The organism is Burkholderia sp. MSMB1498, from assembly GCF_001526245.1.
GTDB classification, from domain to species: domain Bacteria; phylum Pseudomonadota; class Gammaproteobacteria; order Burkholderiales; family Burkholderiaceae; genus Burkholderia; species Burkholderia savannae.
On sequence record NZ_LOYJ01000018.1, the window covers coordinates 1 to 57,671 of the forward strand.

The 57,671-nt window shown below is 60.9% G+C and carries 50 protein-coding genes and 2 pseudogenes (1 of these 52 running past the window's edge); 31 read left to right on the plus strand and 21 right to left on the minus strand.

The window, feature by feature from the left end:
* Both WS91_RS37155 and WS91_RS37160 read left to right on the plus strand, forming a co-directional pair.
* Positions 1–1,335 (plus strand): phage integrase family protein (locus WS91_RS37155; protein ID WP_331458318.1); only part of this gene is annotated, 1,335 nt, incomplete at its 5' end.
* Positions 1,280–1,972 (plus strand): tyrosine-type recombinase/integrase, encoded by a 693-nt coding sequence (locus WS91_RS37160; protein ID WP_231751973.1) that lies wholly within the window; start codon positions 1,280–1,282, stop codon positions 1,970–1,972. The genes WS91_RS37155 and WS91_RS37160, both read left to right, overlap by 56 nt.
* Before the next feature lie 509 nt (positions 1,973–2,481).
* On the opposite strand, the gene WS91_RS04450 is transcribed toward WS91_RS37160, so the two are convergent.
* On the minus strand, positions 2,482–3,456 hold the full coding sequence (locus WS91_RS04450) for a ParB/RepB/Spo0J family partition protein (RefSeq protein ID WP_059669857.1): 975 nt from the start codon (positions 3,454–3,456) through the stop codon (positions 2,482–2,484).
* A complete protein-coding gene (locus tag WS91_RS04455) occupies positions 3,453–4,661 on the minus strand; it encodes an AAA family ATPase (protein ID WP_059584082.1) in 1,209 nt (402 codons plus the stop codon). Before WS91_RS04455 ends, WS91_RS04450 begins: the two co-directional genes overlap by 4 nt.
* An 809-nt stretch (positions 4,662–5,470) precedes the next feature.
* On the opposite strand from WS91_RS04455, the gene WS91_RS04460 reads away from it, so the two are divergent.
* The 16 genes from WS91_RS04460 (at position 5,471) to WS91_RS37165 (ending at position 23,784) form a co-directional block, all read left to right on the plus strand.
* Complete coding sequence (locus WS91_RS04460; protein WP_059669822.1) at positions 5,471–6,868, plus strand: replication initiation protein; 1,398 nt, start codon at positions 5,471–5,473, stop codon at positions 6,866–6,868.
* Between the two features lie 1,423 nt (positions 6,869–8,291).
* The gene (locus WS91_RS04465; RefSeq protein ID WP_059584073.1) at positions 8,292–9,008 is read left to right on the plus strand and encodes a type IV secretion system protein; all 717 of its coding nucleotides are present in this window, start codon (positions 8,292–8,294) and stop codon (positions 9,006–9,008) included.
* Complete coding sequence (locus WS91_RS04470; RefSeq protein ID WP_059669823.1) at positions 9,005–9,880, plus strand: TrbG/VirB9 family P-type conjugative transfer protein; 876 nt, start codon at positions 9,005–9,007, stop codon at positions 9,878–9,880. The genes WS91_RS04465 and WS91_RS04470 overlap by 4 nt, the downstream gene beginning before the upstream one ends.
* Positions 9,881–9,887: 7 nt before the next feature.
* Complete coding sequence (locus WS91_RS04475; protein ID WP_059669824.1) at positions 9,888–11,162, plus strand: TrbI/VirB10 family protein; 1,275 nt, start codon at positions 9,888–9,890, stop codon at positions 11,160–11,162.
* A 26-nt stretch (positions 11,163–11,188) separates the two neighbouring features.
* The gene (locus WS91_RS04480; RefSeq protein ID WP_059584079.1) at positions 11,189–11,965 is read left to right on the plus strand and encodes a transglycosylase SLT domain-containing protein; all 777 of its coding nucleotides are present in this window, start codon (positions 11,189–11,191) and stop codon (positions 11,963–11,965) included.
* Complete coding sequence (locus WS91_RS04485; protein WP_059669825.1) at positions 11,962–13,227, plus strand: hypothetical protein; 1,266 nt, start codon at positions 11,962–11,964, stop codon at positions 13,225–13,227. The genes WS91_RS04480 and WS91_RS04485 overlap by 4 nt, the downstream gene beginning before the upstream one ends.
* Positions 13,224–13,649, plus strand: coding sequence for a lytic transglycosylase domain-containing protein (locus tag WS91_RS04490; protein WP_059584067.1), 426 nt, complete (start codon positions 13,224–13,226; stop codon positions 13,647–13,649). The genes WS91_RS04485 and WS91_RS04490 overlap by 4 nt, the downstream gene beginning before the upstream one ends.
* 2 nt (positions 13,650–13,651) lie before the next feature.
* Positions 13,652–14,203 carry a toxin co-regulated pilus biosynthesis Q family protein gene (locus tag WS91_RS04495; protein ID WP_059669826.1) on the plus strand — a complete coding sequence of 184 codons (552 nt, stop codon included), beginning with the start codon at positions 13,652–13,654 and terminating at the stop codon, positions 14,201–14,203.
* Positions 14,204–14,235: 32 nt separating this feature from the next.
* Positions 14,236–15,840, plus strand: a complete 1,605-nt coding sequence (locus WS91_RS04500) for a hypothetical protein (RefSeq protein WP_059584065.1) — start codon at positions 14,236–14,238, stop codon at positions 15,838–15,840.
* 3 nt (positions 15,841–15,843) lie between these two features.
* Entirely contained in the window at positions 15,844–17,166 is a 1,323-nt protein-coding gene (locus WS91_RS04505; protein ID WP_059584063.1) for a hypothetical protein, read from the plus strand.
* The gene (locus tag WS91_RS04510; RefSeq protein WP_059584061.1) at positions 17,153–17,731 is read left to right on the plus strand and encodes a hypothetical protein; all 579 of its coding nucleotides are present in this window, start codon (positions 17,153–17,155) and stop codon (positions 17,729–17,731) included. Before WS91_RS04505 ends, WS91_RS04510 begins: the two co-directional genes overlap by 14 nt.
* Positions 17,728–20,034: an ATPase, T2SS/T4P/T4SS family gene (locus WS91_RS04515; RefSeq protein ID WP_059669827.1), complete on the plus strand. Its 2,307-nt coding sequence runs from the start codon at positions 17,728–17,730 to the stop codon at positions 20,032–20,034. Before WS91_RS04510 ends, WS91_RS04515 begins: the two co-directional genes overlap by 4 nt.
* On the plus strand, positions 20,031–21,164 hold the full coding sequence (locus tag WS91_RS04520; protein WP_059669828.1) for a hypothetical protein: 1,134 nt from the start codon (positions 20,031–20,033) through the stop codon (positions 21,162–21,164). The genes WS91_RS04515 and WS91_RS04520 overlap by 4 nt, the downstream gene beginning before the upstream one ends.
* Before the next feature lie 11 nt (positions 21,165–21,175).
* Positions 21,176–21,769 (plus strand): type 4 pilus major pilin, encoded by a 594-nt coding sequence (locus WS91_RS04525; RefSeq protein ID WP_059584053.1) that lies wholly within the window; start codon positions 21,176–21,178, stop codon positions 21,767–21,769.
* Between the two features lie 9 nt (positions 21,770–21,778).
* Entirely contained in the window at positions 21,779–22,981 is a 1,203-nt protein-coding gene (locus WS91_RS04530) for a hypothetical protein (protein ID WP_059669829.1), read from the plus strand.
* Between the two features lie 35 nt (positions 22,982–23,016).
* Positions 23,017–23,784, plus strand: coding sequence for a hypothetical protein (locus WS91_RS37165; RefSeq protein ID WP_414734399.1), 768 nt, complete (start codon positions 23,017–23,019; stop codon positions 23,782–23,784).
* Positions 23,785–23,845: 61 nt separating this feature from the next.
* On the opposite strand, the gene WS91_RS04535 is transcribed toward WS91_RS37165, so the two are convergent.
* The gene (locus WS91_RS04535) at positions 23,846–24,859 is read right to left on the minus strand and encodes a CAP domain-containing protein (protein ID WP_059669830.1); all 1,014 of its coding nucleotides are present in this window, start codon (positions 24,857–24,859) and stop codon (positions 23,846–23,848) included.
* Here WS91_RS04535 and WS91_RS35480 point away from each other — a divergent pair.
* Positions 24,846–25,403 (plus strand): hypothetical protein, encoded by a 558-nt coding sequence (locus tag WS91_RS35480; RefSeq protein WP_156432285.1) that lies wholly within the window; start codon positions 24,846–24,848, stop codon positions 25,401–25,403. The two genes, WS91_RS04535 and WS91_RS35480, sit on opposite strands and share 14 nt — an antisense overlap.
* A 700-nt stretch (positions 25,404–26,103) precedes the next feature.
* On the opposite strand, the gene WS91_RS04545 is transcribed toward WS91_RS35480, so the two are convergent.
* From WS91_RS04545 to WS91_RS04565, 5 genes are all read right to left on the minus strand, one after another.
* On the minus strand, positions 26,104–26,469 hold the full coding sequence (locus WS91_RS04545) for a hypothetical protein (protein ID WP_059669832.1): 366 nt from the start codon (positions 26,467–26,469) through the stop codon (positions 26,104–26,106).
* 7 nt (positions 26,470–26,476) lie between these two features.
* Positions 26,477–26,674, minus strand: coding sequence for a hypothetical protein (locus WS91_RS04550; RefSeq protein WP_059584040.1), 198 nt, complete (start codon positions 26,672–26,674; stop codon positions 26,477–26,479).
* Positions 26,664–27,863, minus strand: coding sequence for a FlhC family transcriptional regulator (locus tag WS91_RS04555; protein ID WP_059584037.1), 1,200 nt, complete (start codon positions 27,861–27,863; stop codon positions 26,664–26,666). The genes WS91_RS04550 and WS91_RS04555 overlap by 11 nt, the downstream gene beginning before the upstream one ends.
* 49 nt (positions 27,864–27,912) lie before the next feature.
* Entirely contained in the window at positions 27,913–29,148 is a 1,236-nt protein-coding gene (locus WS91_RS04560) for a hypothetical protein (RefSeq protein ID WP_059579535.1), read from the minus strand.
* A 229-nt stretch (positions 29,149–29,377) separates the two neighbouring features.
* The gene (locus WS91_RS04565) at positions 29,378–30,079 is read right to left on the minus strand and encodes a nuclease-related domain-containing protein (protein ID WP_059669833.1); all 702 of its coding nucleotides are present in this window, start codon (positions 30,077–30,079) and stop codon (positions 29,378–29,380) included.
* A gap of 423 nt (positions 30,080–30,502) precedes the next feature.
* On the opposite strand from WS91_RS04565, the gene WS91_RS04570 reads away from it, so the two are divergent.
* From WS91_RS04570 to WS91_RS04595, 6 genes are all read left to right on the plus strand, one after another.
* Positions 30,503–30,865: a hypothetical protein gene (locus tag WS91_RS04570; protein WP_059669834.1), complete on the plus strand. Its 363-nt coding sequence runs from the start codon at positions 30,503–30,505 to the stop codon at positions 30,863–30,865.
* A gap of 111 nt (positions 30,866–30,976) precedes the next feature.
* Positions 30,977–31,426 carry a hypothetical protein gene (locus WS91_RS04575; RefSeq protein ID WP_059579548.1) on the plus strand — a complete coding sequence of 150 codons (450 nt, stop codon included), beginning with the start codon at positions 30,977–30,979 and terminating at the stop codon, positions 31,424–31,426.
* Positions 31,414–32,253 carry a hypothetical protein gene (locus WS91_RS32090; protein ID WP_082758092.1) on the plus strand — a complete coding sequence of 280 codons (840 nt, stop codon included), beginning with the start codon at positions 31,414–31,416 and terminating at the stop codon, positions 32,251–32,253. The genes WS91_RS04575 and WS91_RS32090 overlap by 13 nt, the downstream gene beginning before the upstream one ends.
* Positions 32,254–32,264: 11 nt before the next feature.
* Complete coding sequence (gene ssb, locus WS91_RS04585) at positions 32,265–32,855, plus strand: single-stranded DNA-binding protein (RefSeq protein WP_059579545.1); 591 nt, start codon at positions 32,265–32,267, stop codon at positions 32,853–32,855.
* A 396-nt stretch (positions 32,856–33,251) separates the two neighbouring features.
* Positions 33,252–34,394 carry a DUF7146 domain-containing protein gene (locus tag WS91_RS04590; RefSeq protein ID WP_059669835.1) on the plus strand — a complete coding sequence of 381 codons (1,143 nt, stop codon included), beginning with the start codon at positions 33,252–33,254 and terminating at the stop codon, positions 34,392–34,394.
* Positions 34,395–34,493: 99 nt separating this feature from the next.
* Entirely contained in the window at positions 34,494–34,718 is a 225-nt protein-coding gene (locus WS91_RS04595) for a hypothetical protein (RefSeq protein WP_059579514.1), read from the plus strand.
* Positions 34,719–34,761: 43 nt separating this feature from the next.
* Here the strand turns inward: WS91_RS04595 and WS91_RS04600 are convergent, their stop codons facing one another.
* The 4 genes from WS91_RS04600 to WS91_RS04610 all read right to left on the minus strand — a co-directional run bounded on the left by WS91_RS04600 (position 34,762) and on the right by WS91_RS04610 (position 36,630).
* The gene (locus WS91_RS04600; protein ID WP_059579491.1) at positions 34,762–35,016 is read right to left on the minus strand and encodes a hypothetical protein; all 255 of its coding nucleotides are present in this window, start codon (positions 35,014–35,016) and stop codon (positions 34,762–34,764) included.
* Positions 35,013–35,162, minus strand: a complete 150-nt coding sequence (locus WS91_RS35485; protein WP_156432286.1) for a hypothetical protein — start codon at positions 35,160–35,162, stop codon at positions 35,013–35,015. The genes WS91_RS04600 and WS91_RS35485 overlap by 4 nt, the downstream gene beginning before the upstream one ends.
* 118 nt (positions 35,163–35,280) lie before the next feature.
* Complete coding sequence (locus tag WS91_RS04605) at positions 35,281–35,616, minus strand: hypothetical protein (RefSeq protein WP_059669836.1); 336 nt, start codon at positions 35,614–35,616, stop codon at positions 35,281–35,283.
* A 9-nt stretch (positions 35,617–35,625) separates the two neighbouring features.
* A complete protein-coding gene (locus tag WS91_RS04610; RefSeq protein WP_059669837.1) occupies positions 35,626–36,630 on the minus strand; it encodes a PRTRC system protein D in 1,005 nt (334 codons plus the stop codon).
* Between the two features lie 1,520 nt (positions 36,631–38,150).
* On the opposite strand from WS91_RS04610, the gene WS91_RS04615 reads away from it, so the two are divergent.
* Entirely contained in the window at positions 38,151–39,299 is a 1,149-nt protein-coding gene (locus WS91_RS04615) for a helix-turn-helix domain-containing protein (RefSeq protein WP_059669838.1), read from the plus strand.
* Positions 39,300–39,633: 334 nt separating this feature from the next.
* Here the strand turns inward: WS91_RS04615 and WS91_RS04620 are convergent, their stop codons facing one another.
* Positions 39,634–41,652: an ATP-binding protein gene (locus WS91_RS04620; protein ID WP_197422208.1), complete on the minus strand. Its 2,019-nt coding sequence runs from the start codon at positions 41,650–41,652 to the stop codon at positions 39,634–39,636.
* A gap of 469 nt (positions 41,653–42,121) precedes the next feature.
* On the opposite strand from WS91_RS04620, the gene WS91_RS38105 reads away from it, so the two are divergent.
* From WS91_RS38105 to WS91_RS04635, 4 genes are all read left to right on the plus strand, one after another.
* Complete coding sequence (locus WS91_RS38105) at positions 42,122–42,346, plus strand: hypothetical protein (RefSeq protein ID WP_059669840.1); 225 nt, start codon at positions 42,122–42,124, stop codon at positions 42,344–42,346.
* Between the two features lie 318 nt (positions 42,347–42,664).
* Entirely contained in the window at positions 42,665–42,967 is a 303-nt protein-coding gene (locus WS91_RS32095) for a helix-turn-helix domain-containing protein (protein WP_082758089.1), read from the plus strand.
* Positions 42,968–43,005: 38 nt separating this feature from the next.
* The gene (locus WS91_RS04630; RefSeq protein WP_059579459.1) at positions 43,006–44,031 is read left to right on the plus strand and encodes an AAA family ATPase; all 1,026 of its coding nucleotides are present in this window, start codon (positions 43,006–43,008) and stop codon (positions 44,029–44,031) included.
* A gap of 187 nt (positions 44,032–44,218) precedes the next feature.
* On the plus strand, positions 44,219–46,495 hold the full coding sequence (locus tag WS91_RS04635) for a S8 family peptidase (protein WP_231751974.1): 2,277 nt from the start codon (positions 44,219–44,221) through the stop codon (positions 46,493–46,495).
* 603 nt (positions 46,496–47,098) lie between these two features.
* Here WS91_RS04635 and WS91_RS04640 read toward each other — a convergent pair.
* From WS91_RS04640 to WS91_RS04655, 4 genes and pseudogenes are all read right to left on the minus strand, one after another.
* On the minus strand, positions 47,099–47,845 hold the full coding sequence (locus tag WS91_RS04640; protein ID WP_331458319.1) for a Lar family restriction alleviation protein: 747 nt from the start codon (positions 47,843–47,845) through the stop codon (positions 47,099–47,101).
* 39 nt (positions 47,846–47,884) lie between these two features.
* Positions 47,885–48,301, minus strand: coding sequence for a hypothetical protein (locus tag WS91_RS04645; RefSeq protein ID WP_059669858.1), 417 nt, complete (start codon positions 48,299–48,301; stop codon positions 47,885–47,887).
* A 53-nt stretch (positions 48,302–48,354) separates the two neighbouring features.
* Positions 48,355–49,572 (minus strand): DUF1173 family protein, encoded by a 1,218-nt coding sequence (locus WS91_RS04650; protein ID WP_231751975.1) that lies wholly within the window; start codon positions 49,570–49,572, stop codon positions 48,355–48,357.
* Positions 49,573–49,607: 35 nt separating this feature from the next.
* Positions 49,608–51,056, minus strand: a pseudogene (locus tag WS91_RS04655) (DNA topoisomerase 3); the annotation flags it as partial.
* A gap of 184 nt (positions 51,057–51,240) precedes the next feature.
* Between WS91_RS04655 and WS91_RS04660 the strand changes: the two are divergent.
* Positions 51,241–54,555: a hypothetical protein gene (locus WS91_RS04660; protein WP_082758091.1), complete on the plus strand. Its 3,315-nt coding sequence runs from the start codon at positions 51,241–51,243 to the stop codon at positions 54,553–54,555.
* A gap of 137 nt (positions 54,556–54,692) precedes the next feature.
* Here WS91_RS04660 and WS91_RS04665 read toward each other — a convergent pair whose 3' ends face one another.
* From WS91_RS04665 to tnpC, 4 genes and pseudogenes are all read right to left on the minus strand, one after another.
* The gene (locus WS91_RS04665; protein ID WP_059669844.1) at positions 54,693–55,106 is read right to left on the minus strand and encodes a single-stranded DNA-binding protein; all 414 of its coding nucleotides are present in this window, start codon (positions 55,104–55,106) and stop codon (positions 54,693–54,695) included.
* Positions 55,103–55,632 (minus strand): annotated as a pseudogene (locus WS91_RS04670) (DUF3158 family protein). The gene WS91_RS04665 and the pseudogene WS91_RS04670 overlap by 4 nt, the downstream one beginning before the upstream one ends.
* A 5-nt stretch (positions 55,633–55,637) precedes the next feature.
* A complete protein-coding gene (locus WS91_RS04675) occupies positions 55,638–56,375 on the minus strand; it encodes a PFL_4669 family integrating conjugative element protein (RefSeq protein ID WP_059669845.1) in 738 nt (245 codons plus the stop codon).
* 151 nt (positions 56,376–56,526) lie between these two features.
* A protein-coding gene (gene tnpC / locus WS91_RS04680) for an IS66 family transposase (RefSeq protein WP_059669846.1) crosses the window boundary here: on the minus strand, positions 56,527–57,671 show its 3' portion. Its footprint extends 448 nt past the window's final position; the window shows 1,145 of its 1,593 coding nt (coding positions 449–1,593); its start codon lies off the right edge, out of view; its stop codon occupies positions 56,527–56,529.

Here is a 57,671-nt window from a genome sequence, read left to right on the forward strand (position 1 = left end):
TCGACTTCTTCATTGCGTAGAACTCCCTTTGCTGGAAATTCTACTTCTGATCCCACCTACTGGACGGGAGGATTACCCCTCGAATTCGGTCGCGACGCACGCAAAGCCGCCGCAACGTGCAGCTGGCTGGTGACCTCGTTTGTCGTCGCGGCCCGCAAGCGCCAGGACTTTGCGACCGTCCGGCTGCTCGCGATCCGGCCAGCCGCGCCGTCGCTGGAGGACTTTGCCGCCCAGCACGATCCAGACGGCTTCTATACAGCAAAGGAGCTGCGCGAGCTGTTCGCCGCACAGCAAACGGGCGCGGACGCCGGCTCCGGCGCGACCTTGCGTCGACAGCAGCGCAACGCCCGCCTGCGTGCCCGGCAAATGGCCGCCCTCGACGCGCTCTCGCGCCTCGTCGTCGAGGATCCGAAGCCCGACCATCACGTACTCGGCTGGTTCGACACCGCCGTCGCGCTGCGCCTGTCCGACGTCGGACTCACTACGATCGGTAAGTTAGTCGAGACCATCAACTCGGTCGGCTACCGCTGGTATCGGCGCGTCCCGCGCCCCTGTGAAGTCGGCGCCCGGCGCATTACCGCCTGGCTCGCCCACTACGAGGATGTCGCCGGCCTGCGGCTGACCGCCGGCGCGATAACACACCCGTCCGAGCGCACGCTATCGCGCCCGACGCTCACGGCGGGGCCCGTCACCGCGATCGTGCCACTCGAGCGCTTTTTGCTGCCGCCCGAGCTCGACGGGTCACGGGGCGCGCATCGCAATCTGCTGAAGAACAACAGCCGCGCCAACAACGACCGCGAGGCAATCGAGTTCTGGCTCGCGGACTACGAGAATCCCCACACCCGGGCACGCTACCGCACCGAAGCTGAACGGCTACTGTTATGGGCGATCTTCGTGAAGCGCAAGCCACAGTCGAGCCTCGACACGGACGATGCGCGCGACTACATCAACGGCTTCCTGGTCGATCCGCAGCCTGCAGCCCAATGGGTTATGGCCGGCACCGCACCCCGGGACGCCCTCGAATGGCGTCCTTTCCGCGGCCCGCTGTCGGTCAAGAGCCGTCAGGGCGCGTTGTCCGCGACCAAGAAATTCTTCGCCGAATTGGTCGATGCGCAGTATCTGGATGGACCACAACGCGTTCGCGAAAATCCGCGTGTTCAGCGGATACACGCACGATTCCGCCGGCAACGAACGGCGTGTTGCCGCGAAGTCCCGCCTGCAAATCGAGCGCGGCCTGACCACGGACGCCTGGCTCTTCGCCATGCATGTACTCGACACAATGCCCGACACAGTCGCCGCGGCCCGAACGCGCTTCGTCCTCGGTTTTGCGTATAGCACGGGCCTTCGCCGAGCCGAGTTGTGCGGCGCCTTCACAGACGATGTACAGGAGCGCTACGCCGGTCCTGAACTGGGGACTATTCGACTGTTACGGGTCGTGGGCAAGCGCGCGAAAGAGCGGTTCGTACCGTTGGTGCCGGCGATGCTGAAGTTGTTGGGCGACTACTTGGAATCCCGCGGGCTCCCGCGCGACCCCCTCGCCTGCCCGGCGGGGACCCCGCTGATACCGGCGCTTCTGTCCAACGCAGAGGTCGACCAAATCCGCCGGGCCGAGAACGCAAGCGAATCCGATACTGAAGCGGAGCTCGCGAATCGGGCGCGCCAGACTGGGCCGATCCATCCGCATCAGCTCTACAAGACGATCAAGCAGTTTTTCGCGACGGCGACCACCGCAGCGCTGGGCGAGGACTCGCCGCATGCGCGGGCCTTCAGTACGGCCAGTCCGCACTGGCTGCGACACACGTTCGTGTCACATGCGCTTGCCAATGGAATGAGCCTTGAGAGTGCGCGCAATTTCGCGGGCCACGACTCCCTCGACACCACGTCAATCTACGCCACGGCGGAACTTGGCCGGCAGTACCAGGAAGCAGAAACCTTCCTAAGATTGGCTACAAAGCAACGCAACAGACTGTGATCTAGATGTGCCGTGCCACTGGCGCCCAGATGGCCGCCTGAACAGACTGCTGCGTGAAACTGCGGCGGCCCAAGCCGTGCTCACTTGAAGCGCTAACCAGGGTTAAGCGGCTCAGTGGCCTGAAGGCCATGCTGACTGACAAATTCTCCCAGATTAAGTCCGGGATTCCTGAGCCTATACCTCCAAACTCCCAGATAATCTTCGACTTCTATCTTGCCGACTTGATATCTCCCAGAAAATCCTGGACTTCGAGATATCAGCCACGCGTCGCGCTCGGCGAAAAGTAGAAAAATCAGTATATAGGGCTTGCCAGCCTGAGGGGCTCGCGGGGGCGTGCCCGTGCAGCGTCAACATTTGGACCGGGCAATTGTGTCCCAAGTTGGGACACCTGGGACGGGATGTGGACCCACCCACCACTGTCCCAACTTGGGACAGTGGGACATCGACTGGTATCGCTTCACAAACCGCGACAAAAAAGCCCGCATCTAGCGGGCTCATGGCAGTGGGCTTTAGCCCGTAGTGCCGAATAGCTCGGCAAGCAGGTTTCGAATTCGCTCCTCCTGCTGAACGCCCAACATCCCCGGCTTGATCTTAACCGTGAAGCCACTGGAATCCTTGGTGATCGATCCAGCCTGATTCTTGCCCGCAAAAATCTTCTCGATGCTCCTGTCGCGAACCGATGCCGGTTTGCCCCCACTTTCTACAGTCAATTTGATATTCCGACCAAACCTCGTCTGGTCCAATTCGCCAGATACAACATCGGCCCAATGGGTCCTCGCGGCAGCAATGGCGACATCGCCATGCTTTTTCAAGACTGATACGACGGTCTCTGCGGCCGTCGCACCTAAAAGGTTGGGCTGCAGGTCGAGATCCTTGATGATGAAATCTGGAAGATCCGCAAACGACAAGAGCCGATACAAATCCGATCGAGCCATACCAAGCGCCGATGCCATCTGGCTCCGGTTCGGAAACTCCTTCTCAGTCTGCCGAATCGACAAGGAGATCTCGTAGTCACTCAAGCCATCACGAACGATGTTCTCGGCCAACGCAAGCATGGCCATGTCTTGGTCTGAGATCTCGACCTGGACGACCCGAATCGACCCCTTCCCAATGAGCCGGTGAGCACGCCATCGCCGTTCGCCCGCAACGATCTCGTATCCATCCGAAACAGGACGGACAACAATCGGCTGAATAAGCCCGCTAGCACGAATGCTCGATGCGAGCTCATTCAATTTTCCTTCATTGAAAACTCGACGCGGTTGCCATGGGTTCGGGCGAATATCTGCAACCCGCACTTCAGTTGGTGCGGACGCGGCCGCAGCCTTCTCCAACTCAGCAATTCGCTCCTGCGCGCTGGCGAGCGCGCTTGCCATTCCAGGCCCAGTCCGTGGAGCCGTTGGCTTCCGATCCGGATTCAGGTCAATGTCTTTTGCGGAACGCAACTCCGCGGTTTTGGCCATCATTTTTTCGCGGATGCTGCTCATTTCCTCTTCCTCCATTCCTCAACGTACGAGTCGTCAATCCAACGACAGTAGTCCATCAGCGGCTGTCGAACTCTCGCAACCGTCTTGGCTACACTGTCCGATCGACTAAGATCGAACACAGTAGAGAATGCCAGCGCCCCGTTACTCATCACCGAACTCGCCGGAATCTCCGTTGTGTGCAACCAGTCACCGTACGCGCGCTGCGCCCACGACCGTACAACCGGAGCAGACGAAGTTACACCGTAGTCGACCTTCGAGAGCACAACAGAGACGAAGTCATATGTCTTCTCGACCTCATGTGCGGCAAATCCTTGTGCAACGTCCGCGAACAGCGACCAGAAAGATACCGACGAAATAAAATCAAGGCTCTCTGGAACCAGAGGCATCACCATCGAGTCCGCCGCCATTAACCCGTTCAAGGTCATGTACGACAGCGACGGAGCCGTATCGAGAACAATGTAGTCGTAGTGCTTCCGTAGGGGCTCGAGGCCTTGACGAAGGACCGACCAGAATTGATAGTTCGGCTTCGACTTTTGCATTGCCGGAAGGAAGTACTCCGCGTGATGCAGAAAGTTATGCGCCGGAATAAGGTCAATGCCATCCCAGTAAGTCGACTGGATAACTGCCCCGAGCCCGCCCTCGACGTTCTGGTCGAAGATGTACGGAAGAACGGTATCGTCTTCCGTTACATCTTTTTCAGCGTAAAGGCCGCAGAGCTCCGAAAGGGAGGCCTGAGGATCTAGATCGATCACCAGCACCTTTCGGCCACGAAGACTCAAACCTTGTGCGATGCACATCGTCATCGTAGTCTTGGTAGACCCTCCCTTAAAGTTTGCGATGGTCAGAACTTTCCCTTCATGATCCCGAGTCCCGGTTACGAGGGGCGTCTGGTAAATGTCCGATACCTGTTGGACCCAGGTTCGAACCTCGGCGAGCGAGAAGAGCCTGGTACGTCCTGTCCCATTAGCAACGCCCGGCGGCAATGTTCCACCTTCCTTCGAAGCTTCATAGTGGACCTTTGCGCGATCGATACCGCATAGTTCCGCCAGTTCAGAAGTCGTGAAAACCGGCGCAGTTTTCCGCGGCCGGGGTGCAAGAATCTGATCCCGCAGCTCATTGGTCATAACAGCCAATCGATCGGCAAACTCACCGAGCTTTGGAAGATTCACACGTCGGTCAATCTCAGGCAGCTCACTCAATTTCATTGTGTCTAGAACCTCCGCGACAAACGCCAAGAGAATGTTTCTACGGTTTTGATGTGCATTCTCACAAAACCGTAGAATACGCGGCGCCTCCAGCAATAGCCAGCGAATTCGTACCCGAGTACGACAAAGAAGCTGAGGCGACCTCAGCCCGAATACACGCCGACTTCGCGCCTGCTCCCATCTAGCCGACCTCCCGACGTACCAATAGGACCAAGCGGTCCGATTTCAATTGAGCTTTTGACCTTCGGCGGTTGCACAAAACACCTCACCTTTGAGAAAAAGCTACGTGCCCAAATCACACGCTTCCGGCAGAGCTACACAAAAAACCTCACCTTTCGCAGCATAGATCCAACACAGTTTTGCCCTCAACGGAACGAGAATTGCATCCGCCACGAGTCTGGAACCCCAATTTTCGACCCGGCGTCAGCACCTCTTGGCAGGTTTGGCCCTAATTCCCTGCAGACGCTAGCAGCATCCTGTGGTCTGTTTTTATTTAAAACATAAACCAACCAACAACCAACAGGACGAAGCAAGTCGTTTAAAAACAATGGCTTAATAGCCGAAAGGTGAGGCGGAATGTGCTGGAGGTGCTGTGAATTGGTCCGAAAGGTGAGATCTTTTCTCCACAAAGGTGAGGTAAAACGGCGCCCAAGGTGAGGTGTTTGGGCGGAAAGGTGAGGTGATTTGTCGCCGAAGGTGAGGAAGCTTGTGCCGGTTGATCGCTAAGGTGAGGTGATCTGTGTTGACAGGTCACTATAGCGCGCATACTCTACCGCCCATCTGCACATACGACATGGGGCGGCAACCGAATGGCCGAAGCGGGTCAACTTGCAACGTCGAGGCAACTCGCGTTGGCGCTATTCGAAGATGCCACTGCCGAAGGGTTAGCGGTTGACGCAGCTCGTTCCGATGTTGGATTCGCGCGAAAGAATATTCTCATCCGGATCGTAGACCTTGGTGTTGCGGCGCGGCGGTTGATCGATGCTGCATACTTCATCGTCGCTCAGGAAGATCGTGTTCACGACTTGTATGACGTCGAACTCGATTACTTCAAATGGCTGATGCGGTATTCAAGTCGGAACAATGCGCATTTGGAGCAAGTCATCACCGAAGCGCAAAAGGCACTGGTTCAAGCCACCACGGGGCCGACGCCGGATGGCGAAAAACCGTTTGGGTCAGTGCAGCTGATCGGGCGAGTATCGTTCCAAAGTGGGCGTTTCCAGTTTCGTATCCCCACGGACCTTATCTCGATCATCCGGGGGCCCGGCAAGTCCCATTGGCTCAGTTTGCGGATCACATCGCTCTTCACTCTAAGCTACGCGCGGGTCATGTATGACCATCTGCTTCCGTTTGCTGATGACGGGAGCACGGACTGGCTCACTCTCGATGAACTTCGCGGCTGGCAGGGAGAAATGGGCGCTAACGCGCTAGTCTTCAAATATTTCAAGCGGGACTGGCTTGAACCTGCCGTCAAACAAATCAACGAGCTATCCGACATTACGTTGGAGTACGAAACAAGGAATGAACCGGGGTCGCGCAAGATTGGGAGACTACGATTCCGGATCGCTCGCAAGGACGTCGCTGAACGGGTTCTCCACACATATGAGGAGGCCCAAGAGATCTATCGCATCTTGAAGCAAGAGTTCGGCCTGTCGGGTGATCAACTGAACCAGATCGGCGCCAATCGCGGCACATATACTGACGATCGTATCCATCAAGCGATCGAGCGAACCCGGTTTAGCTTGAAACTCGGAAAGGTCTCCAAGAGCCCCGCGGGCTTCTTTATGAAGGCGTTGAAGGGGGGGTGGGTCGTCTCGGACGCAGAGCGGGAAATGATCACCGTTCAACAGACCCTAGCGTTAGCTGAGCAGCGTGACCAAGACGATAGGGTCAAGGCGCAATCGATTGCGGCGCTTCACACGGCTGCTCAGGAATCAAGCGCGCAAGACCGTATGCGAGAAGAGGCACGCTCCGGCCGCGCACAGTACGAAGCTGCCGAGCAGAGGCAGAAAGATGAATGGTTGCGCACGTACCTTTCGTCATCGGGCGGAAAGATCATGTTGCGCCGTTTGAAGTTGAATCCCGACGACGTCGATGAGGTAACGGTACTCGGAGATGTCGACCTTGTTGGCGACTTCGCGCGGTTTGTCTTCAACAAGACCAAGTCGAAGGCAAAAGGATCGGGTGCGCGAGCGCGAGCCAGGTAACGGGATGACGCAACTCGACGTCACCGCTCAAAGGTGACATTTTCCGACCTAGAAAGTGTGGTTTGCGTCGTGCGCCGTCCAGATGTCCCCCGGAATTGGACCTGTAGTAGATTGACGCCGTGTTTTAGACCAGCACCGGGTCTGAAAACTTCGCTTTTCAAATTAGTGCGGCATGGGAACCCCGGTGACCGTCGAGCTACAGCCTAGCCAAATCCAGGGGACGGAAAATGTCACATCACGCGCCCGCACGTGAGGTCGGAAACGTCACCGTTCCAGAGCGCCACATGCATAAAGGGTGACGATGCAGCGTCATGGATGATCTTCAGCGGGGCGGAAAACGCTACCGTCGCGCCCAATTGCTTGGGTCGGAATATGTCATTCATTGATCCGCGGACGTCGGGCTTTGCTCCGCGAGCTTGGCCACCATTGCGTGATCCAAAGCACCTAGCGAGACCGTCCAAGCACTAAAGGAAGGAGTGCGTTGACTAAGTCTTCTATGATGGCAAGGTGAGGGATAACGCGTTGAATATCCGGCGAGTCGATTCGGATGTGCCGACCGCTTGCTCCTGGCGACAACCGTAGTGCGAGACCATCCTCCACTCGGGCGACACCGGTGCATAGTATCGATTTCACCTTCGCTGGAGCGGTCGCGATTGGCACTGCTAACGCTCTCCGGATGACAACCTCACGTCCAAGTTCGCGGATCAACATCGTTACTGTTTCCGCTGTACGGAATGAGACACGATCTGGACCGCCGAACGATGCTACGACCTCGGTAGGAAGCAGGGATGCCTGTATCGATCGTGTGACGATGGCCTTCGATACATTGAGGTCCGCAGCGAGTTTTGCTTGACTGGGCCAAAGCTCGTGATCGAGCTGCTCACGATAAAATCCACCCAACACAACCGGAGGGGAATCGGTCCGGCGAAGTTCATTATGTCGCGCGATCGCGATCAAACGGTCGTGAGGTGCCTGAGTTCTCCCAGCGAACGGACTTTTGCAGGAATCGGAATGTGTCATAGAAGCGGCCGCGCGTTGGCGATAAATTGTTGCTATTTCTGAAAAATGCCGCACAACCGGTTGAAGGGGGCAGCCGGTAAGTCTCGAACGATGATAGGTCGCAAGTCCTTGTTTTTACGAAGCAGTTGGAGCGCTTACCTTCGCGTGCCGCCCTCCGTAGTGTGTGCAACGCGTGCAACGATCAGCGAGCCAATTCTATCGTCGTGGTCGGAAATGCAAGACTAGAAAGCTCATGATTATCGGGTAGCTTTCTCCTAATTCCCCCACAACCGGTTGAGCGCTCGCGGTCGGCGTTGTTGCTCTTTCTTCCGTCGCGAAAAGGTCCCTGAAATGATGGCTCTTTTCCCAAGTGCCGTTGTCACCTCGGCTGTTCCAATTGTCCCGGACCAATTGGAACTCCGTGATGCAATTCCCCAGACTCTTTCCCCGTAGCAAGAAGCAGGTCGCGCTGTCGCCAGCGCCCGGCCACTACTCGAATGAGGACCCCGAAAAGATCATCTTCGATCAGGGGACGCGTCTGCGCGTCGAAGCCAATCACTGGAAAACCTTCTGCTTCGTCCTCGCGATCATCGCCGGCGGCGCCGTCTACACCCGGCAACCACCACCCTCGGTCGTGAAGTCGTATGGCGTTTCGTCAGATGCTGGCGGTAATCCGCTGGTCAAGCAACTGGCCGCATACAACCCCGACGACCAGGCGAAGCGCACGGCGATCAAACAGGACGTCGAGCACTGGTTCACGATCGAGCCGGTGCTCACCGACGATATCCGAACTTCCCGGCTCGCCAAGAACGTCAACGCGGTCAAGGCCAAGATGGTCGGCAACGCGAAGAATCAGTTTGCAACATGGATCAGCGACGACAAGCCGTTTGACCAGATCACGACCAATCCGAAGCTGGTTCGCGAGCCGAAGGTGACCAACGTTTCGCTGCTGGAGGATTCGACCGTCGTGGTCGAGTTCACGACATCGACGCGGCAATCGCCAACTGACAAACCTGTCGACATCCGTTTCGCGTTGACGATGCGCTACCAGATCATTCCCCCAACTGCCGAAGACGTGCTGGGCACGAATCCGTACGGCCTCTACTACCCGTTCTTCACCCTGCAGAAGACTGGCGCATGAAACGACCACGTTCCGTTGTGACCTGGATTGCGCTCGCGTTGATCGCGGCATCAGCCAATGCATTCGCCGCGAAGACTGCCGCCATTCCGATCGCACCGATCCCGAACTTCGACGTCGGCAGCATCATCGGCGATGCGATGAGCCCGGTGAACCCGTACAACTCGGGCACCGATCCGATCACCATGCCGGGCGACGCGCGTATGGCCGTGTTTCAGTACAGCCGGGACCAGATTTTCCGCGTGATGACGGCGCCGCTGAAGCTCACGACGATCGAGCTGGAGCGGGGGGAGAGTCTGATTAGCGAGCCGGCGATGGGCGATTCTAAGCAATGGATCCTCGACACCGACGGTGCTAACCATGTGTACGTGAAGCCCATCAAACCGGGGCTCGTGAACACGCTGCACCTAAGCACGAACAGGCGCGAGTACGAGCTGACGCTCGTCTCGTCGCCGCAGGGCGGACTGTTCTATCAGAACGTGCGCTTCAACTACCCGAACTCGCTGATGTCGAAGGTACGCGCGCGCGGCAATGCGCCGGACGACGATCGCGACGCAGACCACACGAGTCATTCGGATTCCGGTCCGATCGGCGTGTCGCCCGACAAACTGAACTTCGAATACACAGTGTCAGGGACCAGCTCGCTCAAGCCCGAGACCGTTTTCGACGACGGTACCTTCATCTGGATTCGGATGCCTCCGCGCACGCCGTTTGCCGTGCCGACCATCAAGGACGGCGGCGATATCGTCAGCCCGAACTTTATCCGCCGCGGCCCGTACATCGTCATCCAGCGATTGGCAGATGAGATCAAGCTCACCCGGCCGGGCGAGGAAGTGACGATCACCCGCGGCCGTCGTGGCCTGTTCGGATTCTGAGGACGGTATGGCAAAGCAAACCGATCCGACCAGTCCGCAAGAAAAGACCTTGCTGAAGGGCAAGGTGCCCCGCAACGTCATGATCGTGATTGGCTCGATAGCCGCGATTGCGATAGGCACGCTCGGCTTTTACACGCAGACCGTCGAAGCCAACAAGGCAGAAGCAGAGGCGCTGAAGGCGAAACGCGAACGTGCAGCCGAAGCGGTTGACAAGAGCAATGCTGACAAAGCGGATGTCGACAAGATCATCGAGCAACAACAGGCCGAAGCACGTCGGCGAGCAGCGGAAGTCGCTGCGGCTGCGAGCGCTGCGGCCGCAGCGAATGCGAAGAAACCGACGCTGTCAGCCGACGCATTGATGCCGAGCGCAAACACGGCACAACTCAAAGCCGAGAACGACGAGGACAATATTTATGCTTCGCCGATCTTTCGTCTAAGCTTGAAGGTCAAGGACGCCCAGCCGCAGCAACCGCAACTGCCGAACGGCGTCATCTCGCCGCAACAGATGCTGCTCCAGCAGGCGGCTGCTCAGGATGCCGCGATGAAGGAGGCGACCGCACAAGCGACACTGGCTGCGAGGGGGGGGCAGGCAGCCGGGTCCATGACCACCCAGCAGCGCGACAACGCATTCATGCGGGACGTAGCCCAGTTGAACGAAGGCGACAAAGATTTCGCGCGAACCGGCTTTGTTGGCCAGTCGCACGGCTGCACGCTGTCGCCACCGGCGAAGATTCCGGTTCTCTCGAACGAGGCGCTCAACTCGGACCGTCCTGGCACCGCGTCGCTGACCGTCGAGACCGATGTGTACGCGAACAACGGCGATGGTCGGTGCCTGATGATTCCGTGGGGCACCACTATCGTTGCACCCTACAGCTCGGACATTCAGCCGGGACAGGAGTCGATTCTCGTCGCCGGCGCGGAAATGCGTCTGCCGAACGGCAAGCACGTACCGCTGTATGGTGCACAAGGCGCCGACGGCGATGGCACGGCCGGCTTCAGTGGTGACGTGAACAACCACTTCTGGAAGATCTACTCGACCTCGTTTCTGACCGCCATTCTGGTTCGCACCTTCAGCAATAGCGATCAGAGCACGACGACCGGCCCGCTTGGTGTCACCCAAGTAGGTAGCACGGGTGGGCAAATTGCCGCGCAAACGGCGCAGTCGGTGCTCGACCGCTACAAGAACATCCCGCCGACCATCAAATCGAAGCCGGGCGAGCGGCATTTCATGATGAAGATCAATCGCGACTTGGTACTCGAGCCGTACAGGGGGCCACGGTGACCAAGCGTGCGATTCTCCTCGCCGCAATGGGGATGGCGAGCGCACACGCGCAGTCGGCGGTCATTGCGCAGGTGATCAGCCCGGTGAGTGTTGTCATTCAAGACGGCGCGACGCGTCAGGTCGCGCTGCTGCCCGGCAAGCCGGTCTATCACTGCGGCCTTGATGCATTCATCGAATGGGCGTCACCGCTGATCGGACAGACCGTACGCAGTTCACGTGAAGCGGGCATCACGGTCACGGTCGATGGACGCGATGTCGCGCTGGATGAACTTTTCATCGAGCGCGGCTGGCTGCAGCCGCCCGTGCTGGATGACGGCGCGCAGGCGGCACTCGCTGAACGTCGTGGCGGATGGGCGTGCTCTCGCGCGGTCGCGCCGTTCGAGTTGCTGCACATCAACGTCGATCCGAAGATCCTCGCAGGCATTGCGCTGAACGAGTCGAACTACCGTGGCCGCGCGTGGCCGTGGACGCTGAATGTCGCGGGTCAGGGCTACTTCTTCAAGTCGCGAGAAGAAGCCTACAAGGCAATCGAGACGTTGCTTGCGCGCGGGCGCTGCAATTTCGACGTCGGCCTCATGCAGGTGAACTGGTGCTACCACGGCAAACGCTTTGCGTCAGCGTGGGATGCGCTCGCACCCGCCACCAACGTCGCGGTCGCGGAAGCGATCCTCACCGAGAACTTCGCGCGGACCGACTCGGTCGCGAAGGCAATTGCCTACTACCACAGCGCAAATCCCAAACCCGGTCGCACGTACCTCGCACGGTTCGTCCGACATCTCTCCATGATCGAGGCAGGCCTGTGAAGCACACGACCAAGTTACTTGCGTGCGCCCTGTCGGCGATCGTGATTACGGCCGCGTCTGCGGCGAACACTGATCCGTTCGACTTCGACTACGACATCCTGGGCGGCATCGCCGAACGGCCGGCATTGATCTTCAACGACGGAGCGAAGACCTATATCCAGCCGCGCGCGGGCCAGGTCATCGTCGCCGAGGGCGGGCATACCGAAGGTCCGTATGTGGTCGTCGAAGGAACGCCGGTGTCAATCACGTACAAGGTTGGCGCACACTCGGCGACTGCGCGCTGGAAGAAGGCCAACACTTTCATCGGCGGGTCGGGTGCGTTGGCAGCGATGAAGGACGATCTGCCGGCCGGGTTCGACGGCTTCACGAACCGTCTGGTGATGATTGGCACTCGCTCGGCGCTCGCGCCGGTGCGCGCGCTTCACGTGTCGCTTCCGGTCGGTAAAGTCGTGAAGTCACTTGTCCCGCAGGGCTGGACAGGATCGGCGCAGAAGGATGTCGACCTGACGACCCCCGAACTGTTTGGCACGCGCGACGGCGAGAACTGGATGCAGGCGCTCGATCGTTTGATGACGCACACAGGGCTGTACGCGGATGTCGACTTCGGCGCGCGTCACGTCCGGTTGCATCGCGATCCTCCAAAGTCTGCCGCGCTGAACTATGCGTCGAACGAGCGAGGTATCGATGAGGCTGGTCCGAATAGCGTCGTCGCGCGCGTCAATGCGGAACCTGCGCTGGTATCGAGGCTGGCCGAACACTTTGGCGCGCAGGCGATCCGGGACGGTGACGACACACATATGCAAATCCGTTTCACGTCGAAGCCGGCCAAAACCGTCACGTTTAAGACGGCGGACGGCAAAACGCTGCGCACGAGCTGGGATGATGTCAAAAGCGTGATGACGATCGATCGCGCGGGGCGCTTCATTGTCGCCGATGCGACGAACCGCGTTGAGGTGACGCGCGAAGTAAGAACGGTCTACGACTTCGATCAGGCGAACCGCGCGAAGCTCGAGGCGGTATTCGATCGAGAAGGGCGCACGTACTTCAAGTTTGCTGACTCGGTCGTCCGCGTCGGCGTGACGGATGCGCGGAACCTGGGCATCGGAGAGCAGAAGGGACGCTACTTCATGTTCGAGGGCACCGCCGACCAGTTTACGGTGACGGCAGACGGCAATACGACCCAGGTGAAGCGGCGAAAGGAAGTCGTCTACCGCGAAACGCCGGACGCAACACTGCAGACGAGCGGAGGGCCGACGTTGTGAAGTTCATCGGATCGATCGTTGCCATTTTGTTGGCGGTCATCGCGCTGCCGTGCCAGGCAGACTGCATCGATGACGCAGCTGCCTTCCATCGCGTGAATCCGCGGTTGCTGCGTGTGATTGCGGAATACGAATCAAGCATGAGCACCTATGCCGTGAACCGGAACAAAAACGGCAGTGAAGACATCGGGCTCATGCAGATCAACACGTCGTGGCTCCCGACGCTCGCGCGTTACGGCATCCGTCGCGAGCACCTCTATAACGGCTGCGTCAGCGCGTACGTTGGAGCGTGGATTCTCGCATCGAACGTACGCCGCTTTGGACCGACCTGGAAGGCGGTCGGCGCGTATAACGCAGTCACGCCGTCCAAGCAACTCGTCTACGCCAGTGCGATTTATCGCCGCTACATGCAACAGGGCCGGTAACCATGCAGAAGACAAATTCGAATCAGGCGCGCGTGCGTGCCGTCGTTGCGGGGGCTCTGGCTGTGTTGGCTGTCGCGGTGCACGCGTCACCCGATCTTGCCGTGAGCGCTGTCGACACAGACGGTTGGCAGGTGCTCGCTGCGATGCCGAAGGCGGTGCCGGCGGCCGCAGACAGTCCGAAGGCGGCCGCGCCTGTGGTGCCGGCGTCAGCGGGCGTCACGGCAACTGCGCTGTCTACTGCCGTTGCCCCGGTTGTTCTACCGGGGATAGGCACGCAGGCGGCGAGCGTCACGCTGACTTTCTCCGTGACGCCGGCGGACGTGAATCTTCGTGATGCACTCGATCGCTGGCTGCAACAGCAGGGATGGCAACTCGCGTGGAAGATCGACGACGACCTCCCGCTGGAGTTCAACGCGACGTTCACGGGGGGTTTCACTTCCGTCCTTCAGCAGGTAATGAAGGCGACGAACCACATGCGCACGCCGACGCGCGCGTGCCGCCATTCGAACAACGTCATCCGCGTGATAGCCCGCGCGGGCAACTGCCAGGACTGAGAACCATGCGTGTTGACCTTTTGCTGAGAACCATGCGTGTTCACCTATTGAAATCGGCCGTCGCGATGGCGAGCGCCGTGATGGCCGGTGGCTGCGCCGTGACGCAACAGGACGTGAACGACAGCTACGACGCCGCACATCGCACGATATCGGATGCATTAGGGAAGGGACCTGTACCGATGGCACTAGTCGAGGACGTGCCGACCGCGTTCCTCGGAGATCGCCTAGTGCCGCTCGCCTATGAAGCGACGTTGCCGGCTGCATTCCGTGAGAAGACGATCACGCTCCCTGCGAATCTTGGGATCAAGCAGATCGCCACGCTCGTCTCGACGGCGACGGGCTACCCCGTGCACCTGAGCCCCGACGTGTTCGTGCCGCGCGATTCGTTGGTCCCCGGACAAACCGAGTCGAAGGGGCAGAACGGCGCTGCGCGATCCGAAGAGCCGATCTATCGGCAAGCGTTCACGGGCCGGGCCGGCATGTACATGAAGAACATGACGACCGACCTAGGCCTCGACTGGTCATTTGACGGCAGCACGATCAACGTGTCCCGGTTTGTCACTCGGATGTACCAGATCGCGGCGATTCCCGGCAAGGTGTCGATCAAGTCGACGATGAGCAAGGGAATGGATACGTCGACCGGCAACCAGTCGGGCAGCGGTAGCGGTGGTAGCTCGGGCGGGAACACCGGCTCGTTCTCAGCGCAGACATCGACCGGCCGGGAAGGCGATTTCGATCAGATCGCCGCGATCACCGCCGAAATCGAGAAGCTGCGCTCGCCGATGGGCCGCGTCAGCATCAATCCGCAGAGCCGTCTCGTGATGGTGCACGACACCAAGGAGGCGGCAGACAACATCGGCAAGCTGCTCAAGCACGAGAACGCGATCTCGACGCGTCAAGTGGCGATTACGGTTCGCACGATCCAGATCGCGCTGAACAAGGGCAGTCAAGCGGGAATGAACGCGGATGTCGTGTTCAACGCGATGCACGCGGGCCTCGCGCGGTATGCGATCAGCTTTACATCGCCGACATCGCTTGCCTCGGGCGGCGGGGCGGTCGGTGTATCTGTGTTGCGCCCGGATGCACCGTTCTCCGGCACCAACGCGGTCGTGAATGCGCTGAACCAGTACGGCCGCACCGTGCAGGACAACACGATGACCAAGATGACGCTCAACGGCCTGCCGGTCTCGGTGGCGTCGTTCAAGAGCGATGACTACCTGCGCTCGACCACGCCGTCGTCCGGCTCGCTGACGGCGACGTCCGGCGGTGTGCCGGGTCTGACACCGGGCACGATCACGACGGGCGACTTCGTGAACGTTCTGCCGGCAGTCAACGACCACAACCAGATCGTCCTCGCATATTGGGCGGATAGCTCGAAGCTGAACGGTCCGTTCACGAGCGCGGGCGCTGGGTCTGGTCAGACCCAGCAACAAATCCAGCTGGCACATACGATCGGTACGAAGGACGATCAGACGATCGCACTGTCGGACGGGCAGACCATCGTACTGTATGGCGCGATCACCGACCAGGCCGATAGCACGACGAATACCGGCATCGCCGGCATCACGGGTAGCTGGAACAAGGCGAAGACGTTCCAGATCATCATGCTGAAGGCGACGGTCGTTCCGTCGATGTGATCGATGATGCATATCACGGAACCCCTGCCAACTGACAAGCGCGCGCGGCTTGTTTTTGGCATTGACTGGCGGGCCTACCCGGTGAAGGGGGGTAAGGCCGAGCGGCGGCGTTACGCCGATACATTCGGCGCGACCCACTACGTTGAGTTCAAAGTCGGCACCGACCTGATCGGCGGTTTTGCGATGCCTGACGCGCCGGAAGTAAAGGGCACACGCCTGTACTCGGGCGCCGCACGCGTGGCGCTCCACGACCGCATCAAGGGACGCGACGCAGCGTTGGTCCTGCTGCAGGACGGCCAGCGCGTCTATGTGGTGTATGTGGTCCGTGGCGCCGTGCGCAATGATGAAGTCTTGTCGCCTGAGGCGGCGCTGGCACGGCGTCTTGAGATCGAGCAGGAATGCCTGAAGGGGAATCTGAGGCTCGACACGCTCGGCACGGGCGATCGGATCGGCGACGTCGACGAACCGTTTCAGGCGAGCGAGTTGCTGGCGAACCGCAAGGTCGGACGCATCGCAAAACTTCCGATGTCCGTGCCGACCTTCATTCCGGTAGCCGCAATCGTGGTCGGCGCGTTTTTTGGCGTCCCGAAGCTGCTGGACGTTCTTTCTCCGCCGCCGCCCCCACCACGCGCGCCGACCTTTGCCGAGCAGTATGCGGTCGCGGTCCGTGATGTCTTCGCGCGCATGCAGCCGCGCGCGTCTGAGCTCGGCCCTGCACTGCTTACGGCCGTCGGTGGCAAGGAAACCGTGATCAAAGGCTGGGTGTTCCATGAGGCGAACTGTCCTGCCTCGGGGTTCTGCACGATGACGTTCCGGCGGCACGGCGGCTCCTTCTCCGGTTTCGATCAGGCTGCGACGGCGGATATGCGGCCGGTGACGTTCGCGCGCGATGGACGCACGCTGGCGTCGCGGGGACCCACCATTCCGAAGGCGGCATCGCTCATGGAAAGCGAATCGAAAAACTGGCCTGCCGAACAGGCCTTCATCGACATGCTGCAGACGCCGCCGCAACGGATGTCAGTCCAGCCCCTTGAGCTTCGCGCCTACGGCTACACGGTCACGCTTGCCGAGGCGCGGCCGCTCATCGCTCCGCCGGGGGCGGGTGGTCATGTAGGGCGACTCCTCAAGCAGGGCGACTGGACGATCGAAGGCTTCCGCTGGCAGTCGCCATTGCTCGCCAAGCTGCCGCCGAACATGGCGCTCGAATCGCTGAAGGTCGAACTGCGACTTAATGACGGCGCGGGCGCGACCACCGACAAGGAAACGGGCGACTCGCCGTATGGCGTCCACTTCACCGCGAAGGGAAAATACTATGTTTTCGATTAAGCACGCACTCATCGCGGCGGGTGTTGGTATTGCCGCGTCCGCTCATGCCGGCCCCGTCGGCGCCAGCCTGTCGATCGACGATATTGACCAGCTGGCGCGCGCGAACATCGCCCGTCAACTGAGCGGGGGCGCGGTCGGTAACGGCATGCTGCCGCCTGGCGCCATGACGCAACTGCAACCGGGGATTGCCGCCAGCAGCGTTACTGCCGACGTTGCTCCGCAGCCGCTCGAGAAGCCGGTGCGCCAGCCACGCGCGCATGGAGACCCGGTCACTTTTCTCGGCGCATTCAACGATGAAACTGGCGCACACGTCCTGTATTCGTACCGGGATGCAATCTACCCGGCGCGAGTCGGCGCGACGCTGCTCAACGGCTGGAGCGTCAAAGGCGTCGACGGCTATGCGGTGACGGTGGTCGAAGGAAAGCGAGTTTGGAAGGAGCCGATTCGCGGTTCCGCACCGATCCAGTCGCCGGCGACGAACGCAATCCGCTCCCTCGTGGATCTGGCTTCGCCTCTCCCAGCGGGCGCACCGCTACGGGGCGTTCCGCTTGGGGGGGGCCAATGAGTCTCTTCGCGGATATGGAATCACGGGAACCGGCGAAGCGCGGTCTACTTGGCCGACTCAAGGCGTTCAAGGCCGGGTTCACCGATAGCTCGTCAGGCGCGGTGCCGATTGTCGGGCGGGAGCCGGTAGACGGCGGTGAACCGACAGTTGCAGTCGACGGTCCGCGCGAGCCCCGTTTCAAAACGGCGAGCAAGCCGGTGAATCCCCGCCAGACGAATCAGGGCCATCCGATGACGATGGGCATGATGCTACGCCGCGCGCAGGAGGAAATAGAGGACGTCGCGGTATTCGACGAGGCAATCGGTTCGCATCGTGTCGCAGACAAGGACGTCTCGCCGTCCTGCGGATCTCCCAAGATGGAAGCGAGCGGTCTGCGTATTCCCGCTGAGTCCGATACGGCCACCTCGACCGTCGATGTGCGGGCGGATACAGTGCCTTCATCGGAACCCGAAGCGGGCATGTGGGCCGAGCGAGCGGCTGACCCGGAGCATGGGTCAACGCGCGTGACAGAACCGACCGAACCGCCTGCTGCGGACGCCGTGCAGGAAAGTGAATCCGCTTTGCACCGGCCTGCCGATTACGACGAGTCGCCGACGGTGCGACGCATCGGCATGGATGTGACCGAGGCACCGGACGTGTCGATCGAGACGGGACGACCGCGCCTGGTGCATGCCGACTCGCTGACTTTCAAGCGCGTGTTGTGCCAACGCGAGGAAAGCGCGGCGCTTGCCGTGACCGAATTGGCTCGCCGCGAATTCATCGCCGTCGAACTGCAGGCCGGTATCTCGATCGTGGTATCGACGCAGCGTTTCCACGAAAGCCAGTTGTACGCGACCTATCTGAAGGACCTCGCGCGCGCGGACATTTCCGTGCATGAAGAGATGGTCGCGGACGAGGACGTCATCGCGGCGCTTTACAGCAAGGAGAAGCAGCGCGCCTCGACAACCGTACCAGAGTCATCTCGCGCGATCGGGGCCTTCCGTGACGTGATCGAAGCAGCGAAAGCGTACGGGGCTGGCGACGTGCATTGGGAATATCGGGAGTTTGCCGACGATGTCGAGCTGCGTTTGCGCGTCGACGGCGACCTGTACTCGTATCGAAAAATGCCCAAGGCGCTGGTGCGCCGTGCGTTGTCGGCCGCCTATCAGGATCTCGTTCAACGCAACACGAACTCAGGCGAAACGTTCCAGCCGACGGCGCCGCAGTCCGCGATGATCCCGCTCGTAGCGCATATGGATCTCCTCAATATCCGCTGGCAGAGCACACCCCTTGTTGGCGGGTTCGATGTCGCGCTCCGTTTGCTCGACGGCAACTTCAAGCATGTGAAGGTACTGCTTCCGCACGAGATGGGGCTCGAGGCGAGCCAGCTGGAGATCCTCGATAGTCTCGGAAAAGTGACGGGCGGCGCCACTTTCCTGACCGGGGAGACTGGATCGGCGAAGACGACGTTGCTGCGAGCGATGTCGTACCTCGTGCCGAATCGCGATCGCATCAAGCAGTTCGCGGTCAACGAGCCATCCGAGGTACCCGCGCCTTGGCTTTCCGATATTTCGATTCAGCGCCGCCCGGGTGAGACCGAAGAGGACGCGAATCGCAAGATCGTCGAAGTGATTCGCACGCTGATGCGGATGGACCCCGACGACCTGACGATCGGCGAAGTCCGCGATTCGGTGTTGGCAGGTCTGGTCGCCGAACTCGCGCTGACCGGGCATCCGGTACGCACCACGCTGCACGGCAATAGCATCCTCGGTGCTGTGATGCGACTGGTCGGTGGCCGACTGAAACTGCCGATGGATGAGGTGGCCTCGGGCAGTTTCCTGAACGCGGTCGGCAACCAGAAGCTGATCCCGGTTCTTTGCCCCCACTGCAAGCGGCCGGCCCGCGACGTGCTGTCGCCAGGACAGATTGCGACGCTGGAGCGCAAGTTCGGTCTGGACACGTCCACCATGGCTTGCCGGGACGAGGACGGTTGCGAGCATTGCCGTCGCCCGGGCCTGTTCACCCGTTCGGGAAAGGTGGCGGCCGGCATCAAGGGGCAGACGCTGGCGATGGAGCTTTACCGCCCGACTCCCGAGTTCCTCGAGCGCGTTTCAGCGCGTGACTGGCGCGGTGCGGAGCATTTATGGCGAACCAGTCGCAAGAGCGACTTCGCCGATGCCGACATGACCGGCAAGACTGTCTATGAGCACGCGTTGTACAAGGCCTCGCGCGGACTCATCGATCCGCGGTTTATCGATGAGTCCATGTGCGCGTTCGATGCATACCGCGTGGCGCCGGATTCGGATGGGGTGATTCCGTCGTGATCAAGTCGCTCGTCTACTCGGTGTTCATGATGCTCCCGGCGAATGAGCGACTGCGCGTGGCAACGTTGCGGTTCCGTGCGATGCGCGAAATGTTCTATCGCGAAACGCGTCTCGACGTTGCCAAGAAGGGTTTGCGCAACAGCGAAACGTTGCTCGAGCGACTAACGACACTCGAGACTCGTCATCGTTCGCGCAAGAACCTTACATGGCCGGTGTTCCAGAAGATCGCGCAGCGCATGCGCGCCGGCGACGATTTCGCGACCGCGATCAAGTCGTTTATCCCGAACGACGAATTCGTGCTGCTTGAACTGGCAGGCCAATCGCCGCGCGACGATGCAGCGATCCGCGGTCTCGAACTCGCGGAGATGGCGGCGAACGCGAAGGGCGTGCTGTCTGCGACGACATCGATGCAGATGGCGTATCCCGTCTTCCTGATCGTCTATCTCTATGCGTTCTGCGTGCTGTTCGGCTCGGAGATTTTGCCGGCGACACTGGACGTGCAGCCGCTCGAAAGATGGTCGGCCTTTGGCCAGTTCATCTACGCCTTCGACACGTTTTGTGCCGACTACTGGTGGCTGACGAGTTCCGTCGTCGGAGGGATGGTGGTCGGCTATCTCCAAACACTGAAGCGGTGGACGGGCGAGTTCCGGAACCGAGTCGATGCGATGCCGCTGATGTGGCGCAATCGCCGCGACCTTCGTGCGGCGCTGCTAATCGTATCGCTGGCCGGTCTGTTCGATTCCGGTCTGACACTGCGCGCCACTCTGGACAAGCTCGCGAAGTCGGCCGACCCATGGATGCGTTGGCACCTCCGGAAGATGAGCGCGCGGCTGACGGCCAATCCTGACAAGCCGATGCATGCGCTCGACACCGGCATCTTCTCGGAAACCACCATCGACATCATGACCGATGCTGCAGGGCGTGATCAGTTCGTCGAGTCCATCAAGGATCTTGGTCAGCACTCGCTCACGCGGGTGGTCGAGGCGGTGCGCCGCAACGCGAAGGTCACTCACTACGTGTTGCTGGCCGGTGCAGTCCTGATGTTCCTTGTGTTCGGCCTGGGTTCTTACTTCGCAACGGGGGCCGTCGCATTCGATGGCGCGTCTACCTCTCTCAACCAAAAATTCTAGGAGCCACTGACTTGAACAAGATCAACAAGCCTGAACTGCAGAAGCATCCGTACATCGGCAAGGGACGTCACAAACAAAAGGGGGAGCTGTCGCTGGTTGAAGCCGCGGGCGTAATGGCGGCTGCCGCGTTGATCGCGCTGGTCGTCTACATGGGCCGGGGTTACGTGATGGACCGCATCCACGCAATGCAGTTCAAGAGCGAGGCGCAGTACTTCCGCAGCGGGATTCAGGACGCAACCTCCGGCGAAATTGACTTCTCGGGCGTCACGATGCTGACGCTTACGCAGAACCGTGCGTTCGACACCGCCGGCCGTCGCCTGAACAAGACGTCCGGTGCGCTGACGGGCATTTTCGGCGGGGCCGTTACGGCGGCCCCGGCGACCGTGACCGCGACAAATGATGCGGTCGCGGTGACGTACCCGGTTCCGGCAACGGTCTGCGCGCTCTCGGCGGATTCGATTTCGGAGGCGTACACGCAGGTCAAGGTGAACAACACGACGATCTCCGGCCCGGCGACGACGTTTAATTCGAGCGCGGCAGCGACGGCGTGCGCGTCGGCGGGCGCGATCGCCAGCGTCATCCTGTACGCGACCAAAGACAATTAAGGACCGACGATGCTCAGCATCATTGAAGTCGTGATCGTGCTGGTCGCTGCGGCGCTCATAACGCTGCAAGGCATTCAGCGTGACGTCGAGAAGCGTCGGCAGGACGTGCTGAGCGTCGAGGGGAAAAACCAGGCGGTGATCAATGCCGCGTTGTCGAACTGGGTGACGGACAAGTACGGCATGCTGGTGGAGCAGATGGTCGGGGGAAAGTCCACGTCCGTCACGCCACCGACGTTCGCCGAACTGCGTGCCGGCGGGTATTTGAAGGCGGACTACGCGGCCGGGCCGTTCTGGGGCGGTAGCTACATGATCCAGATGAACGTCGGCCCGGACAACTGTGCGACCGGCACGACGTCGTGCAAGGTGAGCTACGTCTTCTATTCGTCGCAGCCGGTGACCAGGTTCGGTCAACCGGACGTTGCCGGTGCCGGCATCGTGGCTCAGGCGGCCGGGAATGGATTCGGGTTCTCCACGACCCAAAATTCGACCACGGTGCGCGGCCTCAACGGGGCGTGGGCGGCCACTAATCCTGTGCCGGGCGCGCCGGCGGGCGTCGTGATGGCAACGAACGGCCCGTCGTCGGACGGGAACTCCGTGTTTATCCGGCGCGACGGCTCACTGAAATGGACGGGCAGTCAGGACGTCAACGGTGTCGACCTGCACAACGTTCGCAACATCGACGCGACCGGCACGATCGCCGCGCCGACGCTGGCCGCGTCGAACGTGGCAGTAAGCAACGCGGTGCGGACGCCGGGAACGTTGGTCGTACAGAACGCGGTGGGTGATGCGCCTGCGCCGATTTCGACAGGCGACAGTACGGTGAATGGGCAACTGCATGCCACACAGACGATCACGCCGGGCGCGATCGCGACGCCGCGGACGTCATGTCCTGAGAACGGCGCGGCCGCACAGAACAGTGATGGGCGCGGGCAATGGTTGTCGTGCCAGGACCACGTTTGGTTGCCGATCGGTGGTCCGGCGCTTCGGCACGGCTATTTCATGGTTCAGAACGGCTGGGGTGTTCCCGCGCCGAGCTGCGCTGGAGGAGGGACGCCGCAGATCGTATTCAGCCCGGTCTCCTTCTACGTCAACCCAACGGCGACGGTCAACGTCTCTGCGTCGGGTAGTGGACCGTGGACCGTCTGGATCACGGACGGGAACGGCAATGGCATCAGCGGCTCGGCCGTGGTGGAAACCTACTGTACATACTAGGGGTGTGGGACGTGAAGAGATGGGGAGGATGGGCCTTGGGAACCTTGCTGTTGCTCGGGGTGACGAGCGCTTTTGCCGAAGGCGGCTGCCAATCGGGATTTGCGCCCCGGATGTATCCGTTCTACGACCGGGCTGGCCAGTACATCGGAATGCGGGCGATGTGTGCGCCGATCCCGTGTACGCCGGGCTATCAGGATTCGACGTGCGCCGTTCCGCTACGTAACGGCGCGATTCCGCAGCCGCAGTGCCAGGGCGGCCCTGGTTGGACGACTGTGGCAGCGTCAGTGTGGCAGGGAGCGCGCTGGTCCGATCCACAATGCAGCTACCAAGCACGGCCGTCGTGCCCTCCGGGCTACGACGAAGTCGCTGCACCGAACTGGAACGGCTGGAGCTGGGTGGGGCAACGTTGTCAGCCGACCGCTCCACCAGCTCGTCAGTTGATCCAAGCGACGGCAGTTTTTCAGCTTGCTCCATGCAATCTGATTTTTGCACCGACGGACTTTCGAGGATCGATTCAAGTGACGGTCAATAAGAAGGTGTACTCGGATGGGTCGGTGGAGTATTACCAGTATCAGGGCGGGGGCTGGCCGGTCTTAGAGACGCTGATCGATTCGAAGGGCCGGTTCTACAACAAGCAGTACGGCAACACGTGGGATCTTGATCCTTCGCGGATCGATGGTGTAAGCGTTATGCCTCCGCTCAACGGCAACCTTGGGCAAGACCCCGCTAATCCGCGCGTTCCTGTACCAAACGTGCCTGGTGCGGGAAGTCAGTCGACCTGCGGTAAGCAAGGCGGGCGGTAAGCCACAGGGAAAACAAAAAAAGCCCCTTGCGGGGCTTTTTGTTTCGCGGCGGCGTTCAGAATCAGCCGATGGTGTTGCCGGTGGTGAACGAAAAATTCCTCGTGAACGGTGTACCGTTGATGGTCCCATTGAGCGTTGCGCTGTACGTGTTGTTCGGCTTCAACGCGCTTACCGGGTACGCGACAGCTTCGAAGGCGGGCAACAGCTTGTTCGGATCGTTCGTCGCGTCAAGCATCTTCAGTGGGATCTGAGTCCCGGATTGGTCGACGAGTACTGCGCTCTGCAGCGTGACCTTGTCGCTTGTGTTCCCGGTCACCGCGATCGGCGAGCCCCACTGGCCGGATGTTCCGGGGGGCGTCGGACGCTCTCCAGATGCGGCATACGGAATGCCAGTCACACCATTGCACGGGAAAGTGAGCGGCATGCTTCCGGCCGACTTGCCGTCGACACCGAAGGCGATCGTCGCGGAGAGTTGCGGGAAGCCATTGTAGGTCGTCGTTGCGACACCGACGCCGGCGATGGTCTCCGGCCATGTGACCAAGGCCACGTGATAGACACCCGACACGAAACCGTCGACCAGATCCTTGCCGTACTGATCGTTTGACAGTGTTGCGTTTGTATAGAACCCACTGCTTACACCCGTCGAAAATGCAGACGAAGGAAACCCGAAATGGGCCGCCCGATCGGCGTAGGTCACGCCGGTGAAGCCCGGGTTGCCAGTCGTCTCATTATCGCCGATCACGTTGTTCTGAAGCCCGTAGGACGCGTGCGCGGCGGCCGCTTGGTCGAGAATGGTGTTCTGCTGAAACGTCGGGAAGCCGCATTGTGACCGGTACTTGTTGACCTGGTTAAATGCGGCGAGTTGAACGCTGCCGGTGTCGTATTGCGGGGTCGCTACCGTCCCGGTCGGCGGCGTTGGCGTCGTTGCGCCACCACCGCCGTTGTTGCCGGAACCGGAGTCGTTGTTGCCTGCCGGCTGGCTCGATCCGCCGTCACCACCGCCACCGCAGGCAGCAAGAGTGAGCACCGCTGCCACCGTGAGGGCGGACAGGCTGATGGTCGTGAGCTTCTTCATTGCGTTTGGTCCTCGTATTGTTGTTGGGCTCGCCCACCGCGAACCCTTGATTCCATCCTATCGACGCGGCCGGGAAGTCAAGTTCGCGCGGCCGACGGCCCAGTCTTCTGAAATGGCTTGGGCGAGCCAAAAAACGCCAGTTCTAATTTACGGAATGATTACATCAGACTTAAGGGGCCATGGCGAAAAAAAATCCCGCCACTGGGCGGGATTCAAGGTCTGGTTTTCATCTGGTCGGCGGTGGGTGATCATGAAGGGCACCGGTGGCCATACGATCCTTGCCTTTCGTCATCGTGTGCGCTTCGTGCCTGCGACTATTTGTATTTCGCACGGCGGTGAGCACTACATCTTTACGACTTCGATCGGGCCACCCATCATGATGATGATCATGTATCCAGTGGAAGTCTTGAAATTTCCTGCGGTGAAGCCTGGCTTGACTTTCGCAAACATGATTACTCGATCGACAAGACCGGTGAACGATTCGTCGGTCCTCGATTTCATCAATTCCTCGAAAAGTTCGCGAGGGAATTTGGGGGCTACCTGAGAGCTTTTCTCCCACGAGCCTTTGTGTTCGTAGCTAAAGATGTACCCCGCGTCAGTTTTCTCGACCCTGAAAGCAGGCGCTATCTTCCCTTTCTGAGCGATTCCGAATTCCCCAACAAGGGGATCACTGGCAATGGTCGACGAAGGGGAGTCACCTTTAGTGCACGCGACGAGAAGGGTGGCAAGGAGCAACGCAGAAGCAAGCCCCGAGAAAATTCGATTCATTTGTTTTTTTGGTCTCCTGGTAGAGCTGGAACTAGCGACGAGCATCACGCTTCGAGCACGATTGTATATCTCTATCTGATTCGACATGCGCATGGGAATGTGAATGACCCGCCATAGGCGGGAAGCAAATTCTGATGCTCCTCCGGTCTTGCGCTGCCTCCGGTGGAAAATCCCTTGTCCGACGAAGGCCACGCCCAACAGCACGGTCGACTTGTGCGGGATGGCCGAAGACACGGCAGGGACGACCTGACGTGACTAGCACCTTGCCGAACTATGTTCTGGCCAGCAGCCCGAGCACGGGCAGCGGCTGATTGTCGACCCAGTCGGGGTAGGCTGCGTTGATCTGAGGGAGGATGTCACTCCATCCTACCGACGCGGCAGCAATGCCAAGTTCGCGCAGGCGACTGCCTACTATCTTGGTAATGGCGGACGGCAAAAAAAAATCCCGCCACTGGGCGGGATTCAAGGTCTGGCGGTCATCGCGCGCGTCGTCGCTTCCAGTGAAATACCCGCAACCCGACGAAAGCCACGCCGAGCAGCACGGTCGACTTGTATGGGATCGCAGAAGACACGGCAGGGACGACTTGAGCACCGACGTACATGCACGTGAGTGCGACCAGAACCTTGCCGAACCACGGCTTGGCCAGCATTACAAGCACAGGCGGCGGTTGGCTGCCGACCCAGTCGGGGTACGCGCCGTTGATCCGCTCGAGCTCGAATGCCTCACCATGCTTCCCACGTTCGGACTGATAGAACCGTTCGTACCGCTCGAATCGACCGTCGCCACGGCCGTCGAGCCACGCGGCGTTGCTTTCGGTGACGAGGTAGGCGAGGTCGTCCATGCGGCACCTAGTGAACGTAGACCGCCGCCCAAGGCAGCGCGGCTCGGACGTCGACGATGACGTACCCATCGGCCTCAGAGTAGTACTGCTCAGTCTCGGCGTCGTACCACGCAAACTGCGGTCGGCAATCGCCGTTAATTACGATCAGGCTCGCCGGCAGGTCGGGCACCGCACCGGTGGCCGGACGTTCGCTACTATGCTTCATTGCGTGCCCTCGCTTTGCCGCCGCGCCGTTTCGCGCCGAGCTGCCCCGTGCAGGCCGGGCAATCGAAGCTCTGGTGCATCTCGATTTTCGCGTCGTTGTTACTCACGATGTATTCGGTCCGGCAGGTCCGACACGGCGCGATCGTGAGTCGGTTGTCTGCGGCCATCGCCCGAGTCAGGTTACAGCCGCGGTCGACGGAGATCGCGTGCTTGCCGCCGAAGATCTGCTGGTAGACGTCGTTGGTCGCGATCAGGGCTTGCGGTGCGTTGGCGCCGGACGCTAGCGCGGCGCGGTAGAGCCACGTGAAGATCGTGCCGTGGAGGCGATTGGTTGGCGTCTCGACGAACCACGTGAGCGAGTTCGGCGTGTTGCCGCACGGGGAGCTGGTGCCGTGCATCTCGACATACCGTTGCCGCATCGCATTCTGATTCAGGCGGAACAGGCTGGCGGCAGTCGACGCGCGACACCCGTAGGCCATCAGGGCGCACGCGTAGGTCTCATTCTTGTCTCGCGGCAGTCGAAGCTCGCTCCAACCGGCCTTGCCAGGCGCACTGTTCATTCGGATCGGCGAGGTCGCCATGATCTGGTGAGCCACCATCTCGTCGGTCAGGTCGCTGGCGGTGAACTGATACCAGAACGTCGGCGTGTTGAAACGCCAGCGAAACAGGGGAAGTCCTTGCATCCGACCGAGCGCGATCCGCAGCTTGTAGGTGGGTACGGACGCGAGGTAGGTGGCTACCGCGGTCGTGATTCCGAGCAACGGAGCCGCAAGCACGCTGAGGTGGATCACACTTGTCACCAGATCGAGGAAGATCCGGTTGTGCTGTTCGACCGAGAATTTTGCGAGCGCGTCGAGCGGTGGCAGCTTCCGGAACAGTTGATCGACCGCGACTGTCGTCGGCGTTTCATCGACGAAGCAGCGCCAGTCTTCAACCGTCTCGAGCGTCGGGGCGACCATCAAGAACGGCGTGCGCAGGAGATTCCGCAGCGAAGCCTCGTTATGCTTGACGTGGTCGATTTCTTTGCGCTCGACGGCCAGGATGTCGTTGAAGGCGCCATCCATCTCAAGCAGCCACTTCATCTGGTCGACGAGGTCGAAGTTTGTCACCTGGATGCGCTCGGACAGCCAGTTTGGTACGTAAAGGCGCTCGATCGAACGGTAGGTCTCGCGCGAATTCTTCTTGTCCATTTTTGTATCTCTCTTCTACTGCACAACAACGTAGCGCGGCCCGCGCTAATTAGGCCCGTGCGGCCGCCATCACCTCGCCATGGAATTTGCCGATCAGGTCGCTGAACGCCTGAAACAGCGGTTTGAAGCGGGTCGGGCTCCCGTCCGCGGTCGCGAGTAGCTGCGCGCTGTGGTAGTCCTGTACGAACGAGCTGAAGGTGTCAATCAGGCCACGGATTTTCTTCTCGAGCACTTCGCTTGCTTCGATGGACGCGCGGTGTTCCTGCGCGCGCGCCTCGAGCTCCGAAAGCTGTGCCTGAGCTTGTTCAAGCTGGGTGCTGGCGGCCTCGAACTCGGCAAGCTTCGCCGACATTGCTTCTTGCAGGGTCGTGTAGGAATCTGGCAGCGTCGGCACCGGAACTTCAGTCTTCAACGGGTTCGCTTTGAGCTTGACGATTTCGGCGGTGAGCTGCTCGACCTCGCGTTCCCTGTTCGCGAGCGTTTGCTGCAGCGTTGACACCTGCTTGCCGGACGAGGCGAGTGAGACTTGAGTTTCCTGCGCCTTTGCTTTCTCGCGCGCCTGTTCCTGCCGCACGTAATTGAGTTCGACCGAAAGGCGGTCGATCTCCTTTTGCGCGTCGTCCAGTCGTCCGACAGTGGCGGTCAATTGGGAGGTCGCCTCCTCAATGCTGTTGTCCTTTCCGGCGATCTGATCCTCAAGCGACGCGATGAGGCGTTTGACCTCGCTCTTGGTAAGGTCGGGGGCCTCGCGCTTCGCCTCGATCACCTTCTCGACAACTTCATCGCTGATGTGGTTGTGGACCAGCAGAGACATGTCGCTGATGGTCAACATTTCGACCGCGCCGATATTGTTCGAGAACTTGTTGTAGCACCGGATGTACAGGCTGACCGACGACTTCGACTTCCTGAAGAGCTTGGTGAGAAAGGCGTAGACGAGCTCGGCGGCCTGGTTCCGGACTTTCCGGGTATCCCCCTGCGAACTGACGAAATGCCCGATCACGGAGGCATGGATATGCGCGAAGTTGCCGCCAATCCGCATGTGTTCCTGCAGGATTTTGCGGGTCGAGTGCGCGACTTCCTCGCTTTCGTGGATGATGATCCGAATGAGATTTTCGGGCAGATCGGCGAACATTTCGCGCGCGGTCGCACTGAGTTCGAGCTTGTCGGGGACATGCGCGAACGTTGCGGGCAGGTCGAGTTCTTCGCTGTCCGACGCGGAATTGTCGGGGACGGTGGGATCGAAGGTTTCGTCGTCTTCAGGTTTCTTCGACGGTTTCTTGGACAAAGCACTCTCCAGTTAAGGGGCCGGCCTTCCCTGGCACGGGATCGGCGGCTAGTGGGATCGGCCGGGACCCGGCCGACGGAAGCGAGACTTGGGGGTGTACACCAGCTTACGCGGCGCTTTTCAGCATCAGGGACCGAAAGCTGCACGAATCAATGCGTCTTTCGCGGAATGGCGCTCGCCGACAAACTGAAACGGATTGTTTCAATTGTTAATAAATGTAAGGCGATGGTCAGTTGTTTACGGATGAATTTCGGGCAACTTTATGGCGGTGGGCAGTAAGAGCCGATCCGGTCGGGTCGTCCACGCTCAATCGGCGCACAACGTCCCACGCTTCCGAGACACTGATGTCGGGATTCCCAGATTTCGCATGACGGTTCCGTTGTGTGCGAAGCCAGTAGCCCAGATCGCGAAGGGTGATAAGGGCGAGCGGTAGATCCGGGGACAGCGTGCAGTCGTCGTGCGCGAAGACGCCGAGGCCTTGCACATTCCAAGTGGCCGGCAGCGTGCCGCGCAGGAAGGCGACCTTTGCTCGGTTCTGGCTGATCGGTGAACGCCGCTCCTCCGGCTTGCCGCCGGCGAGGTGGCACAAGACTAGATCCGCGGTACGGCCGGGCAGGATCGAGCCGGCCCAGTTCTTGGTCTCGATCAAGAAGATGCCAAACGGCGTGACGACGAGATGGTCGACTTCGGCGGTCGGAAACTCGGTCCCCGGCGCGTGCAGCAACAGAAGCGCGGTGGGGTGGACATAGAAGTCGCTGCCGCAGAGCTGAGACAAGACACGGCGCAGTTCGACGAGTACGCGCGCCTCGCCGGCGTCGCCGGACGCTTGGCTCCGCGTCACAGGGGGAAAGGAAGGGCGACGCGGATGCGATTTTGCATACTGCTTGATCAGTGCCCAGGCACCGGCGAGAAGAATGACCGTCCAGACCATGTGGATGCGCCTCGTTTGTTGAAGTGACGCGTCCAGTTTGTCTCCGATTTTTGGAAGTCAAGTTCCGGAGAAAGCTATACGATTTTCTGGAGCATTCTGGGTTTAGCCCCACAACCGGTTGTGTCGGGACGACGCGGCCAAAGCTGTACGCGATTGGCGAGCATTCGGCGCGGGCCTTCCGTCGGCGCGGCTTACCCTACCTCTATCACGCGTTCCTGACGCATCGACCTTCCTGAGTCAACCGGCTCTGCCATTTCGCGGCCTGTCCGCGCCTTCCCTTCGATCGGCCCTGAGCTGTTTCGTGCGCTGACCATTCGGTCGCGGACGAAAGTGCTTCGCGCCGATTTCCTTGCTCACTCTGAGCATCGAAACCACCGGGCGTTGTCCGGACATTCCCTTGTTCGATTTTCTCTGGAGAGAAACATGTTGAAGTCCCTGTTCAGCGGCGCGTTCATATCGCCGTTCAAGCTCCTCGCCGTGTGCCTGGTGCTCTATGTTGCGACGACGTCGATCCTTGTTTCCCTGTTCCTGGTGATTGCTGCATTCCACTACGCAAAGAACAATGCGAGGAAGGCCCCGCGTTCGTCCGAACGCGATACCGCCGATTCTCGTGATGTAGAAGAGACCGTGCAGCACGCGAATCGTGATCAAGGCGCGACCGCACATTCCAGTGCGACGGCAGCGAAGGCGCCGCAACGGCAGTACGCGAAATCGGCCGTTGTCATTCCCATGAAGGCACCGTCCAACCAGACGAGCGCCAAACCGCTGAAGACGGGCACGAAGTAAGTCGCCCCTGTCCGACCGTGCGAAGCAATATGCACGGTCGCCCCATGTCCCACCGGGAACTACGTTCCCGATATGGGAACGTGGTGCCCGGGTGATATCCGGAGCACGCTCATGAAACCGCATGTGGCTGGTTGGCAGCTCGACATGTTCGGCGGCGAATCGCCGATTCTCATTTCCCCGACAAAACCCGATCCCCTCCCGGACCCCTCTCTTTGGGAGCCGCACGTGCGCGAGAAGCTCGCCGAGGCGGTAATCTTCTTCGCCCTCGATAGCAGACATAGCGACAACGTTCCCGAAGCGCTGATCGACTGTGCCGAAGTGTTGCATCAACGTCTGTGTAACCGGACGGTCGACAAGGTCGACTATTACGCGACGCTCGGCTGGATCATGGAGCTTTGGACCGGGGCGATTCCGTACCAGGTCGTCTGCGCACTCGGACGCGTGCGGCCACGCACCATGCAGGATGCGATCCGGGACGTTCCGCTGCTCAACTATGACTTCAACACACTCAACCGGTGGTGCAGCGGTCAACTGTCGTTGGAGGCGCAATGGGTAGCGTAGCGATGTTCTTCACACGCATGCTCGCACAAGCGTTTCCGGGCAGTCCGCGAAACTCGATGTCGGCGGCGCATCAGCCGCCATCATCCGGCAGTACTGAACGCGCGGTCGGGATCGGTGCATCCAACGAGACGTTCGTCACGATAGATGGAATCGCCCATCTGTTCGTCGACGAAGGCGACTGTGTAGTTGAGTTCGTACCAGCCTTCGACGACGCACCCGGCGACACGATGTTCGGCACGAAGATCCTCCCGGTACTGGTGCCGCACTGGGCGCTGTTGCATGAGCATCCGGCACCGCTGAAGGATGCGATCGCGACAGCGATCCGTCGCGATAGCGTACCGGCCACTTCCGCACCGGGCGTCGCTTCGCCTGCCGCGGATTCAGAAGCCAGATCGCCGCGACAGTCGGAGGTCGGGCGACCGCTATCGGATGGCGAACTCGAGGTGCGTTCGCTGTCCGCGAGTCAATCCAGTAGACCCCGATTTCAGCGTCGCGTTGGCAGCGACGATGCGGCGCGCTCTGCTGCGGTCGAAGGCGAGATCACGGGCTGGGGCGAAGAAACCTTCCCTGATCGTCGACCTGGACGATCTCGCAGCTATCGTTCGTTCGCGCTTCGTCTCGAGACGAGGGGCGGCGAACAGGTACTGCAGGGCGAAGGCCTGAAAGATGCGATTGCCGAATGTGGCTGCCGCGTCGGCGACACCGTCAAGGTGAAGCGCCTGCGCAAGATCAAGGTACCGGCGTTCCGCAAGGAAGACGGCTCACCCATTTTCAAGAACGGCCAGCAAGTCATGTGGGACAAGTGGCTGTGGTCAATTACCACGTGAAGGAGTATCAGATGGCATCTGTCAACAAAGTGATCATCATCGGCAATCTCGGCGCTGATCCGGAAGTACGCTATTTGCCGAGTGGCGACGCGGTTGCGAACGTGCGCGTCGCGACGACCGAACGCTACAAGGACAAGGCGAGTGGCGAGTACAAGGAAATCACCGAGTGGCACCGCATCTCGTTCTTCGGCCGGCTGGCCGAAATCGTCAACGAGTACCTGATGAAGGGCAGTGCGATCTATGTCGAAGGCAAGATCCGCACGCGCAAATGGCAAGGCCAGGACGGGCAGGATCGCTACTCGACCGAGATCGTGGCCGACCAGATGCAGATGCTCGGCGGCCGCAACAGTGGCGGTCGCGGTGACGGCGGTGGTCACGGTGGCGACGGCGATTTCGAGCAGGGCACTCGCCGGCAGGCGGCCGCCCCGGCAGCGCGCCCCGCACCCGGCCAACCGCCTGCAAATACGGCGGCACGTTCCCAGCATTCGGCACCCGCGCCGGATCAGACGAGGTCATATGGTGGTGGCGGTGGCTTCGCAGACATGGACGACGACATACCGTTTTGCCCATCCCATTCCCGTGCTGCCTGGTCGGTGATCTGATCCCGAAAAGTCTCACCGTTTCGTTTTCGTCTCCTGTTTTTTCTCACCTTTAGCGTGCGACGTGCCTTCGGGCGCGTCACACGCCGTCTTTCTTCCCTCCCGCATTCCTTGTTCCGCCGACGTTGCTGAACCAAGCCGAAGCGCTCGCGCGTGGCTTCGTTGAGCAAGTGTTTCTGCGCCTGTCTCAGGCATCGAAAAACCCGCAGTCCAACTGGAGAGATCCGTGAACGTGAAGTGTTTTTGCCTTTCGTCCCGCTCGGGGCTCTCCGTGTCGCGTCGATTCGACGCGACGTTGGAGGCCGCGGCGGGCGAGAGGTTTGGTGATCCATCTGTGCTGGCCATCCAAGTGTTGGCGGATGCACGCGTTTTCGTCGTCGGGCGAATGGAGGACGAATCATGCGCGAGCTAAAGAAACTGATTCTCGCGAATCTGGACTGGCCCAACATCCTTCCGCATTACATCGACAGTCGATTTCTAGGGGATGGCGGCAAGCGTTGGTGGACCTGCCCACTCTGTGAAGGGGAAGAGACCTTCCGGCTCTTTCCCGCCGAGAAAGACCCCAGCGGTGGTTGGCACTGCGCCCGTTGCCTGAAGGGCGGCACGGGCGTGCAGCTTATCCATGAGGTGACTGGCAAGCCGTATCGCGAAATCTACTACGAGCTCGAGACGGGCAACTACAACGGCGGAATCGCCGTCGCAGTTGCGCGTAGGGCAAAGCCTGTCCCGGTCCGGCCTGAGAAAAGTGACGAGCAGAAGTGTCGCGAGATGCAGGCCGCGTGGGATGGTGCCGCGCTGGTGACTGCCGATACGCCGGTCTGGACTTACTTGTCCACGCGGATTCCCGGGCTGCGGCCCGAGTGGATCGGACGGGACGTGCGCTGCCACCCTGGCATGGAGTACATCGATGCCTTCGGGAAGACGCAGGGGAAGTTTCCCGTGATGCTGCTGCGCGCGCGATCGCAGGCCGGAAAGCCGCGGCGGCTCCATCGCACCTATCTCACTGTCGACGGTGAGAAGGTTCCTTTCCGCACGAAGAAAGGGAAGCAGCGGGCGAAGCTGGAGATGAGCGCGCCGGCCGGCAGTTTTGGTTCGTCGGTGCCGCTCAACACGACGCGGTCTCGTACGCTTGCCCTGGTGGAAGGTGCCGAAACCGGCTTTGCGGTTGTCGCCCGGTATGAGAATCGCATCGAGGTCCGCTGCCTGCTGAATTGCGGTGGGCTGGAGCATGCTGACATCAACTGGGATGACTACGACCACGTGATCATTTACGCCGATCGCGACAAGGTGGACCCTCGGCGAGGTTTCCGGCCAGGTGAACATTACGCCCAGGCGCTCGCAGGTCGCATTCGTGCGCTCGGCAAGCGTGTGTCGATCGTGAAATCCGTGGTCGAGGGTGTGGACTTCTGCGACGTGTGGAAGCTGCAGCACCAGCGACGGGCACAAGAGCGTGAGTTCGGTCGCGCCAGGCAACTGGCGCGTGAGGAAACACGACGGCGAAACCTGACACGCATCCGCAGTAACGGGATGTGCGCCGCATGATGATTTTGACGCCGGCTATCGCCGGCACTTTTTTTCTTGCCCGGTGGGGATACGTCCTCTCCGGGCCGTATTGCGCCGGGCGACATCACGAGGTGACAGATGGGCTCGTTTCGACTGGTGCTGGATGAGTTTGAAGTGGTTGCGGCTACGCCCGCGGTGGGCACGTCGAAAGCGACGGACAGTTCTGGTGGCCCGCGCTTCGACGTGATCGACCGGCTGCTCGAAGGTGATGATCGCTTCGTCCTGCGCGATGAAGCTTTCCAACCTGCGGTCGATTTCTGTATCGCATGGCTCGAAGAAAAGGCGAAGAGCAGAGAGCACTAAGACTGGAAACAAGCGACTTCCTTCGGGAAGTCGTTTTTTTTGCTTAATCGCCGGCGAAGATGAGTACCAGCAGCAGCACTAAGCGGAAGATACGCCACGTGCCGCTGGCCCACAGCGCGCCGATTGCACCACCGAACAGAAACAGCATGGCGAGGTCGCTCGCCCCTGCCTTGTACATGAAACAGCCCGCCAGCCAGATGGCCGAGCACATCATCACGATAATGAGGCGGCGCAAAACGAAGGGCAACGCATTGAAACCGCGTACGATGGCCGAAGTGAAGCCCCCGATCGTGCTCATTCTTCACCTTGGCGTTGGGCGGCAGAGAGCGCTTCTGCGCAGTAGTAGCCCGCGACCGCGAACGCAACTGCGCAGGCGAGAAAGAGCGGCGACGTGAGCTTGTCTACGATTTCACCGGTGCGAATCCACTCGATCAGTTCCAGCATGTTTTTCTCCTTATCTATCGGCGCAAGACATGGAACACGCCTTGGACACCGACCTCACACAGCAATTTTCTCAGGCCTATACAAAAAGCAAATCCCGAAAAATCGGGCTGGCCTAAGATTACAGCCACGTCCCGAGTTGATCGTGAAGCGCATCGCCGAAGTCCGCGCTGTCGAGGTTTCCATCCCCAACGCGGATTACTTGAAAACCCTCGCTATCACCCGCACTTGAGTCGCGTAGCTGCGGTGCTTGTCGTGCCGCCGGCGGAGGGAGCGGCGTGGCCACTCGTGGTGCGGCGACGACGTGCCCGATCATTTCCAGACGCAGGGCTGATTCCGCCAGCGCCTTGAGGACGGCGGCCCGACGACGGGCCGTAGGACACGCGCTCAACCGCTCGAACAGCAGCGGCGACACGAGCTCGTTGATCGTGATGGTCATCTCGATCTTGTCGCTCATGCCACCTCCTTAACGACGCTCGCGGGCGATCGTCGATTCGCCGACCAGCAGGAATCCCCGCACGTTTGCAAGGCACGGCGCGTCGATCACTTCGATCACCACGCGCGGGAAGGCGCGGCGGATCACCGCCGCATATAGTGCCGCTCCTCCACCGGACAGGATGATCGACCGGACGTTCGCCAGCCGGCCGACGTTGTTCTGCATTTCCTTCACGACGCCTGAAATCAGCGGTTGCGCTTGCTCGAGATAGGGTGCGAGATCAATGTTGGTGCCAAAGAAGAAGAACGGCGTCTGCTCACGCAGCGCTTTGTCGATCCGCTCGATATCCTCCACTGCGTCGCCCTGGTCCCGGGCGATCAGCGACGCGATCCGCTGATAGATCTGCGATGCGCCGCCCGGCATACCGCTGCTGCGCTTGTCGTCCATCGTGAAACCGCTCGCGTAGACCCAATCGGTCGTGAAGTAACCGACGTCGACGACGAGATGCTCGACGTCCCGCGCGAAGCCACCTTGCCGACCGCTGGACGCGAGAACGAGCGAGCCGAGCGGCTGCGGGATCACCATGACCTTGTCGATCGTCACGCGGCCGGCGCCGAAATCCAGTTCGCCAGTGAAGCGTTCCTTGAGTTCGGTCGCGTACTTCTTCATGTTGTGGACGGGTAGGCCGAGCACCAGGCGTTCGATGTGCGACACGCCTGTGAAGTGGATCGCGCCGAAGAGCAGCGCGGCGTAGTTGTCCGAGAGCACGTAGTCGTCCGCGAGTGCGCGCCCCGTGTTGCCGTAGGCGGCGGTCAGCGAGACGTCGGGGCCGACCTCGTACTCGACTAGATCGATGACGATGGTGGCCACTTTGCGCGCGGTCAGGACACCTTCTCCGTAGCCGGCGATGGCGCGACTGGCAGCAAGCGGTGCGAGGGAAGGGAACATGCCTGCGACGATGGAATTGTTCGCGGCACGGTGGGCATACTTCGTGTTGCCGTAGCCGACGTCGATAGCAAAGACTGCGGTTTTCAAGGGTGACTCCTTTGGTCGATGGTTCATGGAAAGCAGGTGCAATGTCGAATCTGAAGTCGACCTACGGTACGACCTAAATTCGAAAGTCCTAGATAAAGTCGGACATTGAGGATGGGTCGTCTCCGAAGTCGGACATAAAGTGGGAGATAGCAGAGCTGGACCCGTCAATCTCCCGGATAAGGTCCGAGATTGCGTGATCCAGTCTATCGAGCGGGTCGCAAAGTCAAGTTTCGGAAAGCCGTGCACTTCCCGTCAGCTTTCGCGCTGTCGAGCGTGACAAATCGGCCTATTCTTGGCATCACCTACCGCGTCATCGACGCATCGAACCCGAGCACCAGGCGCTCACACCTTCCTTCTGGCCCGTCCTGGGCCTTCTACGCAGTGAAATGTCCGGGCCGCACATTGACGCGGCCTTCTTTTGAAGCAAATCAAGTACACAGTGGTCCACCTTGAGGACCCCTGGACAGTGCGATATCCATACGATTGGCGGCGGTTTGTCGCAATGGGATGCAATGAGGACATGTGGACGCCGGACAGCGGACAGTTCACGTGGCCTCGATTGCGTCTACTCACGCCCTTTCAGCGAACGAGCTGGGTGCGTTCAGGAAGCCCGATACACCGCGGCCGACATGAACGTGCTTGGGGGCGGGGGAAGTCTTGCGATCCGGAGAAGCCGGCGTCGCGATTCCCCGATTGGAAGAACGAACGGTAGGCGCAGCCGTAACCAAAATGCGCAACAGGAATTGCCCGGCACTTAGCCCGGCGTTGGCGACCGCGAGGATCGTCGACGTCGAGACGCGCAAGCGTCAGGCTGGCAGGGTAGCCACGAAGCTGGACTGTGCGGAGTGAATCCGCGCAACGCGCCCGACAGTCGGGCGCGAAATGATCGGTGACGGTTTGCGCGAAGCGCGGGCTGCGTTGCGGTCATGGCAGCAGGGTGGACGGTCGGAATGCATGCACTTCCCATGCACCGGGCTGATCGGATGGAATCGCTAAAGGACAGGAAGGGCGGGACCGCACCGGCGGATTCCGTCGGAGCCGCTTGCGCGATAGCGATGGCGGTAGAGGGATAGTCCAGCGTGGTGCCAGGTAGGGGCACGCAACGGACGGTTAAGGTGAACGTCTATGGGGCCGATCTGAACTGTCGGGAACACTCCGCGTTGTCTGACGCGAGGAAAGCCTGCGCGAAGCGGGCGCTGACGGTCGATGCCGAATTCCCAGCGCAGAGACGAATGTCCCACGCGCGGGTTGGGTTGAACGATGACACCTACCGCGTTGGAGTGATTTTCGACGCGTGGCGCCGCGGAGACCTGTGCTTGACGAAGCACCAGGGCTGTACGTTGTGTTCGCAAGCGGGAGTCGGCGTGAGCCCCTCGGGCCAGGAGCGATGATGTCGTCGCGCCGAGATGTGGGACGACGTCGCGGGGAAACGCGACGTGCTTGGCATGACCGATTAATGGTATTGAGCGGCGGGTGATGTCCGCTGGGTGCAAGCGGCGTTGGCCGCAAGGAGTAGGAGTATGGCTGCGATCCTCAACGTCCGAGCTGTTGTGGGCCGCTATCGACTGCCGCCGGAGTTTCGCGATGCACTGCTGGTGCTGTTCGATCAGCATGTCGCCGAGATCCACAGCACGACGAGGATCAGCAAACGTGCGTTGTCGATCAAGACGCAGGAATACCGGGCGACCGCGATCTGCAAGGCGTTCGTCGAACTGCGTGACGGCGGGTTCGCCCTGCAAACGCCGTGGTCGTTGAAGGAGAAGCACATCGAGTACTTGATCGATCGATGGGTGAAGGCTGAACAGTCCGGCGGCACGATCGAGAACAAGCTCACCTACTTGCGGGCACTCGCGCAGTGGCTAGGTAAGGCGAACCTCGTCGGCACGCTCGGCGACTACGTCGATCGCCGCGTGGCCGGCCTCGAGCGCAGCTACGTCGCAACCGAAGACAAATCGTGGGTGGGGAACGAGGTGGACGCGGCGGCCAAGATCGAAGAGATCGCGAAGACATGTCCATACACGGCTGTGCAACTCAAGCTGCAGGCCGCTTTTGGCTTGCGCGTCGAAGAGAGCTTCATGCTGCGTCCGGTGGAGGCGGTTCGCGATCCGAATGTACTGGCGGTGACGTGCGGGACAAAGGGCGGGCGGCCGCGGGAGGTGCCGATCGAACGGAAGGTTGCGATTCTCGAGGAAGCTGCGCGGCTGAGCAACGGCGTCACGGGGTCCACGATTCCAGTCGGCCGGACGTTGAAGCAGTGGCGCGACTGGTATTACTACGTGCTCGCCAAGCATGGCGTGACGAAAAGCGGGATCGGTGTGACGAGCCATGGGTTGCGTCACGAGTATCTGCAGACGCTCTACGAACAGGTCGCGGCAGCGCCGGCACCGATCAAGGGATCGGCGGCGCGCCCGGATGCGGCCGCCCATGCGGAAGCCAAGCGCCGAGTGGTGGAGGCCGCTGGACACAGCCGCAAGTCGAAGGCGAATGCGTACCTGTCAACGTTTGTGCGGCAGGACATGCTGAAGAAAGCGCTGCCGACCGTCGAGAAAGTAGAAACGGCGCTCGACGCGGCCGGCGGGAACAAGAGTCATGCCGCGGCGGCGCTGGGCATTTCACGTCAGGCGCTGTATCGCATCCTGGGCATGCCCGGGAAAACTATGACAGGTTAACTGAGGGGACAATCGGCATTCGGCCATGAGCCGTCATCCGCTCACATCTGCCATTGGGCACCCGGAAGGCAGCTTGGGCTCTGGAAGCAGACGTCAACTAAGGCGCTCGTGCGCCGACCGCGATTTTCCCTGTTTTGATCCGGGTACGGGTTCGCCACGTGGCCGGACGACAAGAAGGATCCGATCGACAAGGCGGACCTCGCCGCCATCGCCGCGGCGCACGATGTCTGGAAGGGCAACCATGGTCTGCGGGACTTCCTCGAACGGTTTCCAGTCAACGCGGTGCTCAACGCCGCCGACGCTGAGCGAAAACCTCGCAACACGCAGGGATCGCTCAAGACGGCGCGGTGCCGTCCGCGTCGGTCTCGACCTCATTCCCAGCCTCGTTTTCCCCATCGGTCTCGTCCACCTCAAACACCCCTTCGAGGTGTGCCGCGTAGCGCTCTTGCAGATATTTCAGCGAGGCGTCGCGATCCACTTGCACTTCCAACGCGTCCTGGAAAAACTTCAACCGTGCGCGGTTTTCTTCGATGACTTGGCCCCACGTCTTCGCGTAGATTGACAGGTTGTCCTTCGTATGGATCAGCCCAGCGTCGTCCAGCACGCGATTCTCGGCATACGGCGCAAGCTCGTCGCTGATGACCCAAAAGACCCATGTCGTGTCCACCTGCTTGAACCGCGGATCGCTCATCACCGAGAACGCGTAGCTCTCGATCTGCGTGATCTCCGCCGCCGCTACGGGCACTTTGGGGGCTTTCAGTTCGACGACCAGGTGGGTCAATTTGACGACGTGTCGCTTCGTGGCTTTGGACAGCATCAAGTCCACGATGCCGCGTGTTTGCGAGATGTGTTTGACCGGCGCGTCAATGACGATGTTGGGATCGAGCATCTTCTTGTGTGCGATCAGGACCTCGGTCAGCGATCGGTCGTCCACCGACAGGCCGAACTCCTCGCCGAACAGCCAGCAGTTCTGCGCGATGATCCTGTGCAACTGCGAGCGCTCTTTCAACCGTTTCTTGGGCTCGGGATCAAACAGCACGGCTTCCAGCCCGGTCAGAAACCTCAAGCGGTCGGACACGATCTTCGCGGCACCGATGATAGCGGGCAGGGTCGTGTCCCGGAGGAGTTGGGCCAGTTCTTCCCGCTGCTTTTTCGGCAGGTTCAGCACCTCGTCCAAAATGACCTGCAAGTCCTCCGGGCTGCGCTCGATCGCCTGACGCAGCATACGGAGTTGGAACTTGCGGTTCTTCGGCTGGCTCGTGCCGAAATCCGGTAGGTGGCGAGCGACGTTGACTGCCACGATGTCGAACACTTGGCGCTCGACCTGCTCGACCGGAGTCATGGCCTCACCGCTGAACGGGTAGACCGCCTCGTCCTTCCACTCCTCCACGACGGTGCGGGCATCTTCGGCCGCGCGCGCGCGGAAATGGTCTTTGATGGTTTGCTGCGCCTCGCTGACTGCCAACAGGACGCCCGGCTGCATTTCAGCCAGTTCGACGGTGCCTTCTTTCAGAGCTCGGTCGAGGTAGGGCGATGCGAGGTAGCCGGAGAATTGGAACTGGCCGGGGATGTGGAAGCGCCGATCGACCTGCAACAGCGGGAAACGTTGTTCGTTGCAGAGGTACAGCGCGCGGTTGCCGTTCGTCTTCCATTCAACCACTTCCAGGCGAGCCCGATAGTGCTTGTTGTCGATCACGAGATCGGTGAGGTTGAAGAATTTGCGCCCCGCGATGGCAGCACCCGGGTCGATCGTCGTCCCATCGAGAACGATCTTCGCGTCTTCGTAGTCGGCAAGGTAGAGCGCAAAGACCTCGGTCAGTTCTTGACGGCCGTCCTCGGTCGTGAATGTGCGGAAGTCGCGGATGGGCTCGTATATGGTGAGCGTCGTGCCGGTTGAGGCATCGCCCTTCACCTCCGTTTCATCGCTGATACTAACGTGACGTATGTCGATCGCCGACATGCGGATGGTGTACATCCAGAGCTTGCCGTCGCGGCGGTAGACGATCTTCCATTCCGCCACGCGACCGAGCGCAAACGCCTTGAACCGGCCGCGGCCCTCCTGTCCATGCAGAAACCGGCCGGAGGCGGTCTGCGATTTGGATTTCTTCCACGAGCCGCCCAGCGAGGTAAAGCAGGATTCTGCTTCGGACCAAGGAAGGCCCTCGCCGTCGTCCTTCACGACAATCGCGTCGAGAGTGTCAAGATCGTTGTATTCGAACGACACATCAACGAGCTTTGCATCCGCGTCGAACGCGTTCCAGATCAGTTCGGACAGCGCCGGCACGGGCTTCGCACGCGTGATCTTCTCAAGGAAGTCCGACTGGACCTCGACCGCGTACTGTTTCTCCACCATGCCCATTCTCCCGTTCCGTTTGTTGCGTCTCACTGTTTTGGATCGCAGCATTCTACCGCCGCTCCGGCCCTAAGCCTTTTCTATCAGCTGTGTCCCGACGAATGACCGTTGTGCAGGAGGAAGGGGCAGTAGAAAGATCGATTGCCGAACGGCAGAGATGGGTCGTAAACGGACATCGATTATGAGAGCAGGAAAGCCGCGAGCACGCCGTCGACCGACCATCCATCGCGAAGACATGACTGGCGCATGGAGTGGCTCCCACGCAGAGGCGCGGCCTCAGCATCCTGTGACGACGCCGATCCTTGTTGTGGCCAAGACCGGCGACTCCCTCCCGCTGGTGCCAGCGGTGGCTGCGTAGCGGCTGCCGGCAGTCTCGCCGCTGCGAGCTCCTATCCCTGCGCCGCTTTCGGACATTCAACGGCGGCGCACAGAACTGTTCGATGTTTTCGAAGCCTCCCACAACCTGCCCATGGCGGAATTCGCGCGCTGGATCAGCTACGAGGTGAGGGCAGGCAACCTGCTGGCCATGAACGTGGGCAATCGTGGACAGCGTGTTCGGGACCGGCATTTTGATCCGCTTGAGCACGGTCTGATCCAAGCGATGATGAAGCTGAACCGGGACGCCGATCCGTGGACGATCTACCACGCGCTCCTCGAATCACGTACAGCGTTGAGCCGCCGCAACACGCTGTAGAGCGTGACCTCGACCAATCTGGACAAGGTCATCATGGCCGTTTTCAACGCCGTCAAGGAGGCCACCATGTTGAGCGCATTATGAGCGTTCGTCAGCAGCAGTAGTGCCCGGCAAAGTCTCGTCGGAGCAATGTCCCTTGGAAGCCTAGATACTTGCGCACGGCGCGCAAACATCCCGAGCGTTCAGATCGCCACGGGGACTCCCTGTGACGTATCCCGCCGCGGCCTTCGAAAGAGTCCTCGATTGATTTGACTGCTGGTAAAATGGCAAACTCAAGATGGGTTGAGGCGAGCTAGGTGGTCGCCGCCGAGGATCAATATGAACGTAGGACAAGCGATTCGCTGGTTTCGCCAGCATAGGGGCATCTCACAGGGCGACGTGGCCCGCCGCGCCGCATGTTCCGTCTCTTACCTGTCGCTTCTTGAGAACAACAAGCGCGACCCTACGCTTTCTACGGTCGCGAAAATTGCAGACGCTTTGCATGTGCCCGTCGGGACATTGTTTCTGGTGGCTGCCGAGCCCTCTGACCTGGGGTTCATCGACGAACGTCTGGTTGATGAATTGCGGCGCGCGGTGGTGTCATCGGCGCCGGCTGATCGGAATGAGGTCACGCATGGCTGATTCGCAGCTTGCAACGATTCGTAGGGAGGTAGCCTATCATGGCCAGCGCTGATCAACTCAGGGCGCTCGTGAAGTCACATATCAACCGTGACGATGGCCAGTTCTATTCCGTGGCGATGCAGGTGGCAGCGCATGAGGCCAAGGTCGGGCACGGCAAGTTGGCTGAAGAGCTACGTGACATGATCGACGCCGCGAAGTCCCGTGGGCTCAACGCAGAGCCAGGCAAGCTGGTGCCGCTTGCCAAACCGCGTGGCGAACTGGCCAATCTGCTGCATGTGACCTATCCCAAGAGCCGGCTGGTCGACATGGTCCTGGATGCAGGCGTCGTCGAACAAATCCAGCGCATCCTGAAGGAGCAGCGCTTGAACGCGCGCATACGCGAGCACGGGCTATCGCCGCGACGCAAGCTGCTGCTCGTAGGGCCCCCTGGCACAGGAAAGACGATGACCGCCTCGGTGCTGGCCGGCGAACTTGGCGTGCCGCTCTTTCTGGTGCGCCTCGATGCGCTGATCACCAAATTTATGGGCGAAACCGCGGCCAAGCTGCGCCAGGTGTTCGACGCCATCAGCGACGTTCGCGGCGTGTACTTTTTCGACGAGTTCGATGCCATTGGATCTCAGCGTGGGCTGGCGCACGACGTGGGAGAAATACGGCGCGTGCTCAACAGCTTCCTGCAGATGATCGAGCACGACCAGTCTCACAGTCTGATCGTCGCCGCGACCAACCATCCCGAGATCCTCGACTACGCGCTCTTTCGCCGATTTGATGATGTCCTGGAGTACCACTTGCCCAGCGCTCAGCAAGCGGGAGAACTGATTCGCAGTCGACTCGCGCGATTTGCGCCGAAGCCGCTCGCGTTGAAGTCCTTGGTGGCCAAAGCGGAAGGTCTTAGCTATGCAGAGATCCGGCGCGCGGTGGACGAAGCGATCAAGGAAACCGTGATGCACGAAGGCGAGCAGGTTTCGACGCAGATGCTCGTTCGAGCATTGGAGGAACGACGTCGCCTGAGCGCACGACTCGAAAATAACAGCAAACCGTCCAGAGATGCCACCAGAGGCCGATAAGCGTCCCCACCTCGTACTTCACAACACGTCTGAGGCCGTTGCCTTTACAGCACACAGCCCGGGGGGCGGTTCGTCGCCGACACTACCGGCGAGGGATCGACAAACACATGGCCAGGCGCTTCAGGGACAGCTGCAAGCGCTCAGACCATTGATGGCGCAGGCAACACAGGCCCAGCGAGAAAGCGGTATGGAAAGCGGCCTCGGCCTTCAGGTCGAATTCGAGGGCCAGCCCGACATTGAACTGGCTTTCCAGAGCCTCGGAAACGAGACGAAGCACATCGAGTTGCTCAGCGTCCGCAAGGCGGGCGACGTGACCTTTGCCAACGTGTTCGTTCCTGATGGCAAGCTGGAGCACTTCGAGACCTACGTCGCCGAGTACCTGGCTGACCGCAAGGGTGCATCTGGTCAATCGCTCGACCACAAGCCACTGCTGAACACTATCGCGTCTATCCGTCAAGCAGAGCTACGCGCACTGTGGACCGACGACCCGGCACTCCTACCCGACGACGCTGACACAGCGTTCTGGTGGGAAGTGTGGCTGCCGGTACGAGAAGATCGGCTGAAGGTTGTTGAAGATTTTCGGAAACTTGCGCAGTCGGCAGATTGCGAAGTCAGCGAGCACCAGGCGAATTTTCCCGAGCGAACAGTCATCACGATGTTCGGATCCGAAGCGCAGTTGAGCCAGTCGGTGCTGCTACTCAACTGCGTTGCCGAACTTCGCAAGGCGAAGGACACGGCTGAATTCTTCGATGGGATGGGTGTTGAAGAGCAAGGCGCGTGGATGGACGACATGCTGGCGCACGCCGTTTGGCCTGCTGCCGGCGCGCCGCATGTCTGCCTCATCGACTCGGGGGTCAATCGTGGTCATCCGATGCTGGCGCCGCTGCTGCACGGGCCCGACCAGCACACTGTCAACCCCGCCTGGGGAGTCGACGACACAGCCAATCACGGGACTGGCCTGGCAGGTCTGGCTACCTACGGCGAACTCACCGCGGCCGTGGGACAGGCCGCGCCAGTCACGGTGACGCATCGACTGGAGTCTGTGAAGCTCGTTTCCGAAGAGGGCGACAACGCAGGTGACGCCAGGCATCATGCCTACCTGTTCGCCGAGGCGGTCAGCCGACCAGAGATCACCCATCCCGACCGTGCGCGGGTTTTCGCGACGGCGGTCACCGCATCCGACTACCGTGATCGCGGTCGCCCCTCCTCGTGGTCGGCGATGCTTGACCGCCTTGCGTCAGATGTCGATGGCGGAGGCGAAACCCCGCGGCTGTTCGTTCTGGCATCTGGCAACACCCGCAGTCACGACGCTTGGATGACGTATCCCGATAGCTTGGCGACGAACCTCGTGCACGACCCGGGACAAGCTTGGAATGCACTGACCGTCGGCGCCTGCACGCACAAGATTGACACTGAAATCGCGGGCCTGGCGGCGATTGCTGCGGAAGGCGGCCTCAGCCCGTACACCACGACATCGCGTACATGGGACAGTGCGTGGCCCTTGAAACCCGACGTGGTTTTCGAAGGGGGCAATGTCGGCAAGGACAAGCTGGGTGCTTCCGGAGTTCCCGCTCTCAATCTGCTCACTACGCACAACGTGCCCGACGAGCGCTTGTTCACGACGACCAATGCGACGAGTGCGGCATCGGCTCTCTGCGCGAGGATGGCCGCACAGGTCATGGCGGCGTACCCGCAATTCCGGGCTGAAACGGTCCGAGCCCTGATCGTTCACGCCGCTGAGTGGACGCCAGCGATGCGGCAAATGTTCCTGCCTGCCGGTGGGCAACCCAGTAAGCAGGACTATGTGAATTTGATCCGTCATTGCGGCTGGGGAACGCCGGATCTCGAGCTTGCGCTCTGGAGTGCGGGTAACTCGTTGTCTCTGGTCATCGAAGATGCAGTCCACCCTTACACCAAGGAGAAGGGGCGCGGCGTAGTCAGCCGCGATATGAATCTGCATGCGCTGCCATGGCCGAAGGAGGAGCTTGAGGCCCTGCAAAACGCCCGGGTGCAGATGCGAGTCACGCTGTCTTATTTCGTGGAGCCCAATCCATCGGCCCGCGGTGCAACCTCGAAGTTCCACTATCCGTCACATCGCCTGCGATTTGACCTCAAGCGGCCTCTTGAGGCATCAGTCGAGGATTTCGTGGCTCGGATCAACGCGGCCGCGCAGCAGGAAGACGATGGCGCTGCCGCCAACCCTCGCGACGCCGGGTGGCACCTGGGCGACCGACAGCGGCACCGCGGCTCGCTACATCAGGATGTCTGGGAAGGCACCGCCGCGGAGTTGGCCAGCCGCGGTTTTCTAGCCGTCTATCCGTCCGCAGGCTGGTGGCGCACGCGCCCTAGTCTAGAGCGCTACGCCTTGCCCGCTCGCTATAGCCTCATCGTTTCGTTGCGAACGGAGCAGACGGACATCGACCTGTACAGCGTGATCGCGAACAAGATTGCGATCGAGGTCTGATAGTCGGCTCGGACCCCGCAGAGCGCTCATCTCCACGCGCGCAAAAGATGCTGCGAGCAATCTGGACACAGTCATCATGGCCGTTTCCAATGCAGTCAGAGGCCAGCACGTTTGGAAGCGCCGCTTGAGGGCGCTTTGAACGAGGCCAGCGGCCTAACCACTCGTTATCCCTCACCAGGGTGAAGATGACAGCAACGCGCCAGGAAGCAGCCATCCGATGGCCGACATGTCGGATGACCGGGCCGGGTCGATAGTGTTGAAAAACTCTTCCGTCGGGTACCCGAGTGAGTTTTCAGGGGACCGCTTACCCCAGAGTTTTTCAACACTATCGGTCGGACAGCGACATCCGCAGAAATCTGTGTTGTTTTTCGGTCTGATGCGTGATTGCCAGAATGAGTATGGAAATCGTCAGGCATACGCTCATTGAGCGAGGCCGGCGATCGATAAACTGAGTGTGTCTCTCAGGTTCTGGCAAGGCCCTCGGAAAAGCTAGAACCATCTTTAAGCCGGCGTTAGCCGGCTTTTTTTCGCTCAGCGCGGGCTTCGGCGGCCACGCACCAAGCGATCAAGTATTGGCCGTATGTCGGAGGTGGCTCCGGACGCCTACCAGCGGTCGCGATCCGGCATAGCGTCGACGGCGATCGCGATCCGGTCTTCGAACAGGAAATCGCAGTGCTCGCTCGGTGAGTGAATTTTCGAAAACTGGACATAGTCCTGGCCGTCGACTTCGATCCACTTAGCGAGCTGAACGAGTTTCCGATACCGGCTGGCGTCCTCGAGCACAGGCGCGATCGGCCACGTGTCGAAGGTGACGACGGTCGCGTCGATGATACGCTGGGCCAACATCTTGAAGATCGGCCCGAGTTCGACCCAGTCACCTTCGGCCCGTGACAGCATATCGAGCACCATCTGGGTGTCGCACGCACCGAGCTCGCGCTCGATCAGCGTCCGTAGATCGTCGTGCGTTGTACGGGGACGATTTGTCCGGCGGTTCCATGTCTCCGCGCATCGGTTCTTCGCGGCTGTCTCGTCTTCCCCGCCTGCTTCCCATTGCGTAGACATTCCGCAATCGGTGCAGTAAATCGACACGAGGGGCTCTGTCCGCGGAGCCTCAGGGGGCCGCGGAAGGACGTCGCCGAGCTCGGGCGGTCCGCCGAATCTGCCGAAGTGGCTGAAGTCGAATCGGCGGTTCTCGTCGCAGTCAACGAGTCGTTGGGATCGGCCGACGGTCGGCCGGCCACCACAATGCTCACATGGATAGAGCTGTTCGATCATGTGTTGGAGGGCTGTAAGTTTCGCATCGCCGGCATTATTGCGGTTTTCGCGAGCCAGCAAAACCGAGAAAAGCATGGTACTCCCTCCGAATTCTGTTCAATACCGGCCGGAGCGCTAGGATGACACCTGTTCCTCGGCGGCGCGCACAAGGGACAGGAGTGCGTTCGTCGACGTGCCAGAACAGGCGTTCAGTCCAGATGGCGTCACAACCAGTTGGCTGGAATCGCAAAGAAACATCCGATCCGCAGATTCTCGGTTCTCGACGACCCAGAAGTGCCAGGCGCGCGCGTAGTGCCACCACGTCCCGGCTCGCTCTAGTTCCTGCCACGACGCGTGGAATTCGACGACGGCGCCGAAGTTCATGAAGATCGCGCAACGCAGTCTGCGGCTATCGGTAACGGCGATAGCGATCTGCCGGCCGCCGGAGAAGGAATCGGCATGGCGGCACGCCATGGAGAGGGCAGGAAACTGCGGGCCCCACTGATCGGTGCGGGAGAGCGCGCGATGGAGGAACAGCGACTTGCCGTGCATTGGAAGCATCCTGGTTGTGAAGATGTCTCCATCTTGCCGCTCGCACGTCGAAGTCAAGTTCCCGCATTTCCGCGCGCGACGGGCGGCAATCGAACGTCGGCCAACGCGGTCACGTCAATGTCCCACTCGACAGCTTGAATCCCACGCGCGACTCGAAGACGCTGCTTTTCTCGTTTGCGAGTCTCGTACTCGGCCACGCCGTTCATGCCGTACGGCTCGATGTGGGTTGGAACTGGTGTGTCCATGAGGATGAAGTCTGGCAGCATCTCGGCTCCGTCTTCGAGCCGGATCGGTTTATCGAAGCTACGGCCTTCGGCGACGAGCCGGTTCGCCATTGCGACTTCGTGGATGGAATCGCACGCGATGTAGGTCAAAGAGCAGAGCATGGTGGCTAGATCGACCACCACGTGATGACCCTTCAATGTGCGCTCGATCACAAGAATCGCTGCCACACGAGCAGTACGGTCGTTGAGAGCGCGCATCGCGTGGCTGTAACGCTTCTCCGCGAGAGCGATCAGTTCGGTGTTGCAGTAGTATCGCTTGGCGCTCTGGCGCAAGGTGAGCGAGCGCCCGTAAGGGGTCAGGCCAATCTCTGCGATCTCGCCCACGACAAGGCCGCGATAGTTCGTGCCGTCGCGCTGACCGACACGGGCGAGAAACGCGTCGAACTCCGCGTTGATCGCTGCTCGTTCAGCTTCCTGGTACCTGCGCATGACGTGCAGGATCTGTTCCGCAGGCTCGCCGTTGATCACTGCGTCCCCGAGCCCGGCCAAGATGCGTGCATTGCAGACGCCCCGGTTCCGCGTCCGATCGGTGGCGGACCAGCGATTTTGCCGAGCGACTTGCCATAGTGCCTGCAGGAAGCCGAGGAGTGGCGCCGACCGGCGGGAGGTTGTGGGGGTGACGACTTGCCGTGGGGCTCTGGACGTCGCGCCGACCGTGCCCTGCGTGAGAGCGACGTCGAGCTTCGCGCGCAAGCCTGCTGCGGTGGCATCGATGGCCGGCAGGGTCTTCCCTGCGTCGCTTTCGCCTTCGGTCGGGTCCTTGTGGAACGAGCAGGACTCGCGGTCGTGCAACGGGCCTTCATCCGGCCACCCGGCGAGGTGCAGCAGGCTGCAGTATCGGCGGATCTGGAGGCGGAGCGGAGCCGCGGCGCCACGGCAAAGGCACTGCGCGTAGCCCGGATTGATCTTCGCGCGCTTGAGCGGGCGGACGAAGGTGGCTGGGTGTTCCTGGACGTCCTCTAACCGGGCGCTGGTTCCAGCGAACAAGACTAGTCCGGTCGATTTGTCAGTCGGCACACCGTAAGCGCCTTGAGATCGACGTGTTCGATCGCGCAGCGCGTGCCGTGGGTCAACGGCGGTAACGTTTGGCTACGCGGCGCATCGCCGTCGTCGTCTGCGCCATCGTTGGATGCGGGCTCGTTCAACACGCTGCGCCAGCCGACCACCGCGATCTGCTTGCCGGTCGCGGTCAGCCGATCCGGTCCGCTTGCAAGTTGCGCCACGGTGCGATCGAATTCGTGATGGGGCAGGAACTGCGCCAGATAATGCGCGCGGATCTGCCGGTAGACGGCCTGCTCGTTGTCGGACATCGCCGTGAGGTTGGCCGGTTCCAGCGTGGGGATGATGCCGTGGTGCGCGGTGATCTTGCCATCGTTCCACGCGCGGGAGCGCTGCGTCGGATCGAGCGTGGCCATCAGTCTGCGCAACGAGGGATCGGTTGCGACCAGCGCGGCGAGGACAGTGGGTACGTCCGTGAGCATGCTTTCGGGAAGATGGCCGCAGTCGGTGTGGGGGTAGGTGGTCGCCTTGTGCGTTTCGTAGAGCGCCTGTGCGATGTCGAGCGTTTCCTGCACGTCGAGCCCAAATTGCCGTGAACATGTTTCCTGCAAGGTGCCCAGATCGAACGGCAGCGGTGGCGCGTCACGCACGCGTTCCGTGTCGAAGGAGATCACTTCGACATCGCGCACGCCCTGAAGTCGAGCGAGAGCATCTTGCGCGACGTGCTGCTGCAGACAACGTCCGGCGTCATCCGTGTTGCCGTCCGGCGCCTGCCAGTGTGCGATGAAGCGCTGGCTGTTCGCAGACAGTGAAAGTTCGATGGTCCAGAAGGGAACCGGCAAAAAGCGCGCGATCTCGTGATCGCGGTCGACGACCAGCCGCAGCGTCGGTGTTTGTACGCGGCCGACGGACAGCACGCCGTGGTAGCCAGCTTGCCGCCCCAACACGGTGAAGAGGCGGCTGAGATTCATGCCGACCAGCCAGTCGGCGCGCGAACGTGCCAATGCCGCGTGATAGAGCAGCAGCGTCTCGGCGCCGGGCCGCAACGCGTCCAGCGCCTTGCGGATCGATGCATCATTCAATGCCGACAACCACAGGCGCTGGATGGGACCGCTATAGCTGCACAACTCGAGGAGTTCGCGGGCGATCATTTCGCCTTCGCGATCGGCATCGGTGGCGATGACGAGTTCGTCGGCCTTGCCGATCAGCGCCTTGACGATGGTGAACTGTGTCGTCGTCTTCGGCTTGATCTCGATGCGCCACGGACTGGGAACAATCGGAAGCTGGTCGATGGACCACTGCTTGTACTGCTCACCGTAGGCGTCGGGCTCGGCGGCCTCGACGAGATTGCCGATGCACCACGTCACCGTGACGCCATTGCCGTGATAGCAGCCGTTGCCGCGTTGCCTGGCACCGATGACGCGGGCGATGTCCTTGCCCTGTGACGGCTTCTCACATAGAAAGAGGCGCACGGTGACACCTTGCATTCATCACGATCATTCCGATCACGATGGCAGTGAGACCGACGAACGCAGAGCGGAAAATAGAAGTCGGGTGCCGCCCTATTGGGCGAGGGAAAGGTAGGCGCGGCGAGCCGAGCCGGAGGCGTTATTCTTGAGGCTTTCCGTCATTCACTGCATACCAGGGACGATTGATATGGCGTTGCTGCCCCGACGACCGGCAGGTCAACCGAAGACAGTACGGCAACAAGACTACCGGGCGTGGCGCGCCGAACAGATGGCCGCGATCACGGACAGCTCCGCGTCGGCGCGCCAATCGTACTGGCCGCATGACGAAGAAGATGACGGCAGGCATGAGCATCCGTGGCGGCAGGCGCGTGAACGCATCGTGGCGTTTCGGGCGCATGTCCGAGGGAAGCTTGGTTGGCAACCCGACATCGATCAGATGCCGCTGATGCAGCGCGCACTGGGCATCCCGTCGTATGTGCCCATGACGCGACAGTGGTGGATGGTCATCCTCTGGCTGTTTATCACGCCGCTAATTCCGCTTCGTTGGCGCTTGCGGGCCGGGCGAACGCTTCTGAGACACGTTCGAACGTATGAGGGGCGGGAGTATCTTTTCGAGCGTTTTGTCGCGCCGCTCTGGATAACCCGAGCCTCCTATTCCGAAGCCATCGATCACGCGCTACGCCATTTACCCTTGGCGCGTGCCGTCAAGGCTTACGATGCGCTCGCCTTCCTGGAAGAAGGGGATATGGATGCCGTCATCCGGCTCGGCGTGACCAGGGTGGAGGACATGCCGGAGAGATGGAGGGATGTTCGTCGATGCTACGCGCTCACGGTGATCCACGCCCTGATCGATGAAGGTGTCCTGCAGCGCATCGACGAACTGGACCGGCTACCTGTCCGCGATCACTACTACGGTGGGGCGCCGCTGAACGTCGATGTTGCCCGCCTTCGATCGATGGTTCGCGTATTGCTGTCGGCGGGTATGCCGCGTGAGAAGGTTCCGGACATTCTTGATCGTCCCTATGGTTACGATGCGATGCAGTTATCGGCCACCCTGATGCTGTTGCGCGCACGCGGCCTGGTCGATGTAGCGGGCTTGTTCGACGCCGTGGGAGAGCGGTTATGGCGGGTGGGTGAGGCATCCTGGTGCTTCGTGGTCGATACGATGGGTGCGGGAACGCCGGGCGATATCAAGCGCTTCCGATCATTGCTTGATCTGTCGCGTCCGGCTCCCGTCGAGGTCGTGAGCTGGATGCGTCAGCACGGCGCGTCGCTCGATGACCTGGCCGATGCGAAGGAGTTTCTGGTACAGGCATCGCGCATGGATGTGCCACCGGTCGCGCGTCTCGAGCGGCTGGCTCAATGCGAACTGCCGGTGACGGACATCGTCCAGTGTGCCGATTACATCTTGCACGGCGAGCAGGATCGATTGGCGCGTTATCTCGACATACTGGCGCGGTATGGGTATGGCGATCGCACCTCGATACTGGCTTTTCACTCGTGTTACGCCTCCGTAGGGCCGGCGACGCTGGATCGCTTGCTGAACCAGGTGGGCGCGTTGAATGACCGGGCGGCTGCGTCGTTCGTCGCGACGTGGGTGAAGCGAGCACAGATGCGCCAATATCTCGCATCGCTGGAATACGTCGTCGAAAGGATGCCGCCGAACACCTTGGATGCCCTGAACCAGCGTCTGTTCGCGATGGACATGTGTCCGATACTCGTGCGCTACGTGGTGGAGGAGCAGGGGCTCAATGATCCACGAGCATTGTATGACTGGTATTACGCGGAAGCCTGGGGTGCGAAGGATTACGCCGGACGCAAGCAGATCGATGCGGCGGAGCGGATTCTGATCGAGGACGCCTTCCGGCGAAAGAACTTCGCGGTCCTGGAGGGTAATCGGGACCTTCTCGATAAGGTCGTCTCCGCGCGTGTTCGCACCATGGTTTCGATGCCATCCGACCGTAGCGAAACAGGCTGGACGGCCTACCACGAGGCGCAACGTACGATTGAGAATAGCGAGCGCGATGCACTCGCACTGATGCTTCCGGGAATGCTGGCGGAAACGCGTGGCGTTTTGTTGCGCAGTCTGCTCGAAACAGCGTGGTCTCCGGAGGTGTCGGTCCCGGCATTACTGGCGACCTTGCGTCCCCTGATGGCCGATCTTGCGCGCGGGCGAGGGCCGGTGCATGCGTCGCTCACGGACCTCGAAGCCGAAGCGATGGCCGTGACATACGGTGTGGCGACCTCGTTGATTGGCGAATACTGGGCTCAGGTCATCGGTCAGGAAACCTCATGGCACGCCTGGTACCGGGATGAGCCGTATGTCATGCATTGGCAGCGCAGTGTGTATCGAATCAGCCGTCCGCTCGATCACGACGGGCTACGGTGTCTTGCGGTCGCCGCCCAGTTCGCCAGGCGTTTCGGTGAGCGCGATCTCGACGTATTTCATGCGTGCAAGCATCTTCGCGCGAGCCAGCTTGCCAACCCGCTGGCCGATCATCATGCCCTGCGACGACATCTCGGCGTGCTGCTCGCGGCGGCTTCGGAAGACGATAGGGTCAAGGAGTGGTTGTCGCCTCGACTGGAGGCGCTATCGAACGTCGATGATGAGAGTACATCCACGCACCGAGAAATCGAGGAGCTGCACGAATTTTTCTGTGAGATATTGCCGGAGGCACTGGCTGCGGGGCTACAGCGTTTTGTGGCTCGATTCAACGACGATGAAGCCCATCATCTTGCGCTTCGCCTCGATGCGCGTTTGAGCCAGGAAACGGACGGACGAGCGATGCTTCGCGACGCGCTCGAACGCACGCGAGAGAAAGTGCTGGATATCTACCAGCGCTGGAGTGCGCGCGAGAAGCGCAAGTTCAAGACGCACCGGGATGATGCTCATCAATCGGCCATGCACGCATTCGTCTCGAAGCACCCGGCGGCTTTCTTTGCGAAGCAGGCAACCGGACTCTGTAGCTGGGACAACGTGGCGATGTGGCAGGAGGCGCGCCACGCGCATCTCGTGGTATTTGATCCGCTGACGGGCAAGCTCGCAGCGCTGGCGTTGCTCTATGTGGAAGTGGTACCTGATCTCGATGCGACCCGGCCGGCCCTGATCCTGCGCGGCATCAATCCCACCGTGGCGATGGCGATGAATCACGAGCCTCATTCGGTGGTGGAGGCTTTCTTTGCCCTTGCGATGGATCTTGCCCGTAGGCATGGTTTCGCTGGCGTAGCGTTTCCGTCGGACGGTGGGCAGGATTTCATGTCGAACCGGACGGATATCGGCAAGGCGATCCGTAAGCGATACGAAAAGCGTTCGGTCCCGCTCTATCGACACCAGGAGCGGGAACATTTCGAAGCCGACTGGCGACGCGAGCCGCGCTCGATCGACCACGCATTCAGCGCCTATGAACAGGGTGATGGCAGCGTGGGGCGGCTCTATGCGATCTGGCGAGCGTCGAAGCCAGTCAGTGTCTCGCCTCAGCTCTCGCAGGTAGCGACCGCTTGATCGATGCGGGTATGTGCAGTATGACGACGCGCACGGCGTGGTGAAGCACTGGAAAACGTTGGCGCATGGCGAGCGCCGGCCGACTGGCGCAGGCGCTCGCGGGTGGTCAGCTATACCACTGGTATAGCGAGGGGTGATCAATCGTTTTGTGCATCCGGAGGACTGGCCGTATCGGTCGCCTGTGCCGGTTTCGGGCTGAGAGTGATGGCATCGATTCGATAGGGAAGCATCGCGACGCAGCGCGCTTCGATCACGAACGTCACACGCGGGTTGTCGTCCTTGTCGGTCCACTTGTCCTGCACCATGCGGCCATCGACCAACACGCGCATGCCTTTCTGGTAGAGCGCGGCCCAGTGTTCGGCCTCGTCGTGCCACAGTTGCACCGGCGCCCAGAAGCCGCCGCGATCCTCGTAACCGTCTTTCACGGGAACGGGGTTGTCGAAATACACGTTCAGGCGCAGCAGCCGATCGGGATCGTCGTTGCCGTGCGGGAATTCTCGAAACTCCGGCGCAGAGCCGATATTGCCTTCGCCGATGAAACGGGTGCTCATGATCGAGACTCCTTCGAGTGAGCGTGTCGGGCGACACGGTGGTGGTAGATATCGTCGGCGTGCGTCATGGCGGCGACGCCGGCGTGGGCCTGGTGGGCGAGCGTATGCAGGAGGCTGATCTGCATGTTGAGTGCGATGCGCTGAAGCTCCATCGCGTACAGGTCGTCGATCAGCGAGGCCGGCGTGCGGGGATCGTCGAGCAGCGTGTCCCATAGCGTGACGCCCATCGCCGAACGGTCGAGGTTGCGCCAGCGCAGAAAGGTCGTGCCTGCGCCAGTGGTCTGCTGGGCCAGATAGACGGCTAGGTTGTTGAAGGGGGGCGACGCGCCTGCGGCAGAAGGGAGCGTTCGGACAGTGCGATGAGCGCGTCGCGCAGTGCTTCGCATTGGCTGGCCCAAACCTCCAGATCCCCCTTACCTTTAAAAGGTTTTAAAAGGCCTTTTAGGTAGGCCGCGTGTTCCAGTCGCTGGAAGGCTGTCTGTTCCAGCGGTACGAAGCGACGCGTTGCGCCAACGTCTTCATGCATGGTGCTCACGATGCCTCCGCATCGTCGGCATCATCAGCGGATATCGGGAGTGATGCGTCAGTGGTTGCCGCAGCCGGCTCCGTTGTGTTTGAGGTGGATGCGGGATGTTGCGCCAGACCACTGCGACGCACGATGGGTGGTGCAAAGCGCGAGCGGCGCGTGCCTTCGAGCACGTCCTGCGGCAATTCGCCGAACTTTTCTCGCGCGGCACGCGCGGCGGCATTGTTCGCTGCGAAGTCGTCGCGCTGCGTGCCGGAATAGCGGTAATGCTGCGCCAGGCTGAAGAGGCCGCGCAACGCGTGTGCACCGTCGTTGAGCCAGCGCTCCAGAGTGCGGCGATCGATCATCGCGGTGTGATGCGCCAGGATCAATCGCCGCGCGAGATCGTCGTAGTCGGCGAGCAGGTACACGGCCATGAAGCCGAGCTGCGCATTGATGAAGAGCGGCAGCCGCACCGGCTGGATGTTGAGGTTGTCGCCGAGCGTCAACGCGGGCGGCACGTCGGCCAGCGCCTGATCGACCTGCTCGCGCAGCGTTTGCAGGGTGGCCTTGGTCTGCGCGAGCTTTTCCTCGATGCGCAGCATCCACCCGTCGGAATACGGATCGTCCTGTTCGGCGCCGTGCTTCATCTTGTTCATGATGGCGACGAAGCCATTCAAGCCGATGATGCCGGGCCGTCCTTCCGCGGCGGTCCGTCCATGCCAGACACGCGCGGCGTGATGCGTGTGCAGCGTCAGTTGCATCGCGCTGCGCGTAAGCGGCTCGGCGCGACCAGTTCCATATTCGCGCGCGCGTGGGGCACGATGTGAGAGCTTGGGGAGTCCGTGAGGATGACGTGAGATCGTGCCCACGATCGTGGATCATGGGCACGATCTATCTGGATCTATGAAGCAGTCAGGCAGTGCCATGCGAGCTGACCAACGTCAGCTTGTCGACCACATTCCAAGGCAGCAGTTCGTCGACGCGGGTGATGACGTGATCAGCGATGTGGGTCAGGACGTATTCCAGATAGGCGCGGGGGTTGATGCCATTGAGTTTGCACGTCCCAATCAAGCTGTACATCGCGGCGGCCCGCTCACCCCCGCTGTCGGAACCAGCGAACAGGAAGTTCTTTCTCCTGAGGCTCACGCAACGCAGGGCGTTTTCTGCCAGCGCGTTGCTGATCTCGGCTTGCCCATCCTCGCAGAACAGCGTCAGCGCAGTCCAGTGATTCAGCGAGTACTGGATCGCGCCGGCCAACTCCGACTTGCGCGACAGCGTCGCGAGCTTGGCCCGGATTCTCGCTTCGAAGGCGTCCAGCAGCGGCTTGCTTTTCTCACGCCACACGCGCTGCCGTTCATCGGGCGGCTTGCCGCGGATGTCGGCTTCAATGCCGTAGAACTCGCCGATCATCTCGAGCAGTTTCTGGGTCTCGTCCGTCGGTGGGCTCGCGTGGATCTCGTAGTATTTTCTCCGCGCGTGGTCCCAACAAGCAGCCTCGCGGATCTTGCCACTTACGTACAACTCGTCGAAGCCGCCGTAGGCATCGGCTTGCAGGATGCCTTCGAATCCGGCGAGATGCGCCTGAGGATGGATGCCTTTGCGATCGCACGAGTACGCGAACCACACCGCAGCCGGCTCCGTCGAGCCCGAACGGCTATCGTCGCGCACGTATACCGAGAGTCGCCCGGTCTTCGTCTTCTTGTTGCCCGGCGCGAGCACGGGAATCGGCGTGTCGTCCGCGTGCAACTTCGTGCCCGCCATCGTGTACCGGCGCAGTGCGTCGGTCAACGGGCGGCAGAGCACCTCGCACTGTCCGACCCAGCGACCCATGCTGGCGCGGTCAAGCGTCACCCCGTCGCGCGCCGCGATTTCCGATTGTCGGTACAGCGGTGCATTATCTGCGTACTTCGACACTAGAATGTCGGCAAGCAAGTTCGGATGCGCGATACCGCGCTCGATCGGCAGTCCCGGCATCGGTGGCTGCGCGATGTGGCCGCAGGCCGGGCAGACCGTCTTGTGCCGGACCGTGCGGATCACTTTGAACATCGCCGCAACAC

What these genes read in the sequence shown, in the direction of transcription:
- WS91_RS04620 (WP_197422208.1), bottom strand. Translation starts at nt 41,652, where the DNA reads ATGGTGGAGAAACAGTACGCGGTCGAGGTCCAGTCGGACTTCCTTGAG.
- WS91_RS04505 (WP_059584063.1), top strand. Translation starts at nt 15,844, where the DNA reads ATGATGCATATCACGGAACCCCTGCCAACTGACAAGCGCGCGCGGCTT.
- ssb (WP_059579545.1), top strand. Translation starts at nt 32,265, where the DNA reads ATGGCATCTGTCAACAAAGTGATCATCATCGGCAATCTCGGCGCTGAT.
- WS91_RS04480 (WP_059584079.1), top strand. Translation starts at nt 11,189, where the DNA reads ATGGGGATGGCGAGCGCACACGCGCAGTCGGCGGTCATTGCGCAGGTG.
- WS91_RS04595 (WP_059579514.1), top strand. Translation starts at nt 34,494, where the DNA reads ATGGGCTCGTTTCGACTGGTGCTGGATGAGTTTGAAGTGGTTGCGGCT.
- WS91_RS04465 (WP_059584073.1), top strand. Translation starts at nt 8,292, where the DNA reads ATGCAATTCCCCAGACTCTTTCCCCGTAGCAAGAAGCAGGTCGCGCTG.
- WS91_RS04640 (WP_331458319.1), bottom strand. Translation starts at nt 47,845, where the DNA reads ATGCTTTTCTCGGTTTTGCTGGCTCGCGAAAACCGCAATAATGCCGGC.
- WS91_RS32095 (WP_082758089.1), top strand. Translation starts at nt 42,665, where the DNA reads ATGAACGTAGGACAAGCGATTCGCTGGTTTCGCCAGCATAGGGGCATC.
- WS91_RS37160 (WP_231751973.1), top strand. Translation starts at nt 1,280, where the DNA reads ATGCCCGACACAGTCGCCGCGGCCCGAACGCGCTTCGTCCTCGGTTTT.
- WS91_RS38105 (WP_059669840.1), top strand. Translation starts at nt 42,122, where the DNA reads ATGGCGGAATTCGCGCGCTGGATCAGCTACGAGGTGAGGGCAGGCAAC.
- WS91_RS04510 (WP_059584061.1), top strand. Translation starts at nt 17,153, where the DNA reads ATGTTTTCGATTAAGCACGCACTCATCGCGGCGGGTGTTGGTATTGCC.
- WS91_RS04515 (WP_059669827.1), top strand. Translation starts at nt 17,728, where the DNA reads ATGAGTCTCTTCGCGGATATGGAATCACGGGAACCGGCGAAGCGCGGT.
- WS91_RS04450 (WP_059669857.1), bottom strand. Translation starts at nt 3,456, where the DNA reads ATGAGCAGCATCCGCGAAAAAATGATGGCCAAAACCGCGGAGTTGCGT.
- WS91_RS04550 (WP_059584040.1), bottom strand. Translation starts at nt 26,674, where the DNA reads ATGAAGCATAGTAGCGAACGTCCGGCCACCGGTGCGGTGCCCGACCTG.
- WS91_RS04615 (WP_059669838.1), top strand. Translation starts at nt 38,151, where the DNA reads ATGGCTGCGATCCTCAACGTCCGAGCTGTTGTGGGCCGCTATCGACTG.
- WS91_RS04590 (WP_059669835.1), top strand. Translation starts at nt 33,252, where the DNA reads ATGCGCGAGCTAAAGAAACTGATTCTCGCGAATCTGGACTGGCCCAAC.
- WS91_RS04645 (WP_059669858.1), bottom strand. Translation starts at nt 48,301, where the DNA reads ATGCACGGCAAGTCGCTGTTCCTCCATCGCGCGCTCTCCCGCACCGAT.
- WS91_RS04455 (WP_059584082.1), bottom strand. Translation starts at nt 4,661, where the DNA reads ATGAAATTGAGTGAGCTGCCTGAGATTGACCGACGTGTGAATCTTCCA.
- WS91_RS04500 (WP_059584065.1), top strand. Translation starts at nt 14,236, where the DNA reads ATGCGTGTTCACCTATTGAAATCGGCCGTCGCGATGGCGAGCGCCGTG.
- WS91_RS32090 (WP_082758092.1), top strand. Translation starts at nt 31,414, where the DNA reads ATGGGTAGCGTAGCGATGTTCTTCACACGCATGCTCGCACAAGCGTTT.
- WS91_RS04470 (WP_059669823.1), top strand. Translation starts at nt 9,005, where the DNA reads ATGAAACGACCACGTTCCGTTGTGACCTGGATTGCGCTCGCGTTGATC.
- WS91_RS04545 (WP_059669832.1), bottom strand. Translation starts at nt 26,469, where the DNA reads ATGGACGACCTCGCCTACCTCGTCACCGAAAGCAACGCCGCGTGGCTC.
- WS91_RS04495 (WP_059669826.1), top strand. Translation starts at nt 13,652, where the DNA reads ATGCAGAAGACAAATTCGAATCAGGCGCGCGTGCGTGCCGTCGTTGCG.
- WS91_RS04535 (WP_059669830.1), bottom strand. Translation starts at nt 24,859, where the DNA reads ATGAAGAAGCTCACGACCATCAGCCTGTCCGCCCTCACGGTGGCAGCG.
- WS91_RS04570 (WP_059669834.1), top strand. Translation starts at nt 30,503, where the DNA reads ATGTTGAAGTCCCTGTTCAGCGGCGCGTTCATATCGCCGTTCAAGCTC.
- WS91_RS35485 (WP_156432286.1), bottom strand. Translation starts at nt 35,162, where the DNA reads ATGCTGGAACTGATCGAGTGGATTCGCACCGGTGAAATCGTAGACAAG.
- WS91_RS04555 (WP_059584037.1), bottom strand. Translation starts at nt 27,863, where the DNA reads ATGGACAAGAAGAATTCGCGCGAGACCTACCGTTCGATCGAGCGCCTT.
- WS91_RS04475 (WP_059669824.1), top strand. Translation starts at nt 9,888, where the DNA reads ATGGCAAAGCAAACCGATCCGACCAGTCCGCAAGAAAAGACCTTGCTG.
- WS91_RS04605 (WP_059669836.1), bottom strand. Translation starts at nt 35,616, where the DNA reads ATGAGCGACAAGATCGAGATGACCATCACGATCAACGAGCTCGTGTCG.
- WS91_RS04565 (WP_059669833.1), bottom strand. Translation starts at nt 30,079, where the DNA reads ATGGTCTGGACGGTCATTCTTCTCGCCGGTGCCTGGGCACTGATCAAG.
- WS91_RS04660 (WP_082758091.1), top strand. Translation starts at nt 51,241, where the DNA reads ATGGCGTTGCTGCCCCGACGACCGGCAGGTCAACCGAAGACAGTACGG.
- WS91_RS04530 (WP_059669829.1), top strand. Translation starts at nt 21,779, where the DNA reads ATGCTCAGCATCATTGAAGTCGTGATCGTGCTGGTCGCTGCGGCGCTC.
- WS91_RS04600 (WP_059579491.1), bottom strand. Translation starts at nt 35,016, where the DNA reads ATGAGCACGATCGGGGGCTTCACTTCGGCCATCGTACGCGGTTTCAAT.
- WS91_RS04665 (WP_059669844.1), bottom strand. Translation starts at nt 55,106, where the DNA reads ATGAGCACCCGTTTCATCGGCGAAGGCAATATCGGCTCTGCGCCGGAG.
- WS91_RS04635 (WP_231751974.1), top strand. Translation starts at nt 44,219, where the DNA reads ATGGAAAGCGGCCTCGGCCTTCAGGTCGAATTCGAGGGCCAGCCCGAC.
- WS91_RS04460 (WP_059669822.1), top strand. Translation starts at nt 5,471, where the DNA reads ATGGCCGAAGCGGGTCAACTTGCAACGTCGAGGCAACTCGCGTTGGCG.
- WS91_RS04575 (WP_059579548.1), top strand. Translation starts at nt 30,977, where the DNA reads ATGAAACCGCATGTGGCTGGTTGGCAGCTCGACATGTTCGGCGGCGAA.
- WS91_RS04630 (WP_059579459.1), top strand. Translation starts at nt 43,006, where the DNA reads ATGGCCAGCGCTGATCAACTCAGGGCGCTCGTGAAGTCACATATCAAC.
- WS91_RS04675 (WP_059669845.1), bottom strand. Translation starts at nt 56,375, where the DNA reads ATGCAACTGACGCTGCACACGCATCACGCCGCGCGTGTCTGGCATGGA.